58 protein-coding genes and 1 pseudogene (2 of these 59 running past the window's edge) are annotated in these 56,340 nt (G+C 65.1%); 20 read left to right on the top strand and 39 right to left on the bottom strand.

Features of this window, described 5'->3' with window-relative positions:
* Positions 1–245, bottom strand: partial view of an SDR family NAD(P)-dependent oxidoreductase gene (locus tag AWC31_RS32935; RefSeq protein WP_085149475.1) — the start only. The gene continues 610 nt to the left of window position 1, outside the view; the window shows 245 of its 855 coding nt (coding positions 1–245); it begins with the start codon at positions 243–245; its stop codon lies beyond the left edge, outside the window.
* A 127-nt stretch (positions 246–372) separates the two neighbouring features.
* Between AWC31_RS32935 and AWC31_RS32930 the strand changes: the two genes are divergently transcribed.
* Entirely contained in the window at positions 373–1,005 is a 633-nt protein-coding gene (locus AWC31_RS32930) for a TetR/AcrR family transcriptional regulator (protein WP_110775368.1), read from the top strand.
* Between the two features lie 184 nt (positions 1,006–1,189).
* Here AWC31_RS32930 and AWC31_RS32925 read toward each other — a convergent pair whose 3' ends face one another.
* On the bottom strand, positions 1,190–2,059 hold the full coding sequence (locus AWC31_RS32925) for a metal-dependent hydrolase (protein ID WP_085149469.1): 870 nt from the start codon (positions 2,057–2,059) through the stop codon (positions 1,190–1,192).
* Between the two features lie 68 nt (positions 2,060–2,127).
* Between AWC31_RS32925 and AWC31_RS32920 the strand changes: the two genes are divergently transcribed.
* Complete coding sequence (locus AWC31_RS32920; protein WP_085149465.1) at positions 2,128–2,775, top strand: TetR/AcrR family transcriptional regulator; 648 nt, start codon at positions 2,128–2,130, stop codon at positions 2,773–2,775.
* Between the two features lie 228 nt (positions 2,776–3,003).
* Here the strand turns inward: AWC31_RS32920 and AWC31_RS32915 are convergent, their stop codons facing one another.
* From AWC31_RS32915 to AWC31_RS38050, 15 genes are all read right to left on the bottom strand, one after another.
* The gene (locus AWC31_RS32915) at positions 3,004–3,513 is read right to left on the bottom strand and encodes a type II toxin-antitoxin system Phd/YefM family antitoxin (RefSeq protein WP_234817075.1); all 510 of its coding nucleotides are present in this window, start codon (positions 3,511–3,513) and stop codon (positions 3,004–3,006) included.
* 334 nt (positions 3,514–3,847) lie between these two features.
* Positions 3,848–4,639, bottom strand: coding sequence for a mammalian cell entry protein (locus AWC31_RS32910; RefSeq protein ID WP_110775400.1), 792 nt, complete (start codon positions 4,637–4,639; stop codon positions 3,848–3,850).
* A 296-nt stretch (positions 4,640–4,935) separates the two neighbouring features.
* Complete coding sequence (locus AWC31_RS32905; protein WP_085149462.1) at positions 4,936–5,487, bottom strand: Rv1363c family protein; 552 nt, start codon at positions 5,485–5,487, stop codon at positions 4,936–4,938.
* Positions 5,484–6,452: an RDD family protein gene (locus AWC31_RS32900; RefSeq protein ID WP_085149459.1), complete on the bottom strand. Its 969-nt coding sequence runs from the start codon at positions 6,450–6,452 to the stop codon at positions 5,484–5,486. The genes AWC31_RS32905 and AWC31_RS32900 overlap by 4 nt, the downstream gene beginning before the upstream one ends.
* Positions 6,449–7,114 carry an Rv1363c family protein gene (locus AWC31_RS32895; RefSeq protein WP_085149456.1) on the bottom strand — a complete coding sequence of 222 codons (666 nt, stop codon included), beginning with the start codon at positions 7,112–7,114 and terminating at the stop codon, positions 6,449–6,451. Before AWC31_RS32895 ends, AWC31_RS32900 begins: the two co-directional genes overlap by 4 nt.
* Positions 7,084–8,637 carry an MCE family protein gene (locus AWC31_RS32890; protein ID WP_085149454.1) on the bottom strand — a complete coding sequence of 518 codons (1,554 nt, stop codon included), beginning with the start codon at positions 8,635–8,637 and terminating at the stop codon, positions 7,084–7,086. Before AWC31_RS32890 ends, AWC31_RS32895 begins: the two co-directional genes overlap by 31 nt.
* Positions 8,638–8,640: 3 nt before the next feature.
* Entirely contained in the window at positions 8,641–9,789 is a 1,149-nt protein-coding gene (locus tag AWC31_RS32885; protein WP_085149946.1) for a virulence factor Mce family protein, read from the bottom strand.
* 29 nt (positions 9,790–9,818) lie between these two features.
* Positions 9,819–11,465, bottom strand: a complete 1,647-nt coding sequence (locus AWC31_RS32880) for a virulence factor Mce family protein (protein ID WP_085149451.1) — start codon at positions 11,463–11,465, stop codon at positions 9,819–9,821.
* 12 nt (positions 11,466–11,477) lie between these two features.
* The gene (locus AWC31_RS32875; RefSeq protein WP_085149448.1) at positions 11,478–13,061 is read right to left on the bottom strand and encodes a virulence factor Mce family protein; all 1,584 of its coding nucleotides are present in this window, start codon (positions 13,059–13,061) and stop codon (positions 11,478–11,480) included.
* Positions 13,058–14,089: a virulence factor Mce family protein gene (locus tag AWC31_RS32870; RefSeq protein WP_085149445.1), complete on the bottom strand. Its 1,032-nt coding sequence runs from the start codon at positions 14,087–14,089 to the stop codon at positions 13,058–13,060. Before AWC31_RS32870 ends, AWC31_RS32875 begins: the two co-directional genes overlap by 4 nt.
* Complete coding sequence (locus AWC31_RS32865) at positions 14,086–15,306, bottom strand: MCE family protein (RefSeq protein WP_085149443.1); 1,221 nt, start codon at positions 15,304–15,306, stop codon at positions 14,086–14,088. The genes AWC31_RS32870 and AWC31_RS32865 overlap by 4 nt, the downstream gene beginning before the upstream one ends.
* Positions 15,307–15,308: 2 nt before the next feature.
* Positions 15,309–16,190, bottom strand: a complete 882-nt coding sequence (locus AWC31_RS32860; RefSeq protein WP_085149441.1) for an MlaE family ABC transporter permease — start codon at positions 16,188–16,190, stop codon at positions 15,309–15,311.
* A gap of 1 nt (position 16,191) precedes the next feature.
* Positions 16,192–16,989, bottom strand: coding sequence for an MlaE family ABC transporter permease (locus AWC31_RS32855; RefSeq protein WP_085149439.1), 798 nt, complete (start codon positions 16,987–16,989; stop codon positions 16,192–16,194).
* A gap of 229 nt (positions 16,990–17,218) precedes the next feature.
* The gene (locus AWC31_RS38055; protein WP_234817074.1) at positions 17,219–17,701 is read right to left on the bottom strand and encodes a transposase; all 483 of its coding nucleotides are present in this window, start codon (positions 17,699–17,701) and stop codon (positions 17,219–17,221) included.
* Positions 17,702–17,780: 79 nt separating this feature from the next.
* Positions 17,781–18,344: a helix-turn-helix domain-containing protein gene (locus tag AWC31_RS38050; RefSeq protein WP_234817073.1), complete on the bottom strand. Its 564-nt coding sequence runs from the start codon at positions 18,342–18,344 to the stop codon at positions 17,781–17,783.
* 102 nt (positions 18,345–18,446) lie between these two features.
* On the opposite strand from AWC31_RS38050, the gene AWC31_RS38045 reads away from it, so the two are divergent.
* On the top strand, positions 18,447–18,656 hold the full coding sequence (locus AWC31_RS38045; RefSeq protein ID WP_234817072.1) for a hypothetical protein: 210 nt from the start codon (positions 18,447–18,449) through the stop codon (positions 18,654–18,656).
* A 186-nt stretch (positions 18,657–18,842) separates the two neighbouring features.
* On the opposite strand, the pseudogene AWC31_RS38225 reads toward AWC31_RS38045, so the two are convergent.
* Positions 18,843–18,956: pseudogene (locus AWC31_RS38225) on the bottom strand (hypothetical protein); the annotation flags it as partial.
* Between the two features lie 252 nt (positions 18,957–19,208).
* On the opposite strand from AWC31_RS38225, the gene AWC31_RS32835 reads away from it, so the two are divergent.
* From AWC31_RS32835 to AWC31_RS32815, 5 genes are all read left to right on the top strand, one after another.
* On the top strand, positions 19,209–20,810 hold the full coding sequence (locus AWC31_RS32835) for an acyl-CoA carboxylase subunit beta (protein ID WP_085149433.1): 1,602 nt from the start codon (positions 19,209–19,211) through the stop codon (positions 20,808–20,810).
* A gap of 5 nt (positions 20,811–20,815) precedes the next feature.
* Positions 20,816–22,849, top strand: coding sequence for an ATP-binding protein (locus AWC31_RS32830; protein WP_207626465.1), 2,034 nt, complete (start codon positions 20,816–20,818; stop codon positions 22,847–22,849).
* A gap of 54 nt (positions 22,850–22,903) precedes the next feature.
* Positions 22,904–24,058, top strand: coding sequence for an acyl-CoA dehydrogenase family protein (locus tag AWC31_RS32825; RefSeq protein ID WP_085149427.1), 1,155 nt, complete (start codon positions 22,904–22,906; stop codon positions 24,056–24,058).
* A 26-nt stretch (positions 24,059–24,084) separates the two neighbouring features.
* Positions 24,085–25,638: an acyl-CoA synthetase gene (locus AWC31_RS32820; RefSeq protein WP_085149424.1), complete on the top strand. Its 1,554-nt coding sequence runs from the start codon at positions 24,085–24,087 to the stop codon at positions 25,636–25,638.
* 212 nt (positions 25,639–25,850) lie between these two features.
* Positions 25,851–26,411 carry a TetR/AcrR family transcriptional regulator gene (locus tag AWC31_RS32815; RefSeq protein ID WP_085149422.1) on the top strand — a complete coding sequence of 187 codons (561 nt, stop codon included), beginning with the start codon at positions 25,851–25,853 and terminating at the stop codon, positions 26,409–26,411.
* 131 nt (positions 26,412–26,542) lie between these two features.
* Here the strand turns inward: AWC31_RS32815 and AWC31_RS32810 are convergent, their stop codons facing one another.
* From AWC31_RS32810 to AWC31_RS32755, 11 genes are all read right to left on the bottom strand, one after another.
* Positions 26,543–28,267: an acyclic terpene utilization AtuA family protein gene (locus tag AWC31_RS32810; RefSeq protein WP_085149420.1), complete on the bottom strand. Its 1,725-nt coding sequence runs from the start codon at positions 28,265–28,267 to the stop codon at positions 26,543–26,545.
* Positions 28,264–29,076: a TIGR03084 family metal-binding protein gene (locus AWC31_RS32805; RefSeq protein ID WP_085149418.1), complete on the bottom strand. Its 813-nt coding sequence runs from the start codon at positions 29,074–29,076 to the stop codon at positions 28,264–28,266. The genes AWC31_RS32810 and AWC31_RS32805 overlap by 4 nt, the downstream gene beginning before the upstream one ends.
* A gap of 1 nt (position 29,077) precedes the next feature.
* On the bottom strand, positions 29,078–29,845 hold the full coding sequence (locus AWC31_RS32800; RefSeq protein ID WP_085149416.1) for an enoyl-CoA hydratase/isomerase family protein: 768 nt from the start codon (positions 29,843–29,845) through the stop codon (positions 29,078–29,080).
* Positions 29,846–29,888: 43 nt separating this feature from the next.
* Positions 29,889–30,359, bottom strand: a complete 471-nt coding sequence (locus AWC31_RS32795; protein ID WP_085149414.1) for a hotdog family protein — start codon at positions 30,357–30,359, stop codon at positions 29,889–29,891.
* A complete protein-coding gene (locus AWC31_RS32790; RefSeq protein WP_206430379.1) occupies positions 30,356–30,847 on the bottom strand; it encodes an FAS1-like dehydratase domain-containing protein in 492 nt (163 codons plus the stop codon). The genes AWC31_RS32795 and AWC31_RS32790 overlap by 4 nt, the downstream gene beginning before the upstream one ends.
* 32 nt (positions 30,848–30,879) lie before the next feature.
* Positions 30,880–31,305 (bottom strand): MaoC/PaaZ C-terminal domain-containing protein, encoded by a 426-nt coding sequence (locus AWC31_RS32785; protein ID WP_085149410.1) that lies wholly within the window; start codon positions 31,303–31,305, stop codon positions 30,880–30,882.
* Positions 31,302–31,760, bottom strand: coding sequence for an FAS1-like dehydratase domain-containing protein (locus AWC31_RS32780; protein ID WP_085149408.1), 459 nt, complete (start codon positions 31,758–31,760; stop codon positions 31,302–31,304). The genes AWC31_RS32785 and AWC31_RS32780 overlap by 4 nt, the downstream gene beginning before the upstream one ends.
* Positions 31,753–32,796, bottom strand: coding sequence for an LLM class flavin-dependent oxidoreductase (locus AWC31_RS32775; protein WP_234817071.1), 1,044 nt, complete (start codon positions 32,794–32,796; stop codon positions 31,753–31,755). The genes AWC31_RS32780 and AWC31_RS32775 overlap by 8 nt, the downstream gene beginning before the upstream one ends.
* Positions 32,793–33,230 carry a Zn-ribbon domain-containing OB-fold protein gene (locus tag AWC31_RS32770; protein ID WP_085149402.1) on the bottom strand — a complete coding sequence of 146 codons (438 nt, stop codon included), beginning with the start codon at positions 33,228–33,230 and terminating at the stop codon, positions 32,793–32,795. The genes AWC31_RS32775 and AWC31_RS32770 overlap by 4 nt, the downstream gene beginning before the upstream one ends.
* Complete coding sequence (locus tag AWC31_RS32765; RefSeq protein WP_085149399.1) at positions 33,227–34,393, bottom strand: thiolase family protein; 1,167 nt, start codon at positions 34,391–34,393, stop codon at positions 33,227–33,229. Before AWC31_RS32765 ends, AWC31_RS32770 begins: the two co-directional genes overlap by 4 nt.
* 281 nt (positions 34,394–34,674) lie before the next feature.
* Entirely contained in the window at positions 34,675–35,679 is a 1,005-nt protein-coding gene (locus AWC31_RS32755; protein ID WP_085149396.1) for a helix-turn-helix domain-containing protein, read from the bottom strand.
* Between the two features lie 115 nt (positions 35,680–35,794).
* On the opposite strand from AWC31_RS32755, the gene AWC31_RS32750 reads away from it, so the two are divergent.
* From AWC31_RS32750 to AWC31_RS32740, 3 genes are read left to right on the top strand one after another with little or no spacing between them, the layout of a single operon-like run.
* Positions 35,795–36,115 (top strand): 2Fe-2S iron-sulfur cluster-binding protein, encoded by a 321-nt coding sequence (locus tag AWC31_RS32750; protein ID WP_085149393.1) that lies wholly within the window; start codon positions 35,795–35,797, stop codon positions 36,113–36,115.
* Positions 36,116–36,145: 30 nt separating this feature from the next.
* Positions 36,146–37,534: a cytochrome P450 gene (locus AWC31_RS32745; RefSeq protein ID WP_085149391.1), complete on the top strand. Its 1,389-nt coding sequence runs from the start codon at positions 36,146–36,148 to the stop codon at positions 37,532–37,534.
* Positions 37,531–38,730 (top strand): NAD(P)/FAD-dependent oxidoreductase, encoded by a 1,200-nt coding sequence (locus tag AWC31_RS32740; RefSeq protein WP_085149388.1) that lies wholly within the window; start codon positions 37,531–37,533, stop codon positions 38,728–38,730. The genes AWC31_RS32745 and AWC31_RS32740 overlap by 4 nt, the downstream gene beginning before the upstream one ends.
* A gap of 84 nt (positions 38,731–38,814) precedes the next feature.
* On the opposite strand, the gene AWC31_RS32735 is transcribed toward AWC31_RS32740, so the two are convergent.
* The 4 genes from AWC31_RS32735 to AWC31_RS32720 all read right to left on the bottom strand — a co-directional run bounded on the left by AWC31_RS32735 (position 38,815) and on the right by AWC31_RS32720 (position 41,575).
* Positions 38,815–39,396, bottom strand: coding sequence for a TetR/AcrR family transcriptional regulator (locus AWC31_RS32735; protein WP_207626485.1), 582 nt, complete (start codon positions 39,394–39,396; stop codon positions 38,815–38,817).
* 90 nt (positions 39,397–39,486) lie between these two features.
* Entirely contained in the window at positions 39,487–40,398 is a 912-nt protein-coding gene (locus tag AWC31_RS32730; RefSeq protein WP_085149382.1) for an alpha/beta fold hydrolase, read from the bottom strand.
* Complete coding sequence (locus tag AWC31_RS32725) at positions 40,398–40,835, bottom strand: PaaI family thioesterase (protein WP_085149944.1); 438 nt, start codon at positions 40,833–40,835, stop codon at positions 40,398–40,400. Before AWC31_RS32725 ends, AWC31_RS32730 begins: the two co-directional genes overlap by 1 nt.
* A gap of 53 nt (positions 40,836–40,888) precedes the next feature.
* On the bottom strand, positions 40,889–41,575 hold the full coding sequence (locus AWC31_RS32720; protein WP_110775365.1) for a TetR/AcrR family transcriptional regulator: 687 nt from the start codon (positions 41,573–41,575) through the stop codon (positions 40,889–40,891).
* A gap of 45 nt (positions 41,576–41,620) precedes the next feature.
* On the opposite strand from AWC31_RS32720, the gene AWC31_RS32715 reads away from it, so the two are divergent.
* Genes AWC31_RS32715 through AWC31_RS32705 form a run of 3 tightly spaced genes read left to right on the top strand, consistent with a single transcriptional unit; the run spans position 41,621 to position 44,823 of the window.
* The gene (locus AWC31_RS32715) at positions 41,621–43,114 is read left to right on the top strand and encodes an acetyl-CoA acetyltransferase (protein WP_085149379.1); all 1,494 of its coding nucleotides are present in this window, start codon (positions 41,621–41,623) and stop codon (positions 43,112–43,114) included.
* The gene (locus AWC31_RS32710; protein ID WP_085149374.1) at positions 43,111–44,211 is read left to right on the top strand and encodes a zinc-dependent alcohol dehydrogenase; all 1,101 of its coding nucleotides are present in this window, start codon (positions 43,111–43,113) and stop codon (positions 44,209–44,211) included. The genes AWC31_RS32715 and AWC31_RS32710 overlap by 4 nt, the downstream gene beginning before the upstream one ends.
* Positions 44,212–44,244: 33 nt before the next feature.
* Positions 44,245–44,823, top strand: coding sequence for a carboxymuconolactone decarboxylase family protein (locus tag AWC31_RS32705; RefSeq protein WP_085149371.1), 579 nt, complete (start codon positions 44,245–44,247; stop codon positions 44,821–44,823).
* Positions 44,824–45,696: 873 nt separating this feature from the next.
* Here the strand turns inward: AWC31_RS32705 and AWC31_RS32695 are convergent.
* Genes AWC31_RS32695 through AWC31_RS32680 form a run of 4 tightly spaced genes read right to left on the bottom strand, consistent with a single transcriptional unit; the run spans position 45,697 to position 48,443 of the window.
* The gene (locus AWC31_RS32695; RefSeq protein ID WP_085149365.1) at positions 45,697–46,032 is read right to left on the bottom strand and encodes a DoxX family protein; all 336 of its coding nucleotides are present in this window, start codon (positions 46,030–46,032) and stop codon (positions 45,697–45,699) included.
* Positions 46,033–46,042: 10 nt separating this feature from the next.
* Positions 46,043–46,906, bottom strand: coding sequence for a fumarylacetoacetate hydrolase family protein (locus AWC31_RS32690; RefSeq protein ID WP_085149362.1), 864 nt, complete (start codon positions 46,904–46,906; stop codon positions 46,043–46,045).
* Between the two features lie 34 nt (positions 46,907–46,940).
* Positions 46,941–47,771 carry an alpha/beta hydrolase gene (locus AWC31_RS32685; protein WP_085149359.1) on the bottom strand — a complete coding sequence of 277 codons (831 nt, stop codon included), beginning with the start codon at positions 47,769–47,771 and terminating at the stop codon, positions 46,941–46,943.
* Between the two features lie 48 nt (positions 47,772–47,819).
* Positions 47,820–48,443, bottom strand: a complete 624-nt coding sequence (locus AWC31_RS32680) for a hypothetical protein (protein ID WP_133060238.1) — start codon at positions 48,441–48,443, stop codon at positions 47,820–47,822.
* 87 nt (positions 48,444–48,530) lie between these two features.
* On the opposite strand from AWC31_RS32680, the gene AWC31_RS32675 reads away from it, so the two are divergent.
* Both AWC31_RS32675 and AWC31_RS32670 read left to right on the top strand, forming a co-directional pair.
* Positions 48,531–49,205, top strand: a complete 675-nt coding sequence (locus AWC31_RS32675) for a TetR/AcrR family transcriptional regulator (protein WP_234817070.1) — start codon at positions 48,531–48,533, stop codon at positions 49,203–49,205.
* Positions 49,202–49,846, top strand: coding sequence for a polysaccharide deacetylase family protein (locus AWC31_RS32670; protein ID WP_085149353.1), 645 nt, complete (start codon positions 49,202–49,204; stop codon positions 49,844–49,846). The genes AWC31_RS32675 and AWC31_RS32670 overlap by 4 nt, the downstream gene beginning before the upstream one ends.
* 96 nt (positions 49,847–49,942) lie before the next feature.
* Here the strand turns inward: AWC31_RS32670 and AWC31_RS32665 are convergent, their stop codons facing one another.
* Complete coding sequence (locus tag AWC31_RS32665; protein WP_165766096.1) at positions 49,943–51,337, bottom strand: amidohydrolase family protein; 1,395 nt, start codon at positions 51,335–51,337, stop codon at positions 49,943–49,945.
* Between the two features lie 57 nt (positions 51,338–51,394).
* The gene (locus AWC31_RS32660; protein ID WP_308204523.1) at positions 51,395–52,096 is read right to left on the bottom strand and encodes a TetR/AcrR family transcriptional regulator; all 702 of its coding nucleotides are present in this window, start codon (positions 52,094–52,096) and stop codon (positions 51,395–51,397) included.
* Between the two features lie 58 nt (positions 52,097–52,154).
* Here AWC31_RS32660 and AWC31_RS32655 point away from each other — a divergent pair, with 58 nt between their 5' ends.
* The 4 genes in view from AWC31_RS32655 to AWC31_RS32640 are tightly spaced (at most 3 nt apart) and all read left to right on the top strand, a layout consistent with a single transcriptional unit that may run on beyond the window.
* A complete protein-coding gene (locus AWC31_RS32655) occupies positions 52,155–52,997 on the top strand; it encodes an alpha/beta fold hydrolase (protein ID WP_085149346.1) in 843 nt (280 codons plus the stop codon).
* Positions 52,994–53,887: an alpha/beta fold hydrolase gene (locus tag AWC31_RS32650; protein ID WP_085149343.1), complete on the top strand. Its 894-nt coding sequence runs from the start codon at positions 52,994–52,996 to the stop codon at positions 53,885–53,887. The genes AWC31_RS32655 and AWC31_RS32650 overlap by 4 nt, the downstream gene beginning before the upstream one ends.
* A 3-nt stretch (positions 53,888–53,890) precedes the next feature.
* Positions 53,891–55,465 (top strand): FAD-dependent monooxygenase, encoded by a 1,575-nt coding sequence (locus AWC31_RS32645; protein WP_085149340.1) that lies wholly within the window; start codon positions 53,891–53,893, stop codon positions 55,463–55,465.
* On the top strand, positions 55,462–56,340 hold the 5' portion of the coding sequence (locus tag AWC31_RS32640; protein ID WP_085149337.1) for an MFS transporter. It continues 357 nt past the right edge of the window; only the first 879 of its 1,236 coding nucleotides appear in the window; it begins with the start codon at positions 55,462–55,464; its stop codon lies off the right edge, out of view. The genes AWC31_RS32645 and AWC31_RS32640 overlap by 4 nt, the downstream gene beginning before the upstream one ends.

Below are 56,340 nucleotides of genomic sequence, written 5' to 3'. Positions count from 1 at the left end.
AGGTTGCGGATCTGCTCGAGATCGGTGACATCGCATGCGATGTCGAAACCCTCGCCGCCAGCCTGCCTCACCAACTCTGCCGACTCTTTTGCAGTGACGGGATCTCTGTCGGCGCACACCACGCGTCCGCCTCGGCGCGCAAGCTCCACGGCGAATGCGCGGCCGATACCGCTTCCTGCGCCCGTAACGACTGCATCGGCTCGGTGCGTTCTGCCCGGTGCGCCGCCGAACGGCAGCAATCTCATCTGTCTGCTTTTCGGGTCGCGACATTGACGTCTGCTATGGGGAAACTCTCAATTGGGGGCGCCAGCCACCATTGGTGTCGCATGCCACCAGTTTGTCGTGGACCGAGCGCTTTGTCAAGATGGAGAGGTGCGGTCGAGAAATAAGCGCTGGGGTGGTCGGACTGGGGCCGAGCGTCGTGCCGAGCGACGGCAGCAATTGATCGAGGCCGCAACCGAGATTTGGAGTGAGAGCGGTTGGGCCGCAGTCACTATGCGCGGAGTGTGCGCCCGCACAGGGCTCAACGATCGATACTTCTACGAGGACTTCAAGACGCGCGATGAGCTGCTCGTTGCCGCGTGGGATGGCGTCCGCAACGACATGCTCGGCGAGGTCGCTGCGCTCTTCACCGAGCGTGCGAATCGGCCGCCGATCGAAACCATTACCGCAGCGATCACCATCGTGGTCGATGGGATCGCACGCGATCCCGGCCGAGCACACATCCTCCTCGCTCAGCACGTCGGTAGCTCACCGCTGCAAGACCGCCGCGCCGTGGCACTACAGGAAGCAACGCAGTTAGTCGTTGAGGCAAGCCGACCACACCTCCGACAAGATGCCGACGAGATGGCCCTTCGCATGGACACTCTCATCGCAGTCGGGGGGTTCGTCGAAGTCATCACCGCCTGGCACTCGGGTCTGCTTGAGGTGACCGAGAAGGAAGTGGTCGCGCACACCAGCAGACTTGCTGAAACCTTGGCTCAACGCTATGTCGTCAGCGACTGATCGAGGCTCACAACAGGGGCAGCCAGCCCCGTGGCGATCGCTGCGAACCGCATTTTGCGGGTCCGACCGCCGTCTCGCCCGGCTACCGAGCACCGAATCCGTGAGTTGACCGGCGCGTCACACCCTGTTCGGAAGGAGCGACGCAGGAACGGCGCTCCTGCGTCGCCGAACTTCCGTACCTTCGCTATCCCGGCTGAGCGATAACGTTCTGTGAACCGTCTTGGTCGAACAGTTCTTTGCTCCAACGCTCCAGGACCGCGGCGCTGTCCCAATCATCAGGATGGAAACCCGGGCGGTTGTAGGAACGGAATCGCCGCAGCGCATCGGCGGTGAACATCGGGGTGCGGCTGAAGCGGTACAGACTGCGCACCAACGTGACCGGGTTATACGAGGCTCTATCAGCGGCCATGGACAGGGCAGTCTGCAGAATGAGTTCGCCGAACAGAATTACTGAAGCGATCCGCATGCCCCGTACACGGGCGCGCTCGGTTCCTCCCACGAGCCGATAGACGTCGAAGGCAACCGCTTTGTGCTCCGACTCCTCGAAGGCATGCCACAGCAGAATCGGCCGAACCTCTGACTGTCCGATGAGCTTCTGGGCGTCTTCGCTGGTAAGAATGATTTCTGCCAGCGTAGCGGTGTAGTGCTCCAACGCCGAAGTCATGGACAGCCGCATTTCCGGCGAAAAGCGCCGTTCCAATCGCTTGATCAGGCGTGCGATATGACGGTCGATTCGCGCGGTCGGATACCCCATGACCTGGAGTCGCTCGTTGAGGAGACGATGCTGGTGTCGATGTGTGGCCTCTTGTCCGATGAAACCCTTAACCGCTGTATCTAATTGGGGATCGTCGATGGAGCTCTGGAAGTTCCTGACCGAGCGAATGAAGAAATCCTCGCCTTCCGGGAACGTCGCAGAAAGCACCGAGATGAAATGGCTCATCACCAGGTCGCCATCCACGAAGTGCTGCCGCTTCGTGGAGGTCGGCATCGGAAAACGAACACGCCTGGGCTTTGGCAGCACGCGGGTCCTGGTCCGGGCTTGATCTTCCGACATGTGAGGTCCTTCCTCGAAGTTGCATCTGACTTTATGCCTTGTCAGATAAGACTGCCAGACTGTAGGACATGAGTCCAGCACGTGTTTATGGCGGGCTGTCCGCAGCTCAACGCGATGCGCAGCGCCGTGTGATGTTGATTGATGCCGCAATCTCAATTGTGGGCACCCACGGAGCTGCGGCGTGCACCGTGACCTCCGTGTGTGCGAAGTCAGGCGTGACGAGCCGGTACTTCTACCAGCAGTTTCGCGACCGAGACGCGCTCTTGCGCGCGGTATTCGCCAAGATCTCCGCCACCTTCCAGGCGGTGATAACCAGCGCCATTCCGGACGACACGGTTGCTCCTCAAGAACTCGCCTATGCTCCGATCAAGGCCCTGGTTCAGGTGATCGAGAACGATCCCAGCATGGCCCGCATACTGTTTGTCGAATCGGGCGCAGAACCCCTCCTTCGGCAACTGCGAAGCGAACTGATGACCGATTTTGCGGAGCTGGTCCTCAGAGAGGCCCGTTTGCACCTCGAAATACCCAGCGATGTGCTCCAAGTCGCAGATCTCGCCGCTACCTACGGTGTCGGGGGCCTGTTCGAGATACTCCGTCGCTGGATAGACGGACAACTGAACCACTCGACTGAAATGCTTATCGAGCACGGTGCGGGTTTTCTCGGCAGTCTCGGCCTATATACTCTCGGACAGGCGCCTGATCAGGGCCGTCCGTGACTGGCCAAAGCTCAGGAGACCCGATAGACCCTGGCCGGCCCGGCGTCATACATTACTCGGTTGACTGAAGGGCATGGCGCGACACGACAATCACTGCGGGTGTTCACCCGAGGTCGCGTACCCTAGACTCCACGCGCGCCGGACGAAGAACTCGATACGACCTCGCTAACCGAGGTCTCCACCCGGCCAGGGGTGCTTACGATAGGCTCTCCAGGGTGGGACGTGCAACTACGACGGCTCGAAGGGGTCGTCCGTTGCGGTAATGATTCGAGCTACCAACCTGCCGCGACGGGAAACCTCAACCGTTTCACCTGCCGCAACCCGTTTAAAGTAATACCCTCCGTGGGTTCGCAGTTCGGTGAGACCGATCCGGCCGCCAGCGTCGCGTGACTCGCATTTCGTCGGACCACAACTGGCCTCAGCAGAGGCCGTCACTGACACGATCCTGGCCACCGACCGGCCGCGCCATACGATCGTGACCAACTGACCTGCCGCAACGCGATCGAAGCAGCGACCTGCGCGAGTACGCAGATCATCGAGCGAAACTGGTCGCACAGAAGCCCAATCTACCCCGACCGGTCTGTCGTCGGGCTGTCCATCTGGAACCGCTGAAACTGGCTCGATCCGAGCCACCAACTGACCACGACGAACTACCTCAAGCGCCTCCCCGGACGTTACCCGCTCAATGAAACCGCACGTGTCGCTGCGGAGTTGACCAAGACCTATGGGTTCGCCCATAGCGATATAGTGCACAAATTTGAGCGGCCAGTCAAAGCCCTCAAGCGTTGAATAGTGTCAAGTTCCCGCTGAAAGACGGGCTGTTTCACACAGGTCACTCGGTCCTGAAACGTGTGTCAGTCGAGTATTCGACGTAGCTACATGTGCTATGACAACTTTCGGCCTGCGGTCGCGGCGCGAAGGTGAGAGGGTGGATCGCATGCCGCCCCACCCATCCGCAGCGGCGCCATGAACAGATAAGATCATCCCGGTTTACCCACCACCCGCGCGGCGAGTTTCGGAAAACCGGCGGATCTGAACTTGGTCTACAGCCCTGTTCACTTGGCGAGCGTTCTCATTGCTGCGGTGTGAGGTCCAGCTTGGTCGTGGCGTTCATGCCCGTGATCAACCAGTCGGCGTTGTGACGCTCCATCGTAAGGCGATACGACAGATAACGAAGCGAAGGAATGTTCTTGCTAACCGGACTCGTAGACACCGAGTTTGTGTACACCAGTGCCGTCGCCTCAGACGGACCTATTGATTCGACGGCGGTGCCCATCACCTGCGTGGTGTTGGTGACCTGCGCCTGCCTGTTCGGTTCAACGATCGCGTCGATGAAGCGGCGGTATTCCCTGGCGAACTCACCGGCGAGGTACTGCGACGAGCGGTCCGGCAGCGACGCTATGTCGTCCGGGGTGTATGTCCACAGCGTTGTGATCGCGTCCGCGGCAGTCCGCGCAACGTCCAGCTTGGTGACCACCGCGGCACGGTCCGACAAATATGGCTGCAGCGTGGCCCCGGCGAACGCACCGGCGGCGACGAACAACGTCGATGCGACCGACGCAGTGATCAGCAGGTACTTGCCCGCGTACCGGTCCGAGACGAGCACGACCGGCTCGGGTTCGACATCCGGTTCGGCTTCACCGTTACGTTGCGCCGAGTCGTCCTGATGCGCTCGGTCGTCCTGATGCGCTCGGTCGTCCAGTTGCGCCGAGCCGTCAGGTTGAAGTTCCGGAACCCCGGGCGCCTTGGCCAGCCCGGTGAGTCGTTCGTCCTCCGCCCGCGGCCGGGCGGCGGCAACGTCCAGATCCTTCGTTGTTCGGCGCGTCTTCCCGGTCGGGACGCGGCGCTCTGGCGGAGCCTCCACCGGATCCTCCGCGACGCTGTCATCGGTAGCGCCCGCTTCAGACACACCGGGCTTCAACCGGCGCCATGGCCGCCGCCAGTGACGCCGAGACGCCAGTGCACCGATTGCGTCCGGCTCCTCGCTCTCCTGACCCACCAGTTCGGCTGTGACCTCGCCGGTCGCCCCTTTAGCAGGCACTTCTTCGGCCTTGGCCCCCGGCTCGGTGACCGGATCTTCAACGCGCTTCCGCGTCAACGCAAGCCGGCCGCGACGGCCTGCTGCCTGCTGCGCGGTCGAGCCGACAGAGGTCTCCGTGGTCAGATCACCTGAATCAGCTGGCTGATCTTCCACTGCTGTCCTTCCTGAATCGCCGTTGCCACCCAACGGTTTCCGCTCTCGATCGTCGACTTGCCATCAGGGGTCTTGGCGGTCGTCTTCGTCGCGACTAGGACGTCGGCGCTGCCGTTGTCGTTCCAGCGCTGCACGCCTGCCTCGACCACGGTGCCCTGAGTGGGTTCCGCCCGCGCGACCTGAATGACGATCTCGTTCATCTTCTCGCGGAACATCTTCGCGAAGTCGCCGGTCCCCTGCGCCAGCACCCGGTCGGCGTACGCGTTCGCGTTGAACGGATCCAACGTGGTGTAGGCGGTCATGAATCCGTGCACATAGTTCAACGCGGCGGCGGCGCGGAGTTCGGCGCGGCGGTCGGTTTCGTGGGACACCAGCATCAGAGCGCTGGCCGTGATGGTGGCAGGGAGCAGGAGACCGGACACGGACGAGACGATCGCTAGTCCCCACCGACGCGGCGGTGTGGGCTCGAAGGTGAAGTAGTCGCGTTCGTCGGCGTAGGTCCTGCGGCGCGGGCTCACGGGCCGGCCGCCTTCATCAGGGGCGCCTTTAGCACCGTCAGGTTGTTGACCCTCCAGTTGTCGCCGACCTTGTCAAAGTCCACGCGGACGGTCGCGGTGATGAACTTGAGTTCCTCGACCTTGGTGCCGCGCTGGCCCTGCATCGCGAGCAGCATTGCCGCCTTGTCCTTCGACACATACAGAACGGCGCTGCTGACCGCCCAGTACTCGTTGGTGGACGCGCCGGACTTGCGGACGGCCTCCTGTTGGGCCACTAGCTGGGGCCGGTAGTTGTCGGTCGCCAGCGACTGCGCTCTGGTGAAGTCGTCGTTGAGCGTGTCGACGCCGTAGCTGAGCATCTGCTCGACAGTCCGCGGGCCCTCTTCGGTGACCTGAGCGCGCGCCTCGTCGACCACCTGCTCGTGGCGGTAGATCAATAGATAGCTCAGCCCGACCGACAGCGCGCTCACCACAACCGCCGCCACCAACACCTTCGCGGTGAATCGGCGCATGTCCCGGTCGGGCCGCGTGGCGAGACGCACCTCGGTGCGCAGCACCAGATCAGCGAAGGTGCGCCGCCGGCGGTCCCACAGAGGCCAAAGCCACCCGACGAACAGGGCGGCGGTGTCCAGCAGGTGCGCGAGGTCACGCAGGAGCAGTCGCCCGAATCCGGGTGGTCGCCCGTCGCGGCGCACGATCCGGATGCCGACGAGTGCCCGCCCCAAAGTCCAGTCGTGCATAGACGGCAACAACCAGCGGTTGCCCGCCAGCACGACGACCACCAGTCCGGTGACCACGACGAACGTCCACCACACCCACCCGAGTTCGGGTCCGGCCAGCAGCCACGGCGCGGTCGTGGCAAGCACCGCCACCCCGGGGAGCACGTCGACCGCGAACGCGACCGCGCGGGTGTGCCACGCCGCGACGGGTTCGGCGGGGTTGTCGAGGACGGGGGTGTCCGGAGTCAAGTCAAGCATCGCGGTCACGAGGTGACCTGGTCGAGTTTGGCGACCTTGTAGGTACCGTCGGCTGGCGCCATCTTAACCCGCAACCGGTAGCCCTGCTCCTGGTCGACGGCCTCGGAGTTGGTGACCTTCACCCGCACCGCGACCAGGACGTCGATCGAGCCGTCGTCGTTGTGGCGCTCGACGGCGGCCCGCATCTCGGAGACCTTCACCTGGACGTTGGCAGAGCGATAGGCGTCGACTAGCATGCCGCTGTAGAGCGCCGCCTGGGCACCGAAGTCACCGGTCGAACACTCGATGATCTTCGCCTGCCCCGTCGTCATCGCCGACGTGTCCGGCGCCTGGGTGGCGGTGACGCACTCCTTGGCCGCTTGCAGCGCCCTGGCCTCCTCGACCTCGGTCGCGGCGCTCTCGGAATGGGCTCGCAATGCCAGGTAGCTGCCCACCGTGGCGCCCGCGGTCAGCAGCAAAAGGACGGTGCAAATCGTGAGCCAGCAGCCTCGGCCGAGCCGTGATGGGCGGGCTCCGACGGCCGTCGTGGCGGACTCCTCGACAGAGTCCGGCCCCGGCGTGGTCTCGTCGTGGAATTCGGTTGTGTCGTCCGGGGATACTGCTACCGGTTTGTCCGGCGTGTCCTCAGCATCGGTGGGGTTCAGCTGGCTGGTGCCAGCATCTCCTTCCATTCGTCGTCTCCTGGGTTGCTCGAGTTGCTGACGTTGTACTTGACGCCGTCAGGTCCGACCACCTCGCCGCTGCCTGGGCTGTACACCGCAGTGCCGGGTGGCCCCGATGCCGGAGTGTAGATGCATGGGTTGGGTTGTTGTCCACTGCACTGGACGCGGCCCTGCCCGGGCGGGCTCAGCGGATCGCTGATCGGCGAGGGCGGCTGTGGCAGCTGGTCGGCCGGCAACGGGTTCATACCATTGTTGACCGACGGCGCCGGAATGACCCGGCCGGGATCGACGCCCTGGTCACACCGGGCGCCGGGCGCAGGGCAGGACAGGATCTGGTTCGGGTCGCCGTACCACGGGTTGGTGCCTAGCGGAACGTACGGCTCATCGCTACGGCACTCGCGCGGACTGGCCGCACGCTTACCCGGCGCGTCGACGCAAGTGAGGTTGCGCGCACCGCGAACCACGTTGCCTTGGAAGTCCTGAGGGATCTTGCAGTAAAGGTTCGACGGCACCGGCGCCGCGCTGGTGTCGGCAAACGCCCGCCATTCCGACGCGGGTAGGAAGCCGGTGAGGCACGGCGGCGGCTGGTTGAGCGTCAGATTGAAATCGATTCTGGCGTTGTCGAACGGTGCCACTACGGCTTGAGCGACCGAGGCCCCCTGAGGGAGGATGACAAGGGTCTGTTCGAGGCCTTTGTGGTAGCGCTTGAGCATGTCGGCGACCACCGTCACGTTGGCCAGCGTCTGGGGCAGCGTGTCGCGCACGTCGCTGAACACCGTGTTGAGTTGGTCGGCGGTGGGCGCGGCCTGCTGCAGACCGCTGCGCAGCGCGCCGTCCTGCTCGGCCGACTGCGCGGCGAGGATATTCAGATTGCGCGACCACTGCGCGACGTTGTCGCCCGAGGTCACCTGGCTCTCCAGGATCGGCGCGGAGTTCGCAATGATGTCGTTGACAGGGTCGATGTTGTCCTTGAAGTCCTGCGCGATGTTGGTGGTCGAATCGACAAGTCGCTGTAACGCCGGCCCGAGGCCGCCGACCGCCTCGGAGGTCTCGGTCAGCAGCGTGTCGATCTTCTCTTTGGGCAGGACCGCGAGACCGTTGTTTGCGGCGTCGAGCGCCGGGCCGACCTCGGTGGGCACCGTGCTCTTTGTGATGGTCTGGCCGTCACGGAAGTATTGCTTTGGATTGCCCGTCGACACCAGGTCGAGATACTGCTCACCGATCGCGGAGACCGAGTGAACGTTGGCGCTGGCATCGACGGGAATCTTGTAGCGGCTGTCAATGCTGATCGTGGCCGTGGCGCCGGTCTCTGTCGGTTCGACGGCGGTCACCTTGCCGATTGTGGTGCCGCGGTAGGTGACGTTGGCCGTCGTGTACAACCCGGCCGAGCGGGGCAGCTCGGCGTTGAGGGTGTACTGCCCGATGCCCACCAGACTGGGCAGCCGCAGGAAGTACCAGCCAAGCGCGACGAGCGCGATCAGCGTCAGGATCGTGAAGATGATCAGCTGGATTTTGATGAAGCGAGTCAGCACCGTTCACTCACCCCTTTCGACCAGCGGCCCGTTCGGTGCATCGTGTGGGTTCGGGGTGAACCGCACATCTGGGATCATCGTCGCGGGATCGCGGCCCCAAGCCTGCTCCAGCGCCCGCAGCGAACCAGACAGTCCGGTACCGGTAAGAATTGCGTTGTCAACCATACTCAACGTCAAATCGATTGTTGCCGACACGTTGATGTAGTCGCCTCTGATCAGATTGGGGACGGTGTCGATATTGAACGGGACTGTCAACATAAGTTTTAGTGCACCGGTCAGGTATGGCGACGCCTTCGCGAGCTGCTTGAGCGGCCGCTGGAGGTTGTTCAGGTTGGCCTGCAGGTCCGCATCGGCGGCCGAAAGCGTTTCGTCCGCCGAGGTGCTGATGCGCCCCAGGGCCACCACCGCGTCGGCGAATAAATCCCGAGTCTCGGCGAAATGCTCGATCAGGGGCGGAAATTCGGTAAGCACCCGGTCGAGCGTGTCGTTGCGATCCACCACGATGTTGAGCAGCCGATTAGTCGAATCGATGGCGCGCGTCAGGTCCTGGCGCTGCTGGTTGAGCTCGTCGGTGAAGACGTCGAGCCGACCGAGGAAGTCGCGGATTTGCTCGGCCCGTCCCGTCAGCAGGTTGTTGACCTCAGTCTGAATCACCTCGAGGTTCGGGATGCCGCCGCCGGTGAGGATGGTGGCGATGCTCGCCAGCACTCGCTCGGTGGTCGGGAACGCCGAGGCGTTCTTCAGTGGGATCGTATCGCCGTCGCGCAGCTGCTGCGGTGACGGGTCCGGTGGAGCCTCCAGTTCGACGTGCTGGGAGCCCAGCAGGCTCGTCTGCCCGATGCGGGCCAGGGCGTTCGACGGCAGATCGATGCCGGGCTGGATCCCCAGCGTGAGCGTCGCGACCCAGTTCTTCAGCTCGATCGCCCGCACGGTGCCGACAAACACATCGGCTACCCGGACCCGGCTGTTGACGTTGAGCGCCAACGTGTCCGGGATCTGCACGTAGATGGTCATCGCGTCGCCACCGGTGCCCGGACCGCCGGGCAGCGGGACGTTCGCGATGCCCTTCCAGCTGCCGCAGGACGTGAGCACGACCGCGCTTACGGCCAGCGCGGACGCGCGGCGTGCGATCTTGGAGAATCTGCGACTCATCCCTACCTGCTGTTCTTTGCGCATCCGGCTCATCGCGGTGCTCCGGCTTCGGCGGGCAGAGGCGGTGCGGCCGGTGCCGGTGGGGCAGGCGCCGCGCCGGGCCCGGGTGTCGGAGCCGTCAGTGGCGTTCCCGGATCACCAGGAACAACACCCGGCGCGGGCACCGGCGGCGGACCGGGCTGCGGATACCACGGCGGCGGCAACGGATTGCGTTCGTCGAAGGCGTTCGGCGGCCCCGGCAGGTTCCCGCCACGCGTAGTCCCGAACGCTGGCGGCGCGGACGGGATCGGTGCATCCGGCCCACCCAGCAGGGCAGCCAGCGACTCCGGGGTGAGCATGTTGGCGGTGAACGGCTGCACGTCAACGCCCTGCATCCCCGGCGCGGTGACCCAGCCCGGCTCATGGTTGCCGTGGGAGAACAACGTGTCCCGGGCGAAGATGCCAGGCACGGTGGTGTCCTTATAGCCCGGCGGCGGCTGCAGCCGCGGTTCGGAGTACGCAATGTGCTTCGGCAACGTGCTCGCTGTGTTGATCGGATTCACGCCGAACGGCAGGAAGTTGAACTTGATCGCATCCATAATCGGTGCTAGATACTGTGCGCATAGCTCCGCCGAGTCCTGGTAGCCGAGCCGGCTGCCTGCCTGAATCGCGCTGCAGATGAACTGCATCGGATTGGCGAACGATGCAATCGCCGGTGCGGCTGAAAGATTGCCGCGTGTCGGTTCGTAGATGTTCACCACGTTGGCACCGAAGTGTGGAAGCACGTGCAGGGCCGTTTCCAGACCGTCGAGCGGTTCGGGCTGCAGGATCGCGTTTGTCACGTCGGCCAGGTTGTTGACGTCGGCGGTCAAGACCTCACTGTTCTCGTCGAGGAACCCGCGTGTGGTGGTGAGCAGCTCGTTGAGGTCCTGCAGCGCGGTCGCCAGCTCGCGGTCGGTGTTGGTGAACGAGTTGGTGAACTGCGCCAGGTCGTCATTGAGGGCGACGAACTGCTGATCGCTGCGGTAGAGCGCGTTGACGAACAGCGCGAGGCTCTTGACGACGCTGAAAAAGTCTCCACGGCCCTCGTTGAGGGTGGTCAGCGCCTCCGACAGGCTGTTCAGCGTCGTGTTGATCTGCTTGCCCTTGCCGGCTAGCCCGTCGCCGAACGACTCGATCACGTCACCGAACGGACCCTTGGGCTGTTGCGGCGTCGGTCCGAGGTCGGTGAGGATCCGGTTGAGCGAGTCACGCAGGTCGTCGTACTCGACCGGCACCTGGGTGCGGTCGATCGGGATGACCGCGTCGTTCTCCATGAGCGGGCCGCCGGTGTAGGGCGGGGCCAGCTGGATGGTGCGCGACGCGACCAGGCTCGGGTTCAGGATGGAGGCGGTGGCGTTGGCCGGGACCTTGAACTTCTTGTCGTAGTTGAAGGTCACCTTCATCTTGTCGCCGTCGGGTTCGATCTTCTCGATCTTGCCGACCTGCACGCCCATGATCTGCACCTTGTCCCCGGGGTACAGCGCCAGGGTCTGGGTGAAGTAGGCGGTGACGGTGTTGGTGGTCAGCCGCTGATAGGCCGTCCAGCCCACGAACGCGGCCACTATCGCACCGATCAGCACGCTCGTGCCGACCACCAGGGCCGCCCGGGACACGCCCGGCAGCTTGAGGTTTCGCACGTTGAAGATCGTCGACATCTAGCTCTCCCCTTAACCTTGTGAACCCGGCGGGAGGAACGGTGGATTGCCCGTCAGCGGAGCCGAATCGGCAGGTGGCAGCTGCGGACCCGGTCCGGGCGGCGGCGGCGGACCGTTGAGGGCCGGCGGCAGAGGCGCGATGCCGGGAGTGAAGTCGGGCGCCGAGGGCTGCGGCTCCAGCGGAACCGTCCGCGCACCGGGCGGGGCGGGCGGCAACGGCGGCATCGCGCCCGGCACGTTTGGCGAGAGTTGGCCCGGGATCGCAGCAGCGGGCACGCCCGGTGCGGGCTGCGGCCCGTTGGGGTTCGGCGCCGACGTCGCGACTTTGGGACTCTGCCCCTCGTAGTTCGGGCCGTACGGGTTGTCGCCGTAGGGGCCGACCGACAGGCCCGCACAGGGCAGCGGGTTCCCCGGCCGGGGCAGTCCGTCGGCGGGCGGGGTGTACGAGCACGGAGAGCCAGGGACGACGGCCGGACCGGGATTTTCCGGCGTGCCTTCCAGCGGCGTCGGCGACGGCGGCGGGGCGCCATTCGGGAAGCCGGTGCCGTTGGGGTCCGGGAACCGGAAGGCGGGCAGGCCGGCGTTGCGCCAGAACTCCTCCGGGTTGATCCCGCGCTTCTTGAACGCGGCATCGACGAACGGCTGCAGGATCTGGTACGGCAGCAAGTTGGACAGGAGCACTTTGAAATAGGGGCCCGAGGCGACGGACTCGCTCAGCGCGGTGAGGAACTTGCTAAGCGTGCTCAGCACGTCGACCAGGTCGAACTTGCGCTCTACCAGGATGTTGCTGATCGTGCGCAGCTGCTCGAGTACCCGGTTTAGGTTCGGGTTGTCGTCGATGAAGCCCTTGAGCTGTTCGGAGAACACTGACACCCGCTCCAGCAGCTGACCAACGGCGTAGCTGCGCTCGTTGATCGCCGACAGCAGCGTCTGCGCATTGACCAGCAGCGCATTCACCTGACCGCTGCGCTCACCGAGGACGCCGGCGATGTTGTTGGCGTTGCCAAGCAGCTGTTTGATCTGCTCGTCGCGCTTGCCGATGGTGTCGGAGAATCGGGCCACCCCGTCGAGGGCGGAGCTCAGGTGCGGATACGTCTGGTCGATCGTCTCCGACAGCACGTTGAGCGATTCGCGCACCGATGTGGTGTCCCAGCCGGACGCCGACTTCGTGACATCGAAGAAGGCGTCGTAGATCTGGTACGGCGTGGTCGTCTGGCCCAGCGGCAGCACACCGTTGGCCTGCAGCTCCTCCGACCCGCGCGGCTCGATCTCGATGTTCCTGCGGCCGAGGATCGTGTCCGTGCGGATCGCCGCGCGGCTGTCAGTGCCGATCTGCGTACCGCCCAGCGTGAAGCCGACGACGACCCTATCGCCCTCGATCTCGGTCTTGAGCACCTCGCCGATGTCGACGCCGGCGATGCGCACCTTGTCCCCGGGAGTGATGCCGCCGGTATCGCCGAACTGTGCGTAATACTTCGGCTTGGCGAACAGCATCGGCACGCTGGCGAAGCTCTGACCCACCCCGATCACGATGACGAGCAGGATGATGCCCATCAGCCCGACGCGGACCCGGTTTGATCCCTCAAGGACTCTCATTTCGGCGTGCACCTACCCGAGGGCTGCGAGGTGACCCTCACCGTGCGTACCGGACCACCTGGCTGCAGACCGTTCAGCTTCAGCGAGATGTCGCACAGGTAGAAGTTGAAAAAATCGCCGTACACGCCGCCGGCGCGGCCGATGATCTTCAACGCGTCCGGCAACCGGACGAGGATGTCATTGAGCTGGTCCTTCTGGTCAACCAGCGGCTGCTGTACGGCGTCGAGGTAGCCGACGGTGTCTTGCAGAACCGGCCGATTGTCGGTGAGCAGATCGGCCACCGTGCCCGCGGCGTCGCTGATGTCGGCGACCGAGGAGGCGATCGGGTCGGCGCGGTTCTTCAACCCGGTGATCAGCCTCTCGAAGTTCACCAGCGTCTCGTCGAACTGCTCCTGGTGCCTGACGGTGGTGTCGAGCACGGTGTTGAGGTTGCGGATCACCTCGCCGATCGCCTGGTCGCGATCGGCCAGCGTTGACGTCAGCGACGCGGTCTGGTCCAGGATGTCGTTGATGGTGCCGCCCTGCCCCTGGAACACCGTGATGATCGACTGTGCGATGTTGTTGACCTTCTCCGGATCGAGCGCCCGGAACAGCGGCCGGAAGCCGCCGATCAGTGCGTCGAGGTCCAGCGCGGGTTCGGTGCGCTCGACCGGGATGGTGCCGCCCGAGGGCATCCGGCGATCACTGTCACCGCGCTTGAGCTCCAGATAGCGGTCGCCGATGAGGTTGAGGTAGCGCACCGAAGCGGTGGACTCCTCGAACAGCTCCAGGGACCGCTCGACATCGAAATCGACGCGCGCCTTGGAGCCGCCCTCGATCAGCTTCACGTCCTTGACCTTGCCGACCTCGACGCCGGAGGCGCGGACGAACTGTCCGGGCCGCAGGCCACTGGAGTTGCTGAAGATCGCCGAATAGCCGGTGGTGCGGTCGAACCGCATCTGGCCGAACACCACGACGATGACCGCGGTGAACAGCAGCAGCACCAACGAGAAGGCGCCCAGCTTGATGGCGGTACCGGTGATTCTCATGGGTTGATCGTGTTCTCCCCTACCTGGCGACCCCAGATGTACTCGAGGGCGAGCGGTTGACCGAGTTCGAAATGGTTGTACGGCGCGATCGACGCACCGGTGTCCATCACCAGGTACGGCGCCGGCCACAGGTCACGCGTGATCGGCTGCCAGCAGCCGGGCCGCCCCTCCGGGCCACCCTTGGCGTTCAGCCGAGGCAAGTTGTCCGGGTAGACGTACGGGTTCTCGGCGCCGTTGATGGTGGAGTTCGTGTCGAGCGAGTAACCGTTGCCGCCGACTGCGGCCGCGACCTCGGGGGCGACGTCGTGGAAGTTGCGGACGGTGCAGAACAGCGCCGGGCTGTACTCGTCAAGCAGTTCGCTCGTCGGAATGAGGTCCTCGGCGCCGCGCACCAGATACGGGCCACCGCGCTCGAACACCTCACCGCCGGTGTTGCCAAAGCCGACCGCCGCGATCAGCGCCTGATCGAGGTTTCCGCGTTGTTCGTTGAGCGTGCGGGCGGTGGTCACCGCGTTCTCCAGACCGTCGAACAGGTCGGGTGCGGCGTTGGAGTACACCTCGCCGAGGTCGGCCAGTGCCCGTACGTCCCGGCGGAGCTGGGGCATCTGCGGGTTGAGGTCGGCAAGGATCGTGTTCCCGTTGACCAGCGATTCGCCGAACCGGTCACCGAACCCGTCGAGGGCCTGTGCGGTCGCGGTCAGGGTCTGGTTCAACTTAACCGGGTCCACCTTCTCCGCCAGCGACACCACGGTCTGGAATAGCGTGTTGAACTCCGTGGTCACGCTGGTCACGTCGATCACGTCAGAGCTCGTGATGCGCTGTTCGGTCGGGTTCTCCGGCGACGAGAACGACACGTACTTGTTGCCGAACACCGTGGTTGCCTTGATCTCGGCATCGACGTTTCGCGGAATCAGGTCGATGTACTTCGGATTCACTTCGAGCCTGATCAGCGCCTGCGGCTCGTCGCCGACGGTGACCGATTCGATCTGGGAGACCTTGCCGATCTCGACGCCGTTGTAGGTAACTTTAGACCCTGGGTCCATCACGAGGCCGGCGCGCGCTGTCTTCATAGTCAGCTCCTCGCGCGGCAAGAATTCGCCGCGGAACTGGAACCACACTAGGGCGACGACGACGGCCAGTACCAACAGCAGTACGAGACCGGCCAGCTTGTACGGCGGCCGCTTCGGGCTGTTCACCGGTGCTTGAGGCGACGTCATGACTACACCGTCAGGTTGAAGTTCGGGTCGGTGCCGTACAGCGCCAACGAAGCGAATAGGACAACCAGCACGGTCGCGATCAGCGATGCCCGCATCGACCGGCCGACGGCCTCACCGACGCCCACCGGACCGCCGCTGGCGAAGAAGCCGTAGTAGCAGTGGTTCAGCATGATGATCAGCGAGATAATGATCGCCTGCACGAACGACCAGGCCACGTCGTCGGGCCGCAGGAACGTCCGGAAGTAGTGATCGTAGGTGCCGATCGACTGACCGTAGAACAACGTCGTGGTGACCTGCGCGGACAGGAAGCTCATGATGATCGCCATCGCATAAAGCGGAATGATCACGATGAACCCGGCCACGATGCGCGTCGACACCAGATACGAGATCGACTTGATCCCCATCACCTCGAGGGCGTCAATCTCCTCGCTGATGCGCATGGCGCCCAGCTCGGCCGTCGCACCCGCGCCGACCGTCGCCGCCAGCGCCACACCGGCCACCACGGGTGCCGCGATGCGCACGTTGACCAGGGCGGCGAAGAAGCCCGTGAACGCCTCCACACCGATGTTGCCCAGGGAGGAGAAGCCCTGGATCGCGATCAGTGAACCGCCCGAGAGCGTGACGAAGCCGACGATCGCGACGGTGCCACCGATGACCGCCATCGCCCCGGTGCCCATACCGATCTCGGCGATCAGGCGCAGCACCTCCTTGCGGTAGAAACGCAGCGCGTGACCGATCGACCCGATCGCGGTAACCACGAACCACGCGACGTGACCCACGCTGTCCAAACCGCGCGCGGGGGCGCCGACGAGGCGCTCCCCGCGGGCATAGCCCCGCGGAAAGCGTTGCCGGAGAACCGTGCCGGTACCCGGCTTTGTCGCCATATCAGCGCCCCGTTCCGAAGCGGACGCCGATCGTGGTCATCACAACGTTGACGGCGAACAGTGCGATCACGCAGAGCACCAGCGTCTCGTTCACGCCAGTTCCGACGCCCTTGGCGCCGCCGGACACCGTGAGACCTCGATAGCAGCCGATCAACCCGGCTATCAAACCGAACGCGAGTGCCTTGACAACCGAGATGAGCACCTCGGGCAACCCGGTCACCAGCGTCAGCGTCGACACGTATGCGCCGGCGGAAATGTTCTGGATGTACACGCCAAAGATGAACCCGCCGACCAAGCCGATGGTGATGACCGCGCCATTGAGTAGGAAGGCCACGAACGTGGAGGCGACGACTCGCGGCGCCACCAGCCGGTGGATCGGGTCGATCCCCAGCACCTCGAGGGCGTCGATCTCCTCGCGAATCGTCCGGGCACCGATGTCGGCGCAGATGGCCGTCGATCCCGCGCCCGCGACCACCAGCACTGTCACCAACGGGCCGAGCTGAGTAACGGCGCCGAGCGCCGCGCCGGCCCCGGAGACGTCCGCGGCACCGAACTCGGCGAGCAGGATGTTGAGCGTGAAGATGATGAGCACGGTCAGCGGGATCGCGACCGCGATGGTGGGCAGGAACGCCACACGCATAAGGAACCAACTCTGGAGGATGAACTCGCGCCATTGGAATGGACGCGATAGAGCCCTCGCGGTTAGAACGCACATCCGAACGAAGCCGCCGACGGCTTCCAGACCCGGCCTCACCTGATCCGTTACGTAAGCAGTGAGACCGCTGGATGCCGTGCTCACCGGCGTATTTCCCTGACGGTACCCTCTATGTCGCGATGTAACAGGAACTCTTGCGCCACGCACACTCCTTGCCTGTTTCGCCGTACTGCTGTGGCTGCACTCCCAAAACGGAAAGGCAGCAAACCGACTATAAAGGACGCGCGGTCTAAAGGCCACCGAACGATGATCTTTGGCGATCCGTAATGCCCTAGCTTAGTGGTCTGGCTCGTAAGTTCGTCGGGGGTCGCGTTCAGGCAGCCCGAGGCTGGATCGGATTGTGCTCGGAGTCGCGGGCGTCGAGCCTGGTCAGCAGTGCGTTCAGGTCGGTGGTGGTGAACTTCCACTTGAACGGCCGCGCGGTCTGGTTGTAGCGGGTCTCGAAGTCGTTGAGCCGGTCGATGACCTCGTCGATGTTGGTGAAGTCGTTGGGCGCCAGCGCTTTCCGCTGCACTATGGAGAAGTAGATCTCGATCTGGTTCAACCAGGACGCGTGCACCGGGGTGTGCACCATGATCGCGGCCTGCCCGCGGTGGGAGGAGCCGTTGTCGACGATCCAGAACACCCGGTTGGCGGATTTGTAGGGTACCTGGGCCATCACCTGTTCGACGAGCCGGTGAAACGGTTCGATGCCGGTGGTGTCCTCGCAGCGGCCGAACACCTGCGCGCGGTGCACGTCGTAGGCGGCTAGGTAGGCCACCGCGCCGCCGCGGTCGTAGTCGTGGTTGACCCGCATCGCCCGGGCGACGCCGGGCGGCAGCGTGGGGTGGCAGCGGCAACGGGCCTGGATGGGGAGGTCTTCTCGTCGGCGGAGATTACAAAGTCGTTCGCGGCCCCAGCGGTTCTCCCTCCCATTTCCGGTCGTAGAGGTCGAGCACCCGGCCCGCTTTGAGCGCGAAGTCGGGGTCGGTGACGAAGATCGACCGGTACTGCCAGGGTTTGAGCGCGTCTTCGCACAACCAGCGGCGCACTGTGGCGGGCGAGATCGACTCGCAAAACCCTTCCGCGACGGCGTAGCGGGCCAGCTCCGGGCACGGCCACCGCGCCAGCGGCAGCCCGCTGTCCGCCGGTGGTGTACACGCCGCCGCTTTGACCTGGGCGACCTGCACCGGGCTGAATTCCGGTGGCCGTCCGGAACGTTTCGCATCCGACAGCGACGCGATACCCGGCGCCGCGCACCAGCGGTTCCGCCACTTGCGCACGGTGTCCTCACACACCCGCAGCGACGCCGCGATCTGCGCGTTCGGCTCGCCCTCGGCCGCGGCGAGCACGATCTTCGCTCGCGTAACCAGGCGTTGCTCGGTGCGCCCGGACCGGACCAGACGCCGCAGTTCGCGGCGCTGCGCCCCGGTCAACATGATCCGGTCGGCGGGTGCCACGGCGTCTGCTCCACGAGGCGAAGTTCACACTGGTCACTTCAGCCTCACCCATCACGGATGTCTCATTGCTCAACGACACGCCGTGAGGCACGATCAAAGACCATGGCCGCACCTCCAGCATCGACGAAAACGTCCCTGCAGCAACGGCTCAGCGCCCGCGCCCGCCAACGATGGCCCCAACTCGACGGCATCGACGTGCGCTTCCGCGGCGCGTTCGCCTATGTCAGCGGACGTCTACCCGCCGGCGAAAACATCCCGCTGATGCGGCTGCGCTACGGCGGATCCGCCGCCCGCTGGGGCTTCGCAATGTAGCTGGCCAGCAAGAACGGCTACCGAGACTCAGTCCTGCAGACCGGCCAATTCGCCGGCGCACCCGAAGACGCCCTCGACACCGCATGCGGCCTCTACCTCGGCGACCCAACCGCCTGGATCTGACCCCCGACGAACTTACGAGCCAGACCACTTAGGAAGATATGCCCGCGAAACCAAACGACAAGGAGCAGTGGCATCGTCGCTGAAGCCCCGCGCCCGCAGCGTGCGCCCATCGACCCCAGTGGCCGGGTCGGGCAGCTGCGGGCCGCCCAGCATCCGCCGGGCCGTCGAACGGCCCATCCCCGTGAGGGTCACCACCCGATCCAGAATCTCGCCCTTACCCGCCTTTGACGCTTTGCGGTACTGACCACGCAGTTTGTTCGTCACCTGCCGTCTTGCAGCCATCTCGACCTTGCCCTCCACACCGGGCAAGCCATCCGCGATACGCGCTCAAAATAGGTGAGGCACGCCGCGCCGTTGTCACCTGATGTTAATTGCGGCTAACATCAGCGCCTAGCAGATCGACGTCGATGCTCGCCCGGAGGGAAAACTTTGGTACAGGTCCTGTCCGATCGGGTCGACGACACCGCGCCCAGCTATCTCAAGAACCGCGAAGGACTGAGCGCGCAACTCGACACCATCGCGGAGCAACTGGCGCTGGTCAACGGCGGCGGCGGCGCAAAATACGTTGCGCGCCACCGCAAGCGGGGCAAGCTACTCGTCCGCGAGCGCATCGAGCTGATGCTCGACTCCGACACAGCGTTCCTCGAACTATGCCCCTTCGCCGCCTGGGGCAGTAAGTTCCCCGTCGGCGGTAGCGTGGTGGTAGGCATCGGCGTGGTCGAGGGCATCGAGTCGATGATCATCGCCCACGACCCCACCGTCCGCGGCGGCGCATCGAACCCCTATACCTTCCGCAAGGTGTTCCGCGGCATGGCCATCGCGCGGGAGAACCGACTGCCCATCATCAACATCGTCGAGTCTGGCGGCGCCGACCTGCCCACACAGGCAGAGATCTTCGTGCCCGGCGGGCAGCTGTTCCACGACTTGACACAGCACAGCGCAGCGGGGCTGCCGACACTGGCCTTGGTCTTCGGCAACTCGACCGCGGGAGGTGCGTACGTCCCGGGCATGTGCGACTACGTCGTGATGGTGCGCAACCGTTCCAAGGTGTTCCTCGGCGGTCCGCCATTGGTCAAGATGGCCACGGGGGAGGTCTCCGATGACGAATCGCTCGGCGGCGCCGACATGCACGCCCGCACCTCGGGGCTGGCCGATTACATGGCCGAGGACGAGCAGGACGCGATCCGAATCGGCCGTCGCATCATGGCGCGGCTCAACTGGCGGAAGAACGGCCCCGGACCCACCACGCCGCCGCACCCGCCGGTGCACGACCCCGATCAGCTACTCGGCATCGCCTCCGTCGATCCGAAGGTGCCCTTCGACCCCCGCGACGTGATCGCCCGAGTGGTCGACGGGTCGGCCTTCGACGAGTTCAAACCTCTCTACGGCACCTCACTCGTCACTGGCTGGGCCTCGATCCACGGCTTCCCGGTCGGCATCCTCGCAAACGCACGCGGCATCCTGTTCAGTGAGGAGGCCGAGAAGGGTTCGCAGTTCATCCAACTGGCAAATCAGATCGACACCCCCCTCATCTTCCTTCAGAACACCACCGGTTTCATGGTCGGTGCCGAGTACGAGCAGGGCGGCATCATCAAGGACGGCGCCAAGATGATCAACGCCGTATCAAACAGCACAGTCCCGCACGTGACCATCACCATGGGTGCGTCCTACGGTGCCGGGAACTACGGCATGTGCGGGCGGTCGTACTCACCGCGTTTCCTATTCGCTTGGCCTAACTCGAAGTCGGCCGTGATGGGTCCGGCGCAACTGGCCGGAGTGTTGTCCATCGTGGCGCGCGAGTCCGCCGCCGACCGCGGGCTGCCCTTCGACGAGGAGGCCGACGTCCAGATGCGCGCCGCTGTCGAGGAACAGATCGAGCGCGAATCCGTCGCACTGGCCAACAGCGGCCGCCTTTACGACGACGGGATCATTGATCCCCGCGACACGCGGACCGTTCTCGGGTTCTGCCTGTCTGTGATCCACAACGGCGAGGTCCGTGGCCAGCGTGGCTACGGCGTGTTCCGGATGTGATGGCGATGCCCAAGATCCGCAAGGTCCTGGTCGCCAACCGTGGCGAGATCGCGCGGCGGGTGTTCCGCACTTGCCGCGACCTCGGGATCGCCACCGTGGCGGTCTATTCCGACGCCGACGCCGACGCGTGGCACGTCGCCGACGCCGACGAGGCCGTGCACCTTCCCGGCTCGTCTGCCGCCGAGACGTACCTCGACATCCACCGGATCATCGCCGCTGCCTCGCTCACCGGCGCGGACGCAGTACACCCCGGCTACGGCTTCCTTTCGGAAGACGCCGGGTTCGCGCGTGCCTGTGTCGCCGCCGACCTCGTCTTCATCGGTCCGCCGCCCGGGGCGATCGACGCGATGGGCTCGAAGCTGCAGGCCAAGAAGATGATGTCCGACGCGGGGGTGCCTGTGCTGCCCGGTGGCGACACGACGGGGCTGTCGGCCGAGCAGCTGGCGAAGCTGGCCGCCGACGTCGGCTACCCGGTGCTGGTCAAGGCCAGCGCCGGCGGCGGTGGCCGAGGCATGCGCGTTGTCGCGTCGCCGGACGAGCTCGACGAGGCGGTCGCCTCCGCTTCGCGTGAGGCCGCGGCCGCGTTCGCCGACGGCACCGTCTTCCTCGAGCGTTACGTCCACCGCCCGCGCCACGTCGAGATCCAGGTCATGGCCGACACGCACGGAAACGTCGTGTCTCTGTTCGAGCGCGAGTGCTCCGTGCAGCGTCGACACCAGAAGGTGATCGAGGAGGCGCCGTCACCGGTCGTCGACGACGCGTTGCGCGCTCGGATGAGCGAGGCCGCCATCGCCGCCGCACGCGCCGTCGGTTACGTGGGCGCCGGGACGGTCGAGTTCGTCTACGACGCCGACCAGGACGGCAAGGGCGGCTCCTTTGCCTTCCTCGAGATGAACACCCGGCTGCAGGTCGAGCACCCGGTTACCGAGCTGATCACCGGCCTCGACCTGGTGCGTGCCCAGCTGCTCGTAGCCATGGGCCGCCCGCTGCCCGAGGAGATGCACAACCCGCGAATTCGCGGTCACGCGGTCGAGGCCCGTCTGTGCGCCGAGGATCCGGCCGACGACTACCGGCCCCACACCGGCACCCTGCGCACCATGGATGTCCCGGCGCTCGCCGGCGTGCGGGTTGACTCGGGTTTTCGTGCCGGTTCGGTCATCAGTCATTACTACGATTCGCTGCTGGCCAAGGTCATCGCGTGGGCACCAACGCGCGACGAGGCACTTGCCAGCCTCTCGGCGGCGCTGGCCGGCGCCCGTATTCACGGCGTGACCACCAATCGCAACCTGCTTGTGCGCGTCCTGCGCCATGACGAGTTCGCCGGGCGGGGCACCGACACTGGTTTCCTTGACCGACACGACGTCGCCGAACTCGGCGCTGCCCTCCTTGACACGCAGGCAGAGCGCCTGCACGCCGTCGCGGCGACCGTGGCCAGCGTGGCCGCGCGGCGTGCCGCGGCGACGGTCCAGGCCACGTTGCCCGCTGGATGGCGCAACAACCCATCGCAATCGCAGATCACGACATGGCAGACCCAGGACGGGCGCGAAGTGCGCGTCGGGTACACGTTGCGTCTGACGGACACCTGCCTGCGCGTCGATGACGAGGCGTTGGCCGACGTCGAGCTTGTCGCCGGCAGCAGCGAGCGTGTTGTGCTGCGCGTGAACGGCGTGCGCCGCGCCTACGACATAGTCCTCGACCGCGATATCGCCCACGTCGACTCGGTCGCCGGCTACTCCGCCCTGCGGCTGGCGCCACGCTTCGTCGACCCGAGCGCTCTGCACCCGCCCGGGTCGCTCACCGCGCCGATGCCGGGTTCAGTGGTCCGACTGCCGGTCGCCGAGGGCGAGACGGTCTCGGCGGGCCAAACCCTAGTCGTCCTGGAGGCGATGAAGATGGAGCACACCGTCGCGAGCCCGATTGACGGGGTGCTGAGCGCCCTGCCGGTCCAGGTCGGCCATCAGGTCTCGAGCGGTGACGTCCTCGCCGTGGTCGAGGCGGTGGACGGCGGTGAAGTGGCGTCGGACGCCACGGAGCTCTAATGAAGCCGGCGCGCTCCCGATCGGTGGCGCGTCGATACCGATGTGAGGAGTGTCATGGAATTGCACGAGACAGAGGAACGTCAGGACCTGCGCAAGGCGGTCGCCGAGATCGCCAAGGACTTCGGACACGAGTACTACCTGGAAAAGTCGCTGGCCGGCGGGAAGAGCACCGAGCTGTGGCAGGCCGTGGGCAAACAGGGCTTCCTCGGGGTGAACCTTTCCGAGCAGTACGGCGGCGGCGGCGGCGGCATCTACGACATGCAGATCGTCGGTGAGGAGCTCGCCGCGGCGGGCTGCCCGCTGCTGATGACCGTCGTCTCGCCGACCATCTGCGGCACGATCATCCAGGCATTCGGCAGTGAGGAACTCAAGCAGCAGTGGCTGCCGGGCATCGCCAGCGGCGAGACGATCATGGCCTTCGCGATCACCGAGCCGGACGCGGGCTCGAACTCGCACAACATCTCCACGACCGCGAAACGCGACGGTGACGACTGGGTCATCAACGGCACCAAGTACTACATTTCTGGCGTCGATGAAGCCGAAGCGATCCTGGTGGTCACCCGAACGTCTACCAACGACAGTGGTCGCGGACTACTCAGCCTGCTCGTCGTGCCCACCGATGTCCCCGGGCTGACCAAGTCACTCATCCCGGTGCAGGCGGTCACTCCAGAGAAGCAGTTCACTCTATTCTTCGATGACGTCCGCGTGCCGGCCGCCAACCTTGTCGGCACGGAGAACGAGGGCCTGCGCCAGGTCTTCATGGGCCTGAACCCGGAGCGAATCATGGGGGCGGCGCTCGGCAACGGCATCGGTCGCTACGCGCTGGATAAAGCCGCCGATTACGCCCGCAAGCGCCACGTGTGGGGAGCGCCGATCGGCTCGCACCAGGGCGTATCGCACCCGCTCGCCCACGCCAAGATCCAGGTTGAGCTGGCCCGGTTGATGACTCAGCGTGCCGCCTCCCTGCACGACGCCGGCGATCCGGGGTCGGGTGAGGCGTCGAACATGGCGAAATACGCCGCAGCCGAGGCGGGCATCCTGGCGCTCGACCAGGCGATTCAGACCCACGGCGGCAACGGCATGGCCACCGAGTACGGCCTCGCCACGTTGTGGGGTCCGGCCCGGCTCATGCGCACCGCGCCGATCAGCCGCGAAATGATCCTCAACTTCGTGGCGCAGCACAGCCTGAAACTGCCCGCGTCCTACTGAGTCGCCGCGGAATGAAAGGGAATCGCATGCAACTCGGCATCGGTCAGTGGGTGACCCGGCGCGCCTTCCTCAACGGCGGGCGCACCGCGTTGATCAGCAACGGCGCGCACATCACCTACGCCGACCTCGATCGGCGCACCAACCAGGTCGCCGCCGCACTCATCGCCCTCGGCGTGCGCAGGGGCGATCGGGTCGCGATGCAGCTGGTCAATTCGACCGAGTTCATCGAGGTGCTGCTGGGCTGCGCCAAAATCGGCGCACTTGCAGTTCCGCTCAACGTGCGCCTTGCCGGACCCGAGATCGGCTACATCCTGGCCGACTCAGGCGCCGATGTTCTGGTCTTTTATGAGCCGTTGGCCGCGCAGGCCAGGAGCGCCGTCACCGAGTCCGGAGTCCGCGTGCGCCATGTCGTGCGCGCCGGTGGGGTGCCGGCGCCGGGCGAGCTCGGCTACGAAGACGTCGTCTCGGGCGCCGCGCCCGAACCGCTCAACGGTGACGTCGACGGCCGCGACCCCGCGTTCATCATGTACACGTCGGGGACGACGGGACGACCCAAGGGCGCGATCCTCACCCACGACAACCTGCTATGGAACGCGATCAACGTCCTCGGCACCGACATCGGCCTGCGGGGCGAGGACGTCACCGTCGCGGTGGCGCCGATGTTCCACATCGGCGGGCTGGGAGTACACACCCTGCCGCTGCTCTACGTGGGCGGCACCAGCGTCATCATGCCGTCCTTCGAGCCGCGAGCTACGCTGCAGGCGATGGCCGACCACCACGTCACGGTTCAGTTCATGGTGCCGGCCATGTGGACCGCTCTCACACAGGTGTCCGACTTCGACTCCTTCAACCTGTCTGCGCTGCGTTTCGCCATGGGCGGCGGGTCGCCCGTCCCCCTCACGGTCATCGACTTCATGCGCCAGCGAGGCGTGCCCTTCACCGAGGGCTTCGGCATGACCGAGACCGCTCCCCTGGTGACCGTCCTCGACGCCGACAACATCAGCACGCGGGCCGGGTCGATCGGCCGCGTCGCAATGCATGTCGACGCCCGCATCGTCGACGACGACGACCGCGACGTCGCGACCGACACCGTGGGCGAACTGATCGTGCGCGGCCCGAATGTGTTCACTGGCTACTGGATGAAGGCCGAGGCGAGCGCCGAGGCGTTACGCGGGGGCTGGTTCCACACGGGCGACCTCGGGCGCATGGACGCCGAGGGCTTCATCACCCTCGTCGACCGCAAGAAGGACATGATCATCTCCGGCGGCGAGAACGTCTACCCGATCGAGGTCGAGCAAGTTCTCTTCCGCCACCCGGCGGTACTCGACGCCGCCGTGATCGGCGGCAAGGACTCAAAGTGGGGCGAACGCGTCGTCGCGATCGTCGTCGCCGACCCGGCAACACAGGCACCGAGCGCCGAGGAGATCGTGGCGTGGTGCCGGGAGCGGCTGGCGCACTTCAAGTGTCCGCGTGACGTGCACTTCGTCGCCGAACTGCCGCGCAACGCCACTGGCAAGCTGCTCAAGACCGAGCTGCGCGCGCAGTTCACGGGCATCGAGGGCGGAGTCGTTTTGCGCTGAGTCGTGCCGCTGCAATCGCGGGTTCGAAGCAGAGCCCCTAAATCATGAACTGAGAAGAGGATGCGACAGCATCGGGGGGGCTAGCGGTTTCGTTCACCTCCCTCGATGTGGTGCGCGGGCGCCGACACAGGCAACGTCAGCGTCGGCAGGATCCCAGCCCAGCGGGTCGGACGGCGAACAACGTCAACCACAAATTGACAGGAGGACAGAAAGTGGCCGGTTTGCGCCGCAAACTGCTCCTCGAGGCCGCCGCCGACCTGTTCGCGCGGCAAGGCTTTCACGCCGTGGGCATCGACGACATCGGTGCCGCAGCAGGGGTGAGCGGGCCGGCCGTCTACCGGCACTTTCAGAACAAGGACGCGATCCTGCGCGAGTTATGCGACGCCGCCATGACTGAGCTGCTGGCCGGCGCCCGGCGTGCCACCACCGCCGGCACACCGACGGAGGTCCTGCACGCCCTTGTCGACCTACATGCGGCCTTCGGCGCGCGACGACGCGGCCTGTTGGCCGTCTACGCCCGCGAGCACCGCTCGCTGTCGCCGCTGGCGACCCGTGCCCTGCGACGCCGACAGCACAGCTACGAGTCTTTCTGGGTCGACGCGCTCGTACGAGCACGGGGCGATCTGGACCGTGAGCGCGCACAGGGCCTGGTCGCCGCCGTGCTGTCATTGCTCAACGCGTCCGCGCACATGCCGGCGTCGCTGGACGACGCGACGATTGAGGCGATGCTGGTCGCCGCGGCCGTTGCGGCACTGTTCAGCGGCGCGCCGTGACCGGATTCGCGTGGCGGTCGGCTGAGTCGAGTCCCTTCAGGAGTTGAAGCCGCCCCAGCATTGCACGACCTATCCGCTGACGTAGTCGATTCGGGGTTACACAGCAAGGTAGACGGCGCCCCGCACCGGATTCAGTGTGTGTCGAGCAGCGACTGGGGAATATCCACCATGCGGGACCGCACGTATTCCCCGAGCCCCTTGGCCTGCGCGTCCAGCCGGGTCGAGGAGGCCACCCCGTCACCGAGCAAGCCGTGCACCACCACGTTGAGGGCGCGCAGGTTCGGCAGTTCGAAGCGTTCGATGCGCAGGTGCGCCGTCTCCGGCCCGAGCAGTGTGCGCAGCCGCTCGACGCTGAGGTAGTCGCGCGCCCACGCGTACCCAGGGTCATCCCGTGCCCACAGGCCGAGGTTAGCGTTGCCGCCCTTGTCTCCGGACCGCGCGCCGAGTACCGACCCGAGCGGCGCGCGACGTGTCGGCCCGGACGGCACCGGCAGCTTCGCGGGCGGGGCGATCCCAGCCGGCGGGACGGCACCGGTCGGCGGGTCGGGGATCTCGTGCCGTGTGCCGTCGGCGTCGACGAGTACGTGCGTGAGAGCCGAGCGCGCTACGTAGGCCGGCCGGTAGACGCCGAAGGCGGTCTCCGAGGACGGTGGCGTGGTGGTGTGGAAGCCGGCGAAACCAGCCAGGGCGATCTCCATGACCCCCCCGGAGAAGGCTCGGCCCACCTTGCGCGGGTCGGCGTCCTTCACCGTCACACGCAGGTGCGCGCAGGCTTGCTCGTTCGTCGGTGCGTCGGAGAAGTCGAAACGCAACAGCCTCACGTCGACTTCGTCGAAGGCGTCGCGTCCGCCGAGAACGTCGAAGAGCTGCTGTTCGGCGAAAGCCGCCTTGGCCTCGATGTCGAGGCCGGTGAGCACCATGGTCATCGTGTTACGGAAGCCGCCCACCTCATTCAGCGCCACCTTCAACGTGTCCGGCGGCGGACTGCCTTTCGTACCGCTGATCGCGACGCGGTGCTCACCCTGTTGAGCCAGCCGGATGGTGTCGAAGTGGGCGACGACGTCGGGGCCGAGGTAGGCAGGTTCAGCGATCTCGTAGAGCAGCTGGGCGGTGACCGTGCCGACTGAGACCAGTCCCCCGGTGCCGGGATGCTTCGTGATCACCGAAGAGCCGTCCTCGGCGACCTCGGCGATCGGAAACCCCGGGTAGCGGCGGTCGGTGATCTCGTCGAGGAACGCGTAGTTGCCGCCCGTCGCCTGAGGGCCGCACTCGATCACGTGCCCGGCGACGACCGCGCCCGCGAGCCGATCCCAGTCGGCGGGTGCCCAAGCGTGCCACCAGACGGCTGGACCGACGACCAGGGATGCGTCGGTGACCCGGCCGGTCACGACGACGTCGGCGCCCGAACGCAGCGCCTCGGTGATGCCCCAGGCGCCGAGGTAGGCGTTGGCCGATACCGGTTTGATGTCGCCGACGGGCGGCGTGATTGCGTGGAGGTCGCCACGTAGGTCGTCGCCCTCGACGTGCGCGACGCGCGCGGTGAGGCCGAGACGTGCGGACAGCTCGCGCAACGCGGCGGCCAAGCCGGCGGGACTCAGCCCGCCCGCGTTCGCGACGACCTTGATGCCACGATCGAGACAGGTGCCCAGCACCTGTTCCATTTGGGTGAGGAAAGTCCGCGCGTACCCGCCGGACGGGTCTTTAGCCTGGGCCTTGGCCAGGATGAGCATGGTCAGCTCGGCCAGATAGTCACCGCACAGGACGTCGATCGGTCCGCCCTCGACCATCTCGCGGGCTGCGGCGATGCGGTCGCCGTAAAAGCCGGAACAGTTGCCGATGCGGACCGGGACGCTCACCGCTGACCCCCTGCGAACTGGCCCGCCACGCGTCCGCCGCCAGGGGGCCCCGCGAAGGCCTGGGCGATCGCGAGCCACTGGTCGGCCAGCGGGCCGTCGGCGACCAAAGCGGTGTCGTCGCGGTGGCGGCGTTGGGTGACCAACAGGCAAAAGTCGAGCGCCGGCCCGCTCACGTGGTTGGTGGCGTCGGCTGGCCCCCACGTCCAGACGCTGCCGTCCGGAGCGGTCAGCTCAACGCGTACCGGGTCCGCGGGCAGGTCCAGACCGTTGGCCAGGTAGCTGAACGCGCGCGCACCCACCCCGATGTGGGCTACGTGACGCAGCCGTGCCGTGGCCGCGCGGGTCCCGCCGAGCGCGTCGACGACGTCCTGGCCGTGCGCCCAGGTCTCCATGAGTCGCGCTGTCAGCGACGAGACCGCGCTCATCGGCGGCCCGAACCACGGCAGGCGGGTCGCCGGGTCAATGTCCGCGAACGCCGCAACGAGGGCTGCACGCGACGTGTCGAACCACGCGAGCAGGTCGGCAGCCGGCATTTGACGGTAGCGCTCGGCGATGACGTCGGGTGAGATGCTTCCGTCGGCCATCATCGGCAGGTAGTCGCTGCTGAACCCGTCGGGGTCGGTGGTCGAGCGCACCGCCACGTCGTCGAAGAACGCCAGATGGCTGATCTGGTCGCGGATCGTCCAGCCCACGGCCGGCGTCGGCGCGTCCCAGCCGCGCGGACCTTCGGTCAGCGGCGCGACCAATCCGCGTAGGGCTGCCGTCTCCGCTTCGATGTCGGCGATGACCGGCTGCATGCTCACCGCCACGTCAACATCCCTTCCACTGCGGCGCGCGCTTCTCGCGGAACGCCCTCGGGCCTTCCTGCGCGTCGTCGCTCAGATAGACCGGCTCCCAGATCTCGTCGGCCAGGTCGTACGCGGCGGCGAGGTGGTGCTGTGCCGAGAGGTGCACGGTGCGCTTGGACGCGAGCACCGATAGCGGAGCGTTCGCGGCGATGCTGAGCGCCAACCGCTGGGTACGCTCGCGCAACTGATCGGCCGGCACCACCTCGTTGACCAAGCCGACCTGGTGGGCGCGCTCGGCGGTGATCGGGTCGCCGGTAAGCAGGATCTGCATGGCAACGCGTGGGGGCACCAGCCACGACAGCGGTGTTGCCCACGGCGAACCGCGGCCGACCTTGACCTCGCTGACGGCGAAGGTCGCGTGTTCGGCAGCCACGACCAGGTCGCACTGCTGCGCGAGCAGGAAGCCCCCGGCGAACGCGACACCGTTGACGGCCGCGATCGTCGGCTTCGCGACGTCGATGTTGCGGCCGAACTGCGGAGCGAAGTCCTTCGGGGGCACCTTGAGCGCGTTCTGCGCCATCTCCTTCAAGTCCCCGCCGGCGCAGAACGCCTTATCGCCCGCGCCGGTGAGGACGAGCACCTTCGCCGCGTCGTCGTCGTTGAAGCGGCGTACCGCGTCGAAAAGCCCCGTGCGCACAGCGTTGTTGAGCGCGTTGCGCGCCTCGGGCCGGTTGATCGTGAGCCACGCGACGCTGTCGACGACCTCGTAGCGAATCGGTTGCTCGGCCACCGAGCCTCCGTCCCTCACCGTCGCCTCGCATGTGAGTGGCAGTTCACCCGGGCACCTCGACCAACGGGTCGGCCAGCTCAACGGTGGCTTCACTCGGTACGCAGGGACCGTCCTCGCTCGAGACGAGCAGTTCAAGGTCGACGAGGCGCCGTCCGCCATCGTCGCGTTTGGCCACGACATTGCCGCTCAGGGTCGCGGTCTGGCCCGGGTAGATCGACCGGATCATTGAGATTTTGCGGCGTCGGATGAGCGCGTCGGGTCCGGCCCATTCGTTGAGGCCGCGGTCGATGAAGCCATGGAAGAAGAGGGTTGACAGGTAGATCGTGCGCTGGCCCTGGCTGCGCGCATAGTCGGGGTCGTGGTGACCGGGGAACCAGTCCCATGTCGAAGCCGCGTTCATGCAGATGCGCTTGTAGCTGATCTCGATCGAGAGGGACGTCATGGTGTCGCCGACGGCGATGTCCTCGAACCGCACGGGGAAGCGGACCATGCTGTGCTCGGTGGATTCGTTCATGATGCGCCTTCACTATCGGCGGTGTCGTATCGGAAGAGCACGTTGGTGTTGCGGCCGATGACCTCACCGTGCTGGTCGGAGAAGGTGCTCACCGTGGTGATGAACACGCCGGTGCCCACCCGCGTCGTCTTCGGCTCGGAGATCGAGGCGATCTCCTCCACGATCGACACGTGATCGCCTACCCGGGGCCGGCGTTCGAACTCGGTCGTCGTTGAGGCGTTGATGATGTGGTGGCCGGGCAACGGGACGCTGAGCGCGAACATCATGTCGGCACGCGCTAGGTACTCGGGCACCCACTGCGGCGCGAAGCCGAGGGTCATCAGCAGTCCGGGCGGGCAGTCCTCACCCTCCCAGTAGCGGGGGTTCGCGTCCTCGACGAGCGAGCAGTAGTACAACACCATCGAGCGGTCGATCGGGAACCACGCACGCCGCGGTTCGGAGCGATGACCGACCCACGCTTGGCCTTCGTCGAAGGTCCCGAACGTCATGCCCAGGCCGGTGACGTCGCTCGTTGGCGCGCTCACCGGGCCACCTGCACGACGGCGCTCCCCTTTATCGCGGGTTCGCCGGTCTGGCGCGTGACCACAAGTTCGAGGTCGGCCACCTGCTGCCCTCCGGCCTCGCGCACGCCGGTGACCGTGCCGGCGAAGCTGAGCAGGTCACCAGGCCATACCTGACCGGTGAAACGGATGCGGAACGAGCGGATGTAGGCCAGGCCTACCCAGGCGGTCAGCCGCTGGGCGAGCAAGCCGCCGTGCAGCAGTCCCATGCCGAACACACCGGGCATGCCGGCCGCGCGGGCGAACTCTTCGTCGTGGTGGATCGGGTTGAAGTCGCCGCCGGCGCCGGCGTAGCGGACGATGTGCGAGCGCGTCAGCGGGCCGAACTGTGAGGTCGGCATCTCGTCGCCAGCGGCCAACGCCACCGGTGCGGAGGATGTCGTCATTGGGTGGAGCCTCCGGTTTCGATCAAGACGTCGGTCTGGCGCACGACGAGCTCGTCGCGCTGATTGGTGAAGTCGGTCTCGATCGTGACCATTGTCATGGTGCCGCCGCGCTTGCCCTCACGGCTGGTCACGTTCGACACCCGGCGCGTCTCGGTGAGCTCGTCACCGACGAACACCGGCGCGAAATACTCCCAGCCGCACTCGCCATGCAGTACGCGGCGCAGGTCGAGGCCGAGGCCGCCGAACATGTCGTCGTCTGCGCGCCAGTGAGCCGAGGAGACGACGAAGGTCGGCGGAGCGGGGATCGCGCTGAAGCCGGCGGCCCGGGCGGCTGCGGCGTCCTGGTAGATCGGGTCGTGGTCGTCGAGGGAAATCGCGAACTCGCGCACTTTGGACCGGTCGACGGGAAATGTGGTGCTCCCGAGTTGCGTCCCGATAAGCGAGGCGTCAGCCACTCTGGTCACCTTTCCCGCTGGCGAGAGCCGGCGCACAATCGCGGATGAGGTCGCCGAGGTTCTCGGCGATGCGTTCGGGTGCGACCCCTATCGAGGGCGAGTAGAGAATGATGTGATCCAGCACGCCCTCGTAGCGGCGCAGCCCGTCGCGGACCTCGGCGGCGGTACCGGCCACGGCCATCGAGTCGATCATGTCGTCGGTGACGGCTGCGAACATGGCCGGCAGGTCGCGCCGTGCGAACGCCTCGCGAATCGCCGCCCCCTGCCTGGCGAAGCCGCTCACATCGAGAACGTGCTCGTAGGTCTTCACCGAGGAGTAGAACGCGATCTGCTGCGCGGCCTCACGACGCGCGATCTGCGGGTCGTCGTGCACCGCGCAGATGACCATCGAGACGATCTCAACGTCGGCGGGATCGCGTCCGGCTCGCTCCGCACCGCGCACGACGGCTGGGCGGGCGACCTCCTCGACGTAAGCCGTGGTGAAAAGCGGATGACCAGCCAACCCGTCGGCCACGCGCCCGGCCACCTCGCACATCCGCGGACGCACGCCCGCGGTGATGATCGGGATCGCTCGCTTCGGCGGCGCGACGTCGCCGGTCGGGACGAGATTCATCCGGTAGAAGCGCCCCTCGTGGTGCACGGGGCCCTCGTGCAGGTTCCAGATCCGACGCACGAGCGGGACCAGCTCCTCCATGCGCAGAGCGGGAGCGGAGGTGTCCTCCACGCCGTGCCAGTCGCTCATCATGCGGCGTGTGCCGTTGCCGAGCCCGAGCACGACGCGCCCGCCGGAAAGCTCGTCGAGGTCACGCGCCTCTGTGGCGAGCACGAGCGGGCTGCGCCCGACGCCATACAGGATCGACGACCCGATGCGGCAGCGCTTTGTGCGCGCGGCCATCGCGGCCATCGAGATCGAGCCGGAGCGTGAGTAGAACTCCGAGGCCCAGGCGGCGTCGAAGCCGGCGAGGTCGGCAGCCTCGGCCGTATCGACAAGGGTGGCCAAGTCCCCGCCGAGCACCGAGACGCCGTACGTGCTCACGACGCCGCCGGCCCGAATCGGACCAGCCCAAGGTCCTCGTTCACCCGCTCGAACACTGCGCGCACTCGCGCGCCGATGACGACGTCATCGGGGGCTACGCCCTCGAGACTGGCCAACAACTGCGGCCCCTCGTCCAGACGAACGAGCACGACGACGTACGGCGCGCTGCGCGGGAACGAGTCCCACGGGGCGCGGTACACCGGCGCGAAACTGACAATCTCACCAGTACCCGCCGCGGTCTCCCAGGCCAACTCACCGTCATGGCAGACGGGACACACCAGCCGCGGGTAGAGGAACGGGTGGCCGTTCGCGCACCGCTGGAAGACGAGTACGCCGCGGGCCGCTGCTGCGAAGTAGGGACCGTTGACATCGGTCAGCGGCGGCAGCGCCTCAGGATCGTGCAGACCGTCGAGGGAACTCGAAGCTGCGGTCATGACGCTCCCTCCATCACCATGCTGACGTGACTGCACAGCATCGAGCCGTAGCTGTGCACGAACGCGGTGTCCGCCGCTAAGACCTGACGGCCCTCGGCGCGACCGGACAGCTGCCAGTAACCCTCAAGGATCTGCGAAATGCCAGAGGAGGTCCCGGTGTGCCCGAACCGGATCAGGCCGCCGTCGGTGTTCACCGGAAGGTCGCCGCCCGGATCGGCGCGGCCGTCACGGTAGAAATCGCCTGCCCCGCCGGGCTTCACGAAACCCGCCTCCTCAAGGATCATCGCGGGGTTGGAGGCGAAGGCGTCGTAGAGCAAGGCGATGTCGATGTCGGCCGGCGCCCGTCCGGAGCGCTCGAAGGCCATCGGACCCGAACGGGCGGCCCCGGTACGACCCGGCCGGGCCAGCGAGGTCAGGAAGCCGTGGGTGTGACCCTCTCCGAAGCCGAGCAGGTGGACCGGTCGGTGCTTGCCCGCGCGAGCCCGGCGGGAAGAGCCCAGCACGAGCGCGCCACCGCCCTCGCAGGGAATCGAGCAGTGGTAGAAGTGGAACGGCCCGGCGATCGGGCGGGACGCCAGCACGTCCTCCACACTCAGGCGTTGTGAGCGGTGCGCGATCGCCGCGGGATTCAGCGCGGCCCACCGGTCCTGCGACGCGGTGACCTCGGCGATGTCCGCCTTGCCCTGTCCTGTCTCGTACATCCAGGCCTGCGCGATCAAGCCGTACAGCGCCGGCACGGACGGTCCGTAGGGCATCTCGAACGCATGGTCACATACCAGCGCCATCAGTTCGCGCCCGCCATCGCGGATCGGTGGAAACTTGCCCGCCGACACGACCAGCACCGTATCGGCCTCGCCTCGGGCGATGACGTTACTCGCCATGCGCGTCATGGCCAGATGGGTCCCGCCGCCAAGCTGACAGGTCATCTGAAGTTTCAGGTTGTGCAGCCCGAGGTAGTCCATGAGGTCCTCGGACAGGAAGACCGAGCCCTCGTTCGTCATCGGCCCGGCACACACGAGACCGTCGACCTCGTCTGGGGCCACCCCTGCGTCGGCGAGAGCCGCGACCGCGGCGCGCACATGCAATTCAGTGGAGGTGTACGGAACGTTTTTTCCGGGAGTGAGTTCGGCGGCACCGATGATGGCCGGCTGGTCGTGTGGCATCCACGCTCCTCTCGACCGCGCGTTCAGCGCCGGTCCCGATGTGAACGACGGTTATCATAGCGTGCCCAGCGGCCCGGGTCACCCCCCTGCCGCACTCGCCGCTGGCGCGGGATGAATAATCTGGAATTCCGTTGCGCCTCTTCCCAAGAGGGCGCCGGGATGACCGATTCCCGCGCCGCAATTGTCGTTTCTCGACGCTGTCCAGGTGGCAGATGCGGCCGAATCGTGAAGCCCGCTGGTTCCGGCGGGCGCCCGGCGCGCCGGAGTGGATCGATGCGCGCTCAGTCGCGCGTTTTTCTGAAGTGGCGCGGTGAACGGCCGGTCCACCGTTTGAAGGCATGTGTGAAGTTCGTGAGGTCTGTGTATCCGAGTTCTGCCGCGATCTCGCTTACAGACACCGAGCTGTCGAGAAGTCGCAGAATCGCTCGCTCCTGCAAGAACGACTGACGTAATTCGCGAAAGGTGGTCCCCTCTTCGCTGAGGCGTCGCTTCAACGTGCTCGGGGATATCGAGAGCTCGCCCGCTGTCCGGCTAATGTTCGTTTCTCCGGGATCTTTCTCCAGCAGGTCTGTCACTTTTTCGGAGAACGACGTGTCACGTCGTTGATCGAGAGTTCGCTGCAAATCGGTGACAGCAATCCGATACGCAACAGGATCGGAGAATCGACAAACCTCCTCGAGCGTAGCCGCGGGAACGTAGACGAACGAGCTAGGGGCGTCGAAGAAGATCCGACCCGCCAACACTTCGTCATGAACACCCCACGACTCCGGCGCTGAATGACTCAGATGCAGTTCAATATTGGGTACGGCACCCGCGAGCATGTCGAGCAGACGCAGCAGCGCCAGCCCACCGTAGGTGACGGCCAGGCAGTTCAGGCCCGCGTCACCGGTGCGACCGGTCAGCCCGATCGTGAGGCCGCGTTCCGTCGAATGGAACGACGGGCTGAGGGCGGTGGTGATCACCGGCAGATAAGCAAGCAACTCGACAACCTCGGCTACCGAGCCCGCGCTGACCAAGGGAACGCTGAGTGCCCCAAAGGACGTCAGTTTGGCGTGTTCGGCGAACGCGAAACCCAGACGGGTTCCCTGGTCATAATCGAAATCGGAATATATCTCCCTGAACCACCGTAAGGGGACCTGCGCGTCGCGGCCCACCAGCATCGACTCGGTGACGTGCTCGCGAACCATGATGCTGCGGAGCGCAGTGCTGGCGTCATGCCCCAGCGCCTCACTGTCCAGCATTTGCAGGAAAGCCAACGCTGGCATACCCGAGTCGTCGAGTTTCACGTGCCTCCCTGCGTGTGAGCTAATAACACAACTCTTTGACTCCTGCGAGCCTAGCGACGCTGGTCACACGCGACAACACTAGTGAAGCGAAGTTCCAAATTGAGGAGAGTTAACCATGGCAGTCGTCACCTTCGTCTCTCACGACGGCGAGAAGTACGAAGCCCCCTTGACCGAAGGGCAGTCTTTGATGCAGATCGCGGTAAATAACGCGGTGCCCGGCATCGACGGCGATTGCGGAGGGGAAGCCGCATGCGGAACGTGCCACGTGATCGTCGCTCCCGAGTGGTCGGACACGGTGGGACTCTGCGGCGCCAACGAAGAGGAAATGCTCGCGATGAATCCCGAGCGTCAGCGGACGTCGAGGCTGTCCTGCCAGATGGCCGCCTCCGAGGCATGGGATGGCTTGACGGTCGAGCTACCTGAGTTCCAGCTCTGAAACAACGTCGTCGATTTGGAGAAAACAATAATGAGTATTCCCGCGGCAGTGGCCGCCAAAGCCCAGTCTGCCGTGCCTCTGGAGCTGCAAATCCGCGGCGCGCACGTGTACGACAAGACACGCCGGTGGGTAACCGGAACCAATGGTAAGAAGATCTTCACCGAGACGCCCATTCCTCCGGTCGAGGACGTCGATATCGCCGACATCGATCTCAGCAACCCGTTCCTCTACCGCCAAGGCCGCTGGAAGTCCTACTTCGAACGCGTGCGCAACGAGGCGCCGGTGCATTACCAGGCTCACAGTCCGTTCGGCCCGTTCTGGTCGGTGACCCGCCACGCGGACATCATCGCCGTCGACAAAAACCACGAGGCCTTCTCCGCAGAGCCGTTCATCATCATCGGGAGACCGCCCCGCTTTATGGACATCGCCATGTTCATCGCGATGGACCCGCCACAACACGACCTGCAGCGCGCTTCCGTCCAAGGGGTTGTCGCGCCGAAGAACCTGCGCGAGATGGAGGGGCTGATCCGCTCGCGTGTCCAGGAAGTGCTGGACGATCTACCGGTGGATCAGCCGTTCAATTGGGTGCACCACGTCTCCATCGAACTGACAGCGCGCATGCTCGCGACCCTGCTGGACTTCCCGTACGAGCAGCGGCACAAGCTCGTGGAATGGTCGGACCTCGCCACCTCCATGGAGCAAGCCAATGGTGGCCCCTCCGACAACGACAGAGTGTTTCGTGGCATGGTCGACATGGCGAAGGGGCTCAGCGCTCTCTGGCATGACAAGGCGGCCCGTACCGCCAACGGGGAGCGACCGGGCTTCGATCTGATCACGATGCTGCAGGCCAACGAGGACACCAAGGATCTCATCAACCGCCCGATGGAATTCCTTGGCAATTTGGTATTGCTGATCGTCGGCGGAAACGACACGACTCGCAACTCGATGAGCGGAGGGGTTCTCGCCTTGAACCAGTTCCCCGATCAGTTCGAGAAGTTGAAGGCGAACCCTGACCTGATTCCCAATATGGTATCCGAGATCATTCGCTGGCAGACCCCGTTGGCGTACATGCGCCGAGTCGCGAAAAAAGACATCATGTTGAACGGGCAATTCATCCGCAAGGGCGACAAGGTCGTGATGTGGTACGCCTCCGGTAACCGCGATGAGCGTGTCTTCGAGCGGGCCGATGAGTTGATCATCGATAGGAGCAACGCCCGCAATCACATCTCGTTCGGGTTCGGCGTGCACAGGTGTATGGGAAACCGACTTGCTGAGTTGCAGCTTCGAATCCTGTGGGAGGAATTGCTCCCTCGCTTTGAGAACATCGAGGTAGTCGGCGAACCCGAGTATGTGCAATCGAATTTCGTCAGGGGTATCAGCAAGCTGATGGTTCGCCTCACTCCCAAGCAGAGTGCATGACTCCCGAACGAGCGGTGATCGTCGGCGCGAGCCACGCCGGCGCGCAGTTGGCAGCCAATCTTCGGAGGGAGGGGTGGGCTGGGGAGGTCGTGCTCATCGGCGACGAGGAGGGACTGCCCTACCACCGGCCTCCGTTGTCGAAGGCCTACCTGGCCGGCAAGAACGGCCTCGAGGACCTCCTGATTCGCGGCGCTGATTTCTACGAAAAGCAGAACATTCGACTCTTGAATGCGACCGTGGAGGCGGTCCACCGGAGTGCCAAGCGTGTGTCTCTGAGCACCGGCGACACGCTGGCCTACACCAAGCTCGCGTTGTGCACCGGCGCAAGGCCCAGACAACTCCCCACACCAGGGGTGGATCTTCCCGGAATTCGCTACCTGCGTACCGCTGCAGACGTCGAGTTGATCCGTGCCGCCGCTACACCGGGTCGGAGGGTTGTGATCGTGGGCGGCGGTTACATCGGCCTGGAAACGGCGGCCTCGCTGTGTTCGCTCGGCATGAACGTCACTGTCCTCGAGGCAACCGAGCGTGTACTCCAAAGGGTCACCGCGCCGGAGGTTTCCGCGTTTTACACGCGAATCCACCGCGGCGAGGGAGTGGACATCCGGACACACGCTCTCGTCGACGCCTTCTCCGGTAACGGTGGGGTGCAGGAGGTCGTGCTGGCTGACGGCGAATCGATCCCCGCCGACCTGGTCATCGTCGGCGTCGGCGTGGTGCCGAACACCGAACTCGCCGCAGCCGCAGCATTATCCGTCGACAACGGCATCGTGATTGACGACCAGGCCCGCACCAGCGACCCCGACATCGTGGCCGCCGGCGACTGCACCAGCCACGCCATGGCTCGATACGGCTCGCGCATTCGTTTGGAATCCGTACCGAGCGCCGGCGAGCAGGCCAAGATCGCTGCGGCGACAATCTGCGGAAAACACAGCGCGATCGCTGCGCTTCCGTGGTTCTGGTCCGACCAGTACGATCTCAAACTCCAAATTGCCGGTCTCAACGCCGGATACGACGAAGTGTTGCTCAGTGGTGACCCGTCGCGCGACCGTGACTTCAGCTGCTTCTACTTCCGCGAGGGCGAACTCATCGCCGCCGACTGCGTCAATCGTCCTCGCGATTTCATGTCCAGTAAGCGGGCCATCACCCAGCAACTTCGGGTTGACCGCTCAGACCTCCTCGCCCGCTCGATCTGACATCCTGCGACGGCAAAACCATGCGCTCGAAGCTCCGCAGACTCTGCCGTCTGGTCAGATGCATAGGTCGCGAAAGCTTGCTGGTCACAAACTGTGGACAACTTCCAGGTACCGGAGTGCTACGCGGGAGATCCGCTCACCAGTGGTGGCGATGTCCGCGGCTGGGAGTACAACATGACTCACGGTCAGTCGCACCAGAACATCTGCGACGTCCTCGACGTCTTCGGGGTCGAGATCGGCGAAGTGGTCGTTAAACCACGTGGTCAGAGCCCCAGAGCAGAGCGCAAGCAGGGAAGCCGAGGTCGGCAGAAGAGGAAGGACCCCCGTAGACGACGAGCCACCGTCATCATTCCCCGAGGGGTTGGACGTCAGAACTGCCTTGAGGAGCGGGCTGTCTTCTGCTTCACAGAGGGTGAACTGCACCGCTGCGGTGATGCCGCCCTGCACATCGCCCACATGTTCGGCAAGCACGGCACGAATGCCCTCCAAAAAGCGCTGGCCCTCTGACACCACAAGCGCGTCACCGAGCCCCTTTTTGTCGCCGAACTCTTTGTACAACGTCGGGCGGGAGACGCCGACCGATTCGGCAACCTCGCTCATCCGGACCTGATCCCAGCCCTTCTCAATGGTGAGTTCTCGTGTCGCCCTCAGAACCTGTTCGCGCACATGCCGGCGGAAAGACATCCGAACTGGTTCAGTTGGCATAGAAGCAGGATAGGCGCCAGCCCTGAAAGGGCAGTAAACCGACTGCAGGGTTCATATGGTCCTGTCGAGGAATTCGACGACCGCCGTCGAGAACGCGTCGTTGTTGTCGCCAGCAACCATGTGGCCTGCGCCCGAAACGTCGACGGTTTGCGCGTGGGGAACCAAGGTGAGGAAGTCCTTCACTGTCTCTTCGGAGACGATGTCGGATAGCAGGCCGCGGACCAGCAGCGTCGGCGCGGACACCTGCCGCGCACCATCGAGAAGGAACGCGCTCATCATTTCGAAGTCTCTAGCGCCTTCGTCTGGATCACCCTGGAGGAACTGGAAATTCGACGTCACAAACGCAGGGTCCCATCGCCAGACCCAGCGACCGTCTGTCCGTAGCCGGAGAACTTTTTGGAGGCCGTCGAGGTTCTCGGGGCGAGGACGGTGCGGGTTGTAGGCGGCGATCACGTCAGCGGCCGACTCCAGGCTGTCGAAGCCTTCGGGATGTGCCGCCATGAACGCCACGACTCGTCGGGCGCCCTGCATCTCCATTCGCGGAGTGACGTCAACCAGCACGACGGCCCGCCATAGCTCCGGCGAGGCGAGCAAGTGTGTGCCGAGAATGGTCAAACCGCCCAACGAAGCCCCGATCGCGGCGACTGGGCGGCCAGAATCGGCGTATGAGCGCACGGCCAGCAGGTCGGACCCGAGTCGGTCCATGTCATAGCATCCCTCCGGATCCCAGTCGCTGTCCCCATGTCCCCTGGTGTCGTACGCGGCAACCGTGTAGCCCCGCTGGTGCAGGCGTTGGGCGGTGACATCCCAGGCCTGTCGGCTCTGACCACCGCCGTGAAGGAGCAACACGACCGCCCGCGGCGCGTCACACCGGTAGAGGTCGACCGCTAGCGACAGTCCATCCGCCGTGGGCACGCGCCCGACGACAGGGGCCGACGAATCACCTGCTCTGTGTGCAGACATCAGGAGTTCGTCTTCGGTGCGACGACGGTGACGGTGCCCTGGGCCGCACACACGGCTCTGCCGCCGTTGCAGATGTCGATCCGCGCCACACCGCTAGTTCTGCCCAGCGAGATGATCTCCGCCGTGGCTACACAGGTGCCACTGGAGACAGGACGAAGTAAATTCAGTTTGAACTCCGTCGTCGCGACCCAGGATCCCATCGGAATCACGGGATAAAACACCACTCCGAGACAGTGGTCGACCATGGCCGATAAGCAGCCCCCATGCAAGTTGCCGAAAGGCGTCTTCAGGTCGTCGCGTGCGTCCATCTCCGCAACGAGCCGTCCCGCAGTGAATTCCGTGTGCCGGAAGCCGAGGTAACCGGCCAACCCGCCCGTGGTTTCTGCTGCACTCTTCAGTTGCTCAGCGACCTGTCCGTTGAACATGGTGAATTGCACAGACACTTCCGGCCTCCTACCTCAGCTGCGGTTGAGACATTACGCTATACTTGTCACACCGGTCGACGGTGGTCACCCGCCAAGATCGCGGGAAGGAGGAACCTCGACAGAAACGCCCGGAGTCCGTCACGACTGCGATCCCGCGGCCCTCGAACAGTCAGCAGGCTCAGTATCGTGCGTACAACCCACTCGGCGGCGTCGTCGACGGAGACGCCCGGTTCCACGCAACTCCAGTGTCTGGTGAAGATGGGACGCAGAAATTCGGTGACGATTTCGAAGAGGGACGTCGAGGTCCCCGCTGCGAGACCCACGCCGGCGAGTTCCTCGTCGCTGCCGAACAACAATCCGATGATCTCTTCGCGGCGCGCGGCGTCAACTGTGTAATCCACGAAATCGACGAGCGCGGATCCCAGGTCGGCGTGCGCCGCGATCCGCGGGCTGATGCGGTCAAGATAACGCTCGGCGGCGCGAATGATGACGCCCGACATCACCGCCTCCCGACTGGGGAAGTAGCGATACACCGTTGCCCTGGACACACCCGCTGTCCTGCCGATGTCCTCCATGGTCGTGCCCACCACACCCCCACCCTCGAGGCACCGCTCGGCAGCATCGAGCAACCGGTCGCGAGCGGACCCAGGATCTGTCGGCGCGGCGGCGCCCCATCGCAACAACTTCGTCGACACACAGCCAGTATGCCGCGATCGCGCACCATTGTGACTCGCCCACGGACATGACACCATCGCAGTTATGTCTCAAGTCAGCCCCGTGGCCCTGAGCGGGTGCCGATGCCGGTAGAAACGCGTACCCCGGTTGTCGTCGGCGTGGGCGAAGTCACCCATCGCGGGGACGACTTCGTGGACCCGATCAACTTGGCGGTGGAGGCCGCACGCCGTGCGGTTAAAGACGCAGGTCGCGCGGTCGAGCGGCGCATCGACACCGTCGCGACTCCCGGCATCCTGGTCATCCCGCGGGACAATCCCGCCAGCAGGATCGGCGAAGCGTTGCGCATCGGTCCCGCCCGCCGCATCAGCTGTCCAGTCGGCGGAAACACCCCGCAGTATCTCGTCGAGGTGTTGAGTGGCGAAATAGCCAAGGCCCGAGCAGATGTCGTCCTGGTCGTCGGTGCGGAGAGCGGGCATTCCGCGCGCAAATTCCAGGGCGGGGCACTTCTCAACTCGCCGCCCCCGCCCCGCTCCGGCGACGAATCCCTGGGGGACGCCCGCCCAGGGTTGAGTCAAGCCGAGCTGTCGGTGGGTCTGAGTTGGCCGCACGAGGTGTATCCCATCTTCGAGTCCGCGATCGCCGCGCGCCACGGCCGTGACTTCGCTGCCCAGCGGGAGTGGCTGGGAACGCTGATGGCACCGTTGACAGCCGAGGCGGCACGCCATCCCGAGCAGGCCTGGTTCCCGCGCGCACGAAGTGCCACCGAACTCAGCGAAGTCACCGCGGAAAACCGCATGGTCTGCTTGCCCTATCCCCAGCTGCTCGACAGCATCATGTCCGTCGACATGGCTGCCGCCTTCATTCTCATGGCGGCCGAGGTGGCCGACGAATTGGGCGTCGCGCGCGATCGTTGGGTCTTTCCCTGGTCAGCAGCGACTTGCAACGACGTGTACTTCCCCGTGGAACGGCCGGACCTCAGTCGCTCATCGGGTATCGAGGTAGCGGCACGGAAGGCTCTCGATGCGGGCCGGTTGACCACCGACGACATTCGGTGGTTCGACCTCTACTCCTGCTTCCCGTCGGCAGTTGAGATGGCCGCCGAGGCTCTCGACGTGGACCCGCTCGACGACAGAGGCCTCACAGTAACCGGCGGCCTGCCTTATCACGGCGGTCCCGGAAACAATTACGTCAGCCACTCGATCGTTGAGATGGTCCGACGGTGTAGACGCGACCCAACCGATGTCGGACTCGTCACCGGCCTCGGGTGGTATTCCACGAAGCATTCGGTCGGTCTGTGGTCGGCCACCCCGCCACCAACCGGGTGGCGACTGCTCGACACGGCGGTCGAACAAGCTCAGATCGATTCATTGAGGTTGGGTGTCGCAGGCGTCGACGAGTCGACCGGTTGCGCGACAGTGGACGGATACACCGTCGTCTACGACCGAGACGGGCAACCTCGATGGACTCCGATCATCGCGCACCTGTCTGACGGGCGAAGAGTTGTCGCACGCAGCGACGATCCGCAGATCGCCGAGGCGATGGCGAGTGAGATGTACGTCGGCAGAACGGTCAGCCTCCGAACAAGAGGATCGTTCAGCGGGTTTGAGCTTCCATGATCGCCGAGGCGATGGTGCTGACCGGACCGCGGAATCTGGAGCGACGCCGGATGACCATTCCCGACGTCGGTGACCGGGGTGCGATACTGCGAGTTGAAGCGTGTGGTCTGTGCGGTACGGATCACGAACAATTCACCGGACACCTGCCTGCCGGCTTTTCATTCGTTCCAGGGCATGAAATCGTCGGCATCGTCGAGCGGGTCGGCGCCGCGGCCGGCGAACGCTGGGGGGTGCAGGCGGGCCAGCGCGTGGCCGTCGAGGTGTTCCGGTCCTGCCGAGACTGCCCCGAGTGCCGCCGCGGCGAATACCGGCGGTGTGCGGTCAACGGCATCGCCACCATGTTCGGCTTCGTCGACGTGGAGATCGGTGCGGGGTTATGGGGCGGATACGCCACCCATGTGGAGCTTCCCTGGGACGCGATGCTACTGCCGATTGCCGAAGACATGGACCCCGTTCTCGCCACGTTGTTCAACCCTCTCGGGGCCGGTATCCAATGGGGGGCGAGTCTTCCCGACACCAAGGCGGGGGACGTCGTAGCGATCCTGGGACCCGGCATCCGTGGAATCTGTGCGGCCGTGGCGGCCAAAGAGGCGGGAGCCGCGTTCGTCGCGATGACCGGCGTCGGCCCACGCGACGAACAACGACTGGCGATAGCCAGATCATTCGGTGTCGACCTGCCCATCGATGTATCGAAGGACGATGCAGCGACCGCGCTCCAGCGTGAGACAGGCGGACGGCTTGCCGACGTGGTCGTCGACGTCACCGCGAAAGCACCCTCCGCATTCGCCGATGCCGTCGGCCTTGCCAGGCCCGGCGGCACAGTTGTGGTGGCCGGCACCCGCGGAGGAGGCGGCGCGCCCTGGTTTGAACCAGACTTGTTGGTCTATAAAGAATTACACGTCGTAGGTGCACTCGGCGTGGAGTATCCCGCCTACCGGGCAGCCCTCGAGATTCTAGCCATGGGCCGCTGGCCGTTCGACCGGATCACCAGAGAATCAACCGGATTCGCTGGGCTCGCGCAGCTGCTCACTTCGCTTGCAGATGAAAGTGCCCGATCAAGTGGGGCGCTGCACAACGTCTTTTTGCCCACGCCCTAACGGCGTGCAGAGGTTCCACAGAGAGGGCCACCCGTGACCATGGCGGAACGCGTACCGATGCTAGACCGTGAGCAGGCCCAGCTGCGAGCTGCCGAATGTGGGTTGCCCGAAGAGTTGGCAGAGCTGTCGGTATTCCGCGTGGCACTTCATCAGCCGCGTGTGGCGGTTGCGCTGTATGGGCTGCTGGACGCGTTACTCTTCCGCGGTTCCCTTGACGCGCGGCTACGCGAGCTGATCATCATGCGACTCGGCTGGATCACTGGCTCCGAATACGAATGGACTCAACATTGGCGAATCGCCACACTGCTCGGCGTGCCTGAGCAAGATCTCCTCGCGGTGCGCGACTGGCAGAATTCCGAAAGCCTCGGGCCAGTCGAGCGTGCGGTCCTCGCAGCGACCGATGATGTGGTGCGCGACGGGGTCATCTCCGAGGAAAACTGGGCTGGGTGCCAGAAGGCATTCAATAGCGATCACGCGGTGTTGGTCGAACTTGTCGGAGCAATCGCCAATTGGCGGCTCTTTTCGATCCTGCTTCGATCCCTGAATATTCCGCTTGAGTCCGGAACCGACGGCTGGCCGCCCGATGGGCGAGCTCCTCGGCGTGGCGATTGAGCGAAAACGTGGAGCGATGCTTGACCGAAGCGGTCAGCGCCCCAATCGCAGGACCACGATCCGTGTCGTAGACGGACAAGTCCCCCCTCGGACACAGTGTGATGAGTCGAGTCATTGGTTACAGATCACCTCGGCCTTTGGCCGGGGTGTTTCTTTGTTCGGGCCAGTAGTTGCGGTCTGGGTTGATGTGGTGGCCGGCGATGAGGTGGTAGCTGGTGTTGCTGATGACTGACACGGTGGTGGTTACCAGGATCAGGACCGGGGCGCCGACGTGGCGGCCTCCGATGCCGAGGTGGCGTAGGTGGCTGCCATGACACCATCAGCTGCACCCACCGCTTATGTTCCTGGGCGCCCTGCCGGTAGAAGATGCTCGCCGAGACCAAATCCCGCGGCATGCGTGTAAGCCGCCCAGTACCAGCTCGGCCACGGCCGATTGCAACGCCTTCGGTCCGGGCACCCCGCCGCACGCGGGCTCCATGCCCAAATTCGAACATCCAGCCTCCAAAGAACCCGGAAGCTCTTTTTGAAGTCCTCCGGCAACGTCACGGCGTGGGTGTCCCCGGGTCGAACACCGGCGAGGTGCGGTCTGCGGAAGCGAACGACTCCGCTAGTGGCCTCTCAGCAAGCTCGGCGGCTCCAGCCAGGATCAAGAAGCGTTCGCAGCCCCAGCATTTCGAACAGGTTGAACTCCAGATCACGGACATTGGCCCGATAGTGGGCCATATGAATCTCCCTTAGTGTTCGATCGGATGCGTGGGAGTCTGGTAGGGCTGACCCGAACCGTGGACGGATCCACCGATTAACAGTCAGGCTCTGCAGGTGTTGTAACGCGGCGCACCAACGGGTGCGTTGTTTGTCAGAACTTGAGTGTGCTCAGCACGATGATCGCCAGGGCCGCCGCGGCGACAGGACTGCCGGCAGAATGGCCGTGAAGCTGTCGTGCGCGCGGGCGTGGTAGACGATGGCGCCGATCATGAGGATGAGGACCGCGGTCGCGGTGATGATGGCGAGTGGAACGAAGAAGATGCCGAGGATAAGCCCTGCGGCCCCTGCGATTTCGGCGATGCCGATCGCGCGGCTCAGATTGGCACTGATCCCGAGGTGATCGGCGTTGCCGCGCGCGGTGGCGTTGTCGAGCAGTTTCATCGTGCCGGTGGCGATGAGCAGCAGCGCCAGTAACCCCATCAGGATGGTCGTTGTCAGATGCATGTGTGCGCCCTCAGCCGGCGGCGGTGCAGGGGTTGCGGAGTCGGCCCAGGCCTTCGATGGCCGAATGCACGATGCTGCCGGGAGTGAGGTAGCGCGGTGGGGTGCGTGAGTATCCGACACCGGACGGGGTGCCGGTGAAGATGAGGTCACCGGGCATCAGTTCACAGACGCCGGACAGGTGACTCACGAGGTGTTCGACGGTGAAGATCATCTCGCTGGTGCGGGCCTGCTGGACGATCTCGTCATCGAGCGTGGTCATGATGGCCAGGTCGCTCGGGTCGGAGAGTTCATCGGTGGTGGTGATCCACGGGCCGATTGGACTGAACCCTCGATGACTTTTGGCGAGACTGAATTGCGGTGGCCTGCCTTCCATCTGGGAAGCCCGCTCCGAGATGTCCTGGCCGACACAGTATCCGGCCACATGACTCATCGCGGCCTCTGGCGTGATGTTGCGGCCACCGCGGCCGATGACCGTGACCAGCTCGACCTCCCAGTCGCAGGTGGGTGCGGGCAGCGGGATGGTTGAGCCAGGACCGGACAGTGAAGAGGCGAATTTCGTGAAGATCAGTGGTTGATCGGGAACGGCAAGGCCGGTCTCGGTGCTGTGGTCGGCGTAGTTGAGGCCGACGGCGAAGATCTGCCGAGGAGCGGTCAGGGGCGGGTCGAGCAGGCTGAGATCTTCGAGCAGGTCGGCTTCGGTGAGGGTGACGTTCGGTTCCGGCTGCGCAGTCGCGTAGAACGTACGGATGTCATCGAGATTGGCGATCGCCGCGTCGGGTTGACTGGGCAGTGACCCTCCGGACGCTTTGGCGAGATCGACAATCCCGTCCGGGGTGATCGACACGGCGCGGCCGGCCAGGTTGGCGAGTTTCATGGCTTTCCTTTGCAGGCGACAGAGGGGTCCGGTTCTAGTGCGATGAGCTGAGCTGCTTGGTGCACCAGCGGTGCACCACGTCGGCGTAGTCGAGGGTGTGGAAGAGCATCAGCTGATGGACGGCGTCAGGGTGGATGTGTAGCTGGACCGGTCCGCCGGTGGCATCGGCGACCATCTTGGCGATCTCGGGGGTGAAGATGGGATCCTTCTCCCCGACGGCGAACAGGATCGGTTTGGTGTTGTCGGCCAGCGTGACGGCCGGGTCATAACGCAGGATCGACCCCCAGGCCGCGAGGTCATAACTCCAGGTGTTGAGCGGGTCATTGTGTTTCTGCACGCCCGCTCCACGGAACCCGTAGTCCTCGTCGAAGTTGATGTATTGGTCGATGTCGAACCGCAAAGCCGTGCCGAAAAAGGCGGTCATCTGCTCGAACGCCTCGGAGCGAAAGGGGTTGTCGGCGGGAATCAGTGGCGAGGACGGTATGGCGAATCCCATCAAAACGGCGCCGGCGTGCGAGTCTGATGCCGCGTAGGCACAGTAGGCGGCGGCTGCGCCCAACGACGAACCTTTGATGAACACCGGCAAGCCGGTGTGGGTGGCGATGTGCTCGGTCACGTTCAGCGCGGCGTCCACCCACTCCTGCAAGGTGAATTGGCCGGCACGACGATCGACACACGAGCGGCCATGGCCGGGAGCGTCCATGCACCACACCTCGGCGCCTCGTTCGGCGTAGTGTGCCCCGAACTTGTCGTAGATCCCCCCGTGACCTCCGATTCCATGCTGTACCAACAGGACGTGGTCAGCCCCGGGTCCGGCATACCGGTAGGCGAAGGTGTCGCCGATCATGTGTTCTTCGCGTTGCATTTCGCATCTCCTCGTTGAGTGGCTGACAGCGGTCTTATCCGTTCGGTGTCAACGTGTTTCGGCCTTAGGGGCGGTGCGCAAGCTCTCCCGTCGCGACGGCGAGGTGGCCGCAGAGTCACCGGCCGAGAACACCGGACTCCACCGGCCGCTGGTGTCCTCAGCAGCCTGCTCGCGCGCCCACGTGAAATGGTGCCGGGCCGATGCCAACAGCAACGGACCGGCGACGAGTCCGACCACGGCGTATTTCAGGTCGGCACGGCGGGTCTCGAAGAGGATGCTGCCGGCACCCCCCACGCCCCAGACCCACAACACCGCGTTATAGGGGCCTACCAACTCGGGCGGTAGGCCTTCGGCCTCGTCGAGCCACGGGAACAGCCCGAGCCGCCGTGTCCAGGGCCAATCGATGAAGTGCACGACCACCGATGCCAGCGAGATGCCGGCGTTGAATGCCAGCGCCGCGTCCTCCCCGCGCCAACGGCCCCGCGCGGCGCTGCGCAACAGCAGCGGTGGTGCGGCCGCCCACAAGACGTTGGTCGCCCGCCGGCCCAGCCAAGGCTCCAGGAAAACCCCGAGACCCGCCCACCGCTCGAACCAATTGTGGCCTGCGCCTCCCAGCGTGGCCAGGATGTTGAAGACCTGGACCGACGAACGTGTCCTTGGTTTCCGCGCCATTGCATCCTCCCGAAAATTGTTGATGATCATCAACATGATGGATCCGAGGCTATCGTCAGATGTTGATGTTCGTCAACATCGACGGTTATGCTGGGTGACATGACGACTGCCAAGCGACAGGGCCGGCCTCCGGCCGCCGAGGCCCCTGCGGCATTGTCCGATATCTTGTCCAAGGCGCTGAAAATGTTCGCGGAGAATGGTTTTGACGGGACGTCGGTCGCTGCGCTCAACCGTGAACTAGGGGTCAGCCACAACCTGATTCATCAGAGGTTCGGATCCAAGGAGGGCCTGTGGTACGCCGCGGTGGATTTCGCGTTCGGCGAGGTTCACGAGCAGATCAGCGTCGACACAGAGTTGGCCGAGCGGGACCTGATGGAGGCGGCACGTCAGACCATCGTGCGGTTCCTAGTGAGCCACGCCCACCATCCGGAGCTTCTTCGGTTGGTCACCGTCGAAGGCGCGACCCCCAGTCCGCGCCTCACCTACCTCCACGAGGTTCATGTTCAGCCGCTCTACGCTCGCCTTACCGAGCCCCTGAAGGTGCTCGTCAACTGTGGCGCATTGAACGCTGCCGATGTGCGCAGTCTGCACTTCCTGGTCGCCCACGGGGGCACCGCGCCGTTCAGCCTGGTGCCGTTTGCCCTCATGCTGGAACCTCACGACCCGACCGAGCCTGCCGCCATCGAGCACCACGCCGAGTTTGTCGCCGACATGCTCATCGCGGGCCTGCGGGCGCGGGTTGCGACAAAGGGGACGCCGTGAGAGTCACCATCACCTTCGATAACGGCCCTACCGAAACGACCGCCGAGGTTCTCGACATTCTCGGTCAGCGGGACATCAAATCCACGTTCTTCGTGATCGCCGGCCAACTCACCGAACCGAGTGCGCGTGCCCTGTCGGAACGAGCAGCCTCCGAAGGTCACTGGATCGGCAACCACACCCTGACTCATAGCATCCAGTTCGGGGATGCCCCAACAGATCTGGCTTTAGTCACCCGAGAGATTGGGGATGCAGAAGAGATCATCGGCACTTTGGCCCGACCGGTGAAGTTGTTCCGGCCCTACGCCGGCGGCGGCGTGCTGGGCCGACGCGTCTTTAATCCTGCCGCGATCGACTACCTGCAACGGCACGACTACACCTGCGTGCTGTGGACGAGCGTGCCGCACGACTGGAACCAGCCCGACCAGTGGGTGCAGCGATGCCTCGATGACATTGGCCACCAAGACTGGAGCGTCGTAGTCATTCACGACCTGCCCACCGGAGCCATGCAGCACCTGCCGAAATTTCTCGACGAACTCACCGAGCGAGGCGCCGACATCGTCCAGGACTTTCCCGAGCCATGCATGCCCATCTACCACGGAATCCGCACCGCCGACCTCGACCATCTGACGACAAGCCTTTGACCCGACGGTACGATCCAACCCCTCGGGCACACACTTGAGGCGACACGAATTGAGTCGGCAGTCGCCGTCACTCGCTGGAGATGTGAGTCGATGCCGCTAGTCACCGGAGCGGATTTGGCGACGAAGGTGCCGGCGCACGACCGTGCGTACGACGCGGCGTCGTGTGCGGGCCAGCGGACCGGTTGCGCGGATCTTGTGGGCGAAGCGTTCGCCGGACTGCTGCAGACGGTCTTTGACTTCATCAATGTCCGTGTCCACCAGTGTGTAGTGACGTTTGCGCCAGCGACCGCCGATCATGACCGCTTCGATGTTGGCGATGCTGGCCTGCAACGCCGCGGCGATCGGGTCGTGGGCCGGCCACAGGTTCAGTGCGCGGGCGTCGATGACGACAAGATCGGCTTGCATGCCGGGGGCGAGGTGGCCGACCTTATCGGCCAGGCCGAGCGCGCGGGCACCGTGGACGGTTGCCCATGACAGCGCCTGCTTGCTGGTGAGCCCTGCGGTGGGCGCGCTCAGCCCGGTGCGGTGGAACTCCTTCTCGTGGGCCAGGCCTCGTTGGTGGGCCAAGGTGATGCGGGCAGCGGTGAGAACTTCACCAGATACGGCCGTTTCGGTGTCGGTGCCGAGTGACGGCGCCCCGCCGGCATGCAACAGTCTTTCGGTGATTGCCGTGCAATGGCCTTGACCCAGTTCGTTTTCCGGTGTGGTCGTGAAGGTGACTCCGACGTCGGCGAGTTTCTTGACCCATTGGTCGGCCAGACCGGTGCCGTGCACGATGTTGGCGTGTGGGCCCCACAGGCCAGCAGTGCCGACGGCATTCCAGCCGCGTCCCGACGTTCCGGCGCTCTGATGCATCGATGCGATCAGGCCGCGGTCGACGGCGGCCCGCAGGTCCGCGATCGCCACGTCAGGTGCAGAGAGTTGCGGGCCTTTGATTGCCATCCCCAGCGTGAGTAGAGGGTTTCTCGTGATGGGACCGCCGAGGAGGCGGTCGACCTCGGACACGTCATGGGGTTTGGTGGGACCGCCATGAGGTGTGCCGTGAAAGAAGACTGCACGGATGCCGACAGTGTTCAATGCGTCGATAGCGGCGTCGGCATGGGCTGGGGTCAGGCAGTTGTGACACCAGTCGCCCACAGTAGTTGTGCCGCAGTTGATTTGGTTTAACGCACCGGCCAGCGTCCCGATGTACATGTCGTCGGTGCCGTATCTGCGGGCGACGTGACCGTGAGTGTGGGCCAGGTATTCCAACAGCGACCAGTCTCCGCCGGCAAACCGTAGCGCGGACTGCCACGTGTGCAGGTGCGCGTTGACGAGTCCGGGGATGAGGATGTGGTCCTGGAGGTCGACAACGTCGACACCGGTCCGATCGAGGTGGTCGCCCATCGCCGCGATGCGATCGTCCTCGACGAGGATGTCGATGCGTTCAGTGTCGGGACGATGCGGCGCCATGGTGATCACCTGCGCACCGCGTAGCAATATTCGCGCCACCGCTTTGCCTCCCACTACCTATTATCGGATACAGTGTGTCCGATAATAGACGCGGTGTCAACACCTCTTGGGCGCGGCCGACTTCGGCGCGAGATGGCTCAACCCGTTGATGAGCAATTCCAGTCCGAAGGCGAACTCCTGCTCCAGCGGTACGGGTAGATGGTCGGACACGCTGACGGTGGCGGGAAATACATGCGGGTCGAGGGTCTGCCAGACCTCGTCCCGGTCCGCAGCGTCGGCGTCAGGCGGGGACAGTTGTGTCGCAAATCCCAACACGTAGCGCGCCAGCGTGGCGCACGCTTGCGCGGCCAGCAATGGCGAGAAGCCCGATTTGAGCAGCAGCGCGATCATCTGTTCGCGCTGGGCCATCGCATTGGGCCCGGTCGGAATTCTCTCGACCAGCAGCGGCGCGACGTGAGGGTGGCGTCGGAATGCATCAAAAAGGCTGTGAGCCAATGCTTCACAGGCTTGCTGCCATGTCATGGCGTCCAGTGTCGCGTCGTCGACGCGTGCCTCGGCCAACACGCTGTCGATCACCTGGGCGACCAGATCCGCCCGTCCGGTGAAGTGCCGGTACAACGTCGCGGTACCCGAGCCCAGTCGCTGGGCCAGGTTGCGCATCGACAGCGCGTCGGCGCCTTCTTCGTCGAGGAGCGCTGTGGCGGTCGCGATGATCCGGTCCAGCGGCAGCCGCGGACGACCCCGGGATCGCCGCGAGCTCTGCTCGGCCAGCTCGGGCCCTGAAGGTGACGTGCTCACGCGGCTCAGTATGACCACCCTTGACAACCACTGCAATAACGGCAACACTGTATCCATTATGAATCTCCGAGACATCGATGTTCACCCGGACTCCCGGTTCGCCGCGGTCGACGGAATGCGCATCCATTACAAGCGCTCCGGAACGGGCCCGACGGTGGTGCTGCTGCACGGCAGCGCCTCCTCGCTGTACGGGGTGGAGGCCGTCGCGCACCGACTGTGGGGTTCCTTCGACGTCATCCGGCTGGATCTGCCGGGTTTCGGCGTGACCGGACCGCGCCCCGACCGTGATTACCGGGTCGCCTCCTACGCGGCGACCCTCGCCCGCTTCTTGGACACCATCGGCGTAGGGCAGTGCGCGGTGGCCGGTAACTCGTTGGGCGGCAACATCGCCTGGAACCTTGCGCTCGATCACCCCGAACACCTGCAGCTCACCGGGCTGGTGTTGATCAATGCGACCGGCTACCCGGACAAGGAACTGCCCGCCGCGATGGCATTGGCGCGCAACCCCGTCATCGGTCAACTGCTGCGACGGTTCATGCCGCGCCGCGCCGTCGAGCGCAGCCTGCGCCAAGCCGTCGGACCGAACTCCGACATCGTCGACGCTGCCATGGTGGAGCGCGCTCACCGGCTATGGAATCGGCCGGGCAACCGCTCGGCGTTCGTCGACTTCCTCACCACCGACCAAGCCGACCGCAGCGCCGAAATTTCCAACATCAACGCGCCGACCCTGGTGTTGCGCAGCGCAGACATGGACGGCCAGCACTTCCTCCGCGACATTGCCGGCAGCACCGAGAAAGTCCATCCCGATGGCGGGCATCTGCTTCCTGAGGAAGACCCCGCATGGGTGGCCGACTCCATCACCGAATTTCTGCAATCGCTCCCATCAAGGAAACCGCAATGAAGTACTTCGTCGCCGCCGGAGAAGACCGCCGACTCGACGCCACCACGCGACGCAGCCTCCGCGGCAACTACATCCGATTAACAGATGGCGTAACGCATTACGAGTTGACCGGGCCTGAGGGAGGCGATGTCGCGGTACTGGCCGGCGGGCTGACCATCCCATTGTTCTACTGGGATGAGATGGCCGCAGAGCTGCACAACCGCGGCCTGCGGACCCTGGCCTACAGCGGCTACGGGCGCGGCTATTCCGACCGTGTAGTCGCCCGGTACGACCAAGCGTTGTTCGTACGCCAACTGAGCGAACTCATCGAGCGCCTCGAGGTGCCTGTGCCATGCCACGTGGTGGGCACGTCGATGGGTGCCCTGATCGCGATGGCGTACGTGAGCGAACACGTCGACAGGACCGCCACCCTGACCCTGGTAGGCCCGGCCGGGCTCAGCCGTCAGCCGGTAATCCAGAAACTGATGCTAGGTAACAACATTACGGCCAGCGTCATCGCCAAATATTTCGGGCGCCGCATCCTCGAGCAACATCTGGGACACAACGTCGCCGACCCCGAGCGCGCCGCGGAACTGTCGGTCATGGTCGGTGACGCCTACCGGTACGAAGGCTCGATCTACGCCTTCTTCCAGACGCTACGGAACTTTGGGCTGTTCGACCGCGCTGAGCTCTACGGGCAAACCGGCACGCTTGCGTTGCCCATCCAATTGATCTGGGGCCGCGACGACCACGTCACTCCCATCAGCAGCTTGGACCAGGTCCGTACCCTGCTGCAGCCCAGCCAATACCACGTCATCGACGACTGCGGCCACATGGCTCCTTTCGAACGTCCCGTCGTTGTCGCCGACAAACTTGCGACCTTCTACGACACCTTCGACCGATCGGCTTGACCCATGACCACAAACAGCACCACCGACGTCTTGATCGTCGGCGCCGGGCCTGCCGGCACCACCCTGGCAATCGACCTCGCCCGCCGGGGCGTGCCGGTACGCCTCATCGACAAAGCACCGCATGCCTTCGACGGTTCACGCGCCAAAGGCATCCAGCCGCGCACCCTAGAGATACTCGACGATCTGGGCGCCCTGCCCGACGTCATCAACCACGGCGCCCTGTACCCGCCGATGGGCATCCATCTCGGTCCGTTCACCATCCCATTCCGGATGATGGCCAAGGGAAAGCGCGGCCCCGATGTCCCTTACCCCGATACATGGCTCATTCCACAGCACCGCACCGACCGCGCATTGCACACCCGGTTCGAATCCTTGGGCGGGCGCGTCGATTTCAGCACAGAGCTGACGGAGTTCACCGACCACGGCACCCATGTCACCGCACACGTCTCGACTGCCGATGGTGGCGAAGACATCACCGCGCGGTACCTTGTCGGAGCCGACGGCGGGGCCAGCCGGGTCCGCAAGATTCTCGGTGTCGAGTTCGGCGGATCCACCGACGAGGCCGACCGCATCCTCATCGTCGACGCCGCCGTCTCAGGTGGGCTGTCCCGCAAATACTGGCACGTGTGGCCCGGCCTCAAGGGCCGATTCGTGGGGGCCTGCCCACTACCGCACAGCGACAAATTCCAATGGATGATCCGGCTTTCGCCCGATGAAGCAGCGCCCCAAGACCTCGCGCAGATCAACGCACGTATCCAAGCGCACATCCACAACAAGCGACTCAAACTGCATGACATCGATTGGCAGTCGGTGTTTCGCCCCAACATCCGCCTCGCGGCCAACTACCGCCGCGGCCGCGTCCTGCTGGCCGGTGACGCCGCCCACGTGCATACCCCGGCCGGCGCCCAGGGCCTCAACACCGGCATCGGCGACGCCTACAACCTGGGCTGGAAACTCGGCCAAATCCTGGCCGGGGCCGATGACCGACTCCTCGACACCTACGAACACGAACGCCAACCGATCGCCGCAGGCGTGCTCGGCCTGTCGACCAAGAAATACGAAGGCATCGGAAAGCTCGACCCCTCCAGCATCCGACGCGGCAAGGACGAAAAACAACTCGCCCTGACCTACCATGGCGGACCACTCGCGTCTTTGGCGGCAGACCGGACCAAGACCCTGCGTGTCGGTGACCGCGCCCCGAACGCGGATCTCGTCACCGCCGACGGGCGCCGCGTGCGGGTGTTTGACGCTTACCGCGGACCGCACTTCGGCGCGTTGGCTTACGGCGCACACGCCGCCGCCGTGTTGGCCGAACTCGACTGGCCCGCCACCGGCGCACAACTCACGCGCGTCATCGTCGACACCGGTAGCAAGGACGACTTACCCAACGGTGTGCTCACGGACCCGACCGGACAATTCGCCAAGATCTACGGCTTGACCCGAGACACACTGCTGTTCATCCGTCCCGACGGCTACATCGGCCACATCGCCATCCACAACATCGCCGAAAGCACCCGCACCGCTGTGCAATCCATGACGCCGCACATTGTCACCTCAGCGCCGCCGAAGCGGTCATGATTGCAGAGGCGCTGGCGTCGGAGGGTCAAAAAGCAAGGCCGCGTGGCGGTGCGGCCACGGCGTTGCTGGTGTACGCGTTCGCTGTGATCATGGCCGGCACCACGCTGCCGACCCCGATGTATGCGCTCTACGCCACCACGATGCACTTCGGGGTACTCACCACCACGATGATCTACGCGGCCTATGCCAGTGGGGTACTGGCGGCGCTGGTGATCTGCGGACGCTGGTCCGACGCGATCGGTCGACGCCCAGTGCTGCTGGGCGGCGTCGTCGCCGCGGTAGCCAGTGGCGCGATGTTCCTGCTTGCCGACACCGTCCTAGCTCTGGTGGCGGCACGCGTGCTGTCAGGGCTGTCGGCCGGTGTCTTCACCGGCACTGCCACCGCAGCGATCATCGAAGCCGCACCGCCGAAATGGCGCACCAGGGCCGCCGCGATCGCGACCATCGCCAACGTGGGTGGGCTCGGCGCAGGACCCTTGCTGGCCGGTGTGCTCGTGCAGTACTGCCCCGCACCGCTGCAGGTGGCATTCGTGATGCACATCGTGTTGGTGGTAGCGGCAGGCCTTGCCGTCATCGGCGTGCCCGAAACATCATCCAAGACCGGACATCTCGGAATACAGCGGCTACGACTTCCTGCCCAAGTGCGTGTCACTTTCGCTTTCGCGGCGATCGGGACCCTCGCGGGATTTGCGTGCATGGGACTGTTCGCCGCGCTGGCACCGTCATTCCTTTCCACCATGATCGGCATCGACAATCACGCCGCAGCGGGGGTCGTCGCCAGCTGTAGCTTCCTCGCCTCAGCGGTGGCTCAGGTAGCGGCCAACCGGATGCAGCCCCATGGCGCGATGGTATTGGGCTGCGCAACTCTCGTGATC

The sequence above is a fragment of the Mycolicibacterium wolinskyi genome (assembly GCF_002101965.1).
GTDB classification, from domain to species: Bacteria; Actinomycetota; Actinomycetes; order Mycobacteriales; family Mycobacteriaceae; genus Mycobacterium; species Mycobacterium wolinskyi.
This window is presented reverse-complemented; position numbering and strand designations above follow the sequence as displayed.

Excerpts from the sequence above, each read along its gene's own strand:
- AWC31_RS32740 (WP_085149388.1), top strand. The coding sequence starts at position 37,531 with ATGACTCCCGAACGAGCGGTGATCGTCGGCGCGAGCCACGCCGGCGCG.
- AWC31_RS32655 (WP_085149346.1), top strand. The coding sequence starts at position 52,155 with ATGAATCTCCGAGACATCGATGTTCACCCGGACTCCCGGTTCGCCGCG.
- AWC31_RS32745 (WP_085149391.1), top strand. The coding sequence starts at position 36,146 with ATGAGTATTCCCGCGGCAGTGGCCGCCAAAGCCCAGTCTGCCGTGCCT.
- AWC31_RS32795 (WP_085149414.1), bottom strand. The coding sequence starts at position 30,359 with ATGAACGAATCCACCGAGCACAGCATGGTCCGCTTCCCCGTGCGGTTC.
- AWC31_RS32925 (WP_085149469.1), bottom strand. The coding sequence starts at position 2,059 with ATGTCGGAAGATCAAGCCCGGACCAGGACCCGCGTGCTGCCAAAGCCC.
- AWC31_RS32885 (WP_085149946.1), bottom strand. The coding sequence starts at position 9,789 with ATGAGTCGCAGATTCTCCAAGATCGCACGCCGCGCGTCCGCGCTGGCC.
- AWC31_RS32720 (WP_110775365.1), bottom strand. The coding sequence starts at position 41,575 with ATGGTGTCATGTCCGTGGGCGAGTCACAATGGTGCGCGATCGCGGCAT.
- AWC31_RS32650 (WP_085149343.1), top strand. The coding sequence starts at position 52,994 with ATGAAGTACTTCGTCGCCGCCGGAGAAGACCGCCGACTCGACGCCACC.
- AWC31_RS32770 (WP_085149402.1), bottom strand. The coding sequence starts at position 33,230 with ATGACCGCAGCTTCGAGTTCCCTCGACGGTCTGCACGATCCTGAGGCG.
- AWC31_RS38055 (WP_234817074.1), bottom strand. The coding sequence starts at position 17,701 with ATGCGGGTCAACCACGACTACGACCGCGGCGGCGCGGTGGCCTACCTA.
- AWC31_RS32865 (WP_085149443.1), bottom strand. The coding sequence starts at position 15,306 with ATGACGTCGCCTCAAGCACCGGTGAACAGCCCGAAGCGGCCGCCGTAC.
- AWC31_RS32860 (WP_085149441.1), bottom strand. The coding sequence starts at position 16,190 with ATGGCGACAAAGCCGGGTACCGGCACGGTTCTCCGGCAACGCTTTCCG.
- AWC31_RS32785 (WP_085149410.1), bottom strand. The coding sequence starts at position 31,305 with ATGACGACATCCTCCGCACCGGTGGCGTTGGCCGCTGGCGACGAGATG.
- AWC31_RS38045 (WP_234817072.1), top strand. The coding sequence starts at position 18,447 with ATGGCCGCACCTCCAGCATCGACGAAAACGTCCCTGCAGCAACGGCTC.
- AWC31_RS32825 (WP_085149427.1), top strand. The coding sequence starts at position 22,904 with ATGGAATTGCACGAGACAGAGGAACGTCAGGACCTGCGCAAGGCGGTC.
- AWC31_RS32880 (WP_085149451.1), bottom strand. The coding sequence starts at position 11,465 with ATGTCGACGATCTTCAACGTGCGAAACCTCAAGCTGCCGGGCGTGTCC.
- AWC31_RS32830 (WP_207626465.1), top strand. The coding sequence starts at position 20,816 with ATGCCCAAGATCCGCAAGGTCCTGGTCGCCAACCGTGGCGAGATCGCG.
- AWC31_RS32645 (WP_085149340.1), top strand. The coding sequence starts at position 53,891 with ATGACCACAAACAGCACCACCGACGTCTTGATCGTCGGCGCCGGGCCT.
- AWC31_RS32750 (WP_085149393.1), top strand. The coding sequence starts at position 35,795 with ATGGCAGTCGTCACCTTCGTCTCTCACGACGGCGAGAAGTACGAAGCC.
- AWC31_RS32875 (WP_085149448.1), bottom strand. The coding sequence starts at position 13,061 with ATGAGAGTCCTTGAGGGATCAAACCGGGTCCGCGTCGGGCTGATGGGC.
- AWC31_RS32790 (WP_206430379.1), bottom strand. The coding sequence starts at position 30,847 with ATGACGTTCGGGACCTTCGACGAAGGCCAAGCGTGGGTCGGTCATCGC.
- AWC31_RS32895 (WP_085149456.1), bottom strand. The coding sequence starts at position 7,114 with ATGGAAGGAGATGCTGGCACCAGCCAGCTGAACCCCACCGATGCTGAG.
- AWC31_RS32730 (WP_085149382.1), bottom strand. The coding sequence starts at position 40,398 with ATGTCTGCACACAGAGCAGGTGATTCGTCGGCCCCTGTCGTCGGGCGC.
- AWC31_RS32870 (WP_085149445.1), bottom strand. The coding sequence starts at position 14,089 with ATGAGAATCACCGGTACCGCCATCAAGCTGGGCGCCTTCTCGTTGGTG.
- AWC31_RS32695 (WP_085149365.1), bottom strand. The coding sequence starts at position 46,032 with ATGCATCTGACAACGACCATCCTGATGGGGTTACTGGCGCTGCTGCTC.
- AWC31_RS32675 (WP_234817070.1), top strand. The coding sequence starts at position 48,531 with ATGCTGGGTGACATGACGACTGCCAAGCGACAGGGCCGGCCTCCGGCC.
- AWC31_RS32920 (WP_085149465.1), top strand. The coding sequence starts at position 2,128 with ATGAGTCCAGCACGTGTTTATGGCGGGCTGTCCGCAGCTCAACGCGAT.
- AWC31_RS32710 (WP_085149374.1), top strand. The coding sequence starts at position 43,111 with ATGATCGCCGAGGCGATGGTGCTGACCGGACCGCGGAATCTGGAGCGA.
- AWC31_RS32685 (WP_085149359.1), bottom strand. The coding sequence starts at position 47,771 with ATGCAACGCGAAGAACACATGATCGGCGACACCTTCGCCTACCGGTAT.
- AWC31_RS32915 (WP_234817075.1), bottom strand. The coding sequence starts at position 3,513 with ATGGGCGAACCCATAGGTCTTGGTCAACTCCGCAGCGACACGTGCGGT.
- AWC31_RS32690 (WP_085149362.1), bottom strand. The coding sequence starts at position 46,906 with ATGAAACTCGCCAACCTGGCCGGCCGCGCCGTGTCGATCACCCCGGAC.
- AWC31_RS32680 (WP_133060238.1), bottom strand. The coding sequence starts at position 48,443 with ATGGCGCGGAAACCAAGGACACGTTCGTCGGTCCAGGTCTTCAACATC.
- AWC31_RS32765 (WP_085149399.1), bottom strand. The coding sequence starts at position 34,393 with ATGCCACACGACCAGCCGGCCATCATCGGTGCCGCCGAACTCACTCCC.
- AWC31_RS32715 (WP_085149379.1), top strand. The coding sequence starts at position 41,621 with ATGCCGGTAGAAACGCGTACCCCGGTTGTCGTCGGCGTGGGCGAAGTC.
- AWC31_RS32820 (WP_085149424.1), top strand. The coding sequence starts at position 24,085 with ATGCAACTCGGCATCGGTCAGTGGGTGACCCGGCGCGCCTTCCTCAAC.